The sequence below is a fragment of the Paenibacillus xylanilyticus genome (assembly GCF_013359935.1).
Lineage (GTDB): Bacteria > Bacillota > Bacilli > Paenibacillales > Paenibacillaceae > Paenibacillus > Paenibacillus xylanilyticus.
The window spans coordinates 115,344-173,014 of record NZ_JABMCB010000197.1 but is presented as its reverse complement, the minus strand read 5'-3'; the positions used below and the strand labels follow the sequence as shown (position 1 = coordinate 173,014).

Here is a 57,671-nt window from a genome sequence, read left to right as displayed (position 1 = left end):
TTCGTTTGCTTTGGCAATAATCTCATCCTGTTTCTTTTGGATGGCTTCAGGGGATTCATTATAATGAATCGAAAGCGTCAATGTGCCGTAGTTGTATTCGAAGCCTTCCACACCCAGAACCAATGGATTCTGATACATTACTTTCAGTACAACATCCGAGAGCGTCGTGAAATTTTGGGCTTCAGGAAAAGCTTTCAAAGAGATCTTGTCTTGGGCAGCAATCATGTTTTTGGCCAACACTTCTTCTAATGCGGAATCCGCATTGATAAGTTCATCACCTGCAGCCGGTTCAGGAACCGTTTCCTGATTACCCTCTTCAACCTTTTGCTGTGTATTGGACTTCTGCTCGTCCACAAGGTTTTCTTCACCAGGTTCAGGCGTTGAAACTGGTTCATTTCTATCTTCCGACGGTGCATTTTCAGTCTCGTCTTCTTGTGCTGGTGCAGAGTTGGTGGACTCAGCAGGTGAGGATTCGGCCGCAGAATCCGATACAGGAGCATCACTGTTGTTGATGACCGTAGGCACATCAGGTGCAGGGACGTAAGGCGTATCGTTCTTCGGTTCGATCAATCCGTTACTGGATTCCGCAACCGTTTGGTTTTCCAGTTTTGCCAAATCGTCTGTGGTTACAGACTCTACCCGTACATAACTGGTAAGAGCAGTTCCTTTGATGTGAAACGGAATGTTCGTTTCGTTAAAGTCTGAAATCTCTACATTCGCTGTATCATAGACAATCCTTCCTTGTAATAATGAACCGTCAATATGTTCAATATTCGTTGCTTTGGGCAGTTCATTCACGTTTTTTAATTTCTTCATATATAGTTGTTCTGTCAATGCCATTGGCAACTGGTCAGAGAGTGGAGCAGTGGCAACGCCATTACTGAAATTCGATTCCTTGTCCCCACTAACAGCGGTGACGTAATATTCACCCTTCATGCCATGATTTTGATAGGATGTCATTAGTTCATTGATAACACCAAGGCCGCCTTTTCCATCTCCATTGAAATCATCGAAGGACGTCTCGGTTGTAGTCGCTATAACCAGAGGATTACTTCCATTGTAGGCTTTCTCTGCGCCTTGCAGAGGGATGTTGTTCGTTTCAAAAATTACGGTTCGATCAGCACGATTATAAATTTTGTATTCTGTGGCGCCATCTACTTTGTCCCAAGTGAGTTTAAATCGTTTATTCTTGTCGATCTCATATTTGAGATGAGGGACAGGCACTTCGGACTTCACTGTGAATGGGATGATCATGGGTTTGTCGAGCGGTGTCAATTGGTCTGCATCCAGATCATAGTTAATCCGAATATAATAGATTGGGGCACCGCCCCAAGTGCTTTGATTCTTGTTCTTCATTGAATTTGAGCTTAATACGCCCCACCCAAGAGGCTTGATGGAAACACTGTTGTCGTTGATTTCTGGTATGGCGTAAACTTTACTAGCTTCGAGTGCTTTAATATCGGTATGTACGCTAATCATATCACTTGCTTGCAGACGGCTATTTTTCAGATCAGCTTTGAATGTAAACTTGAATTCTTCGTCTTGAGCTACGTTATACATCGGCATGATCGATGGGTTCGATTCAGAGCCGTATTTCTGTTTCAAACTTAATATGGTAGAGCCTTCTTTTACAGTATCCTCCGTTGAAATCGTTTCCTCGTTACTGCTCTGACATCCAGCCAGCAGCACGGTAAGTGCAAACAATATAAAATACAGACGTTTCATGGTACACCGCTTTCCTGTTTTTCTTGATGAATCAGACATATTCAATTATGGATAAAAACTATCGTCGATCCTCTTATCAGCAAAACCTCCTATTAATTTCCTAATACCTTTTGCTAGTTTATGGTTATATAGTCTCATTGTCAAGGCATACGAAGAGGGTTGATAGTCCTATAGAACAGTAGAACAGGAAGGAAATCCCAGCATGAAATGGATGATAAAATAATGAAAGATGTACTTTTTAATGTCATCGAGGTTAAAGAGGAATTCAATGTGAATGGAGTGGAGTGAATGACACCAGAGCAGATTGTCCGAACTTTTTTTGAAGAAGTGCGATCAGGTCGGAATCTTGATTATGCAGATACATTAATGGCGGAGCAGGTACTGGCCCATCAGGTGATATCGGAAGAGGAAGTGACCGTAAGCAGGACGCCTTCCAATTATGCGGATCATGTGAGAGAAATGCTTCAAGCTTATGGCGAGTTTTCACTTGAGATTCAGGAACTGATTGCACATGGCGATAAAGTGTATGTACGCTGGAGACAAGCGGGTACCCATATTGGGGAAGTGGATGGATATACACCGACCAATCTGCCAGTGATTGAAATTGCCAGTGCCGTTTATCGCGTGCAGAATGAGAGGATTGCAGAATATTGGATTCAGATCGACAGGCTGGGAATTGAAAAACAACTGGAGCGCAATAAGAGCTGAGAATTCAGCTCTTTTTTTGTTAAGTCGATCCCCTTTAGCAGAGGTTTATTTTAAAAAGAATATTTTGCGATGTTTATGAGCCGAGCCATTTAATTCAGACGAAGTTGAACATTAATCCGTGACTGTAAGCGTTCCCGTGTTATAATGAATGAAGTTGTATACAAGTTACTAAAACGTTTTCTGTCATTCCAACTCCATAACCCGAAAGAGAGGTTCAGTGATGATCAGAGCAACGAAAGATAATGAATACTACGAACTGACAAGTCCGACAAGTATGCCCAAGGCATCAGGATTCCTCTGGAACGAAAAGATGATGATCCATATGAATTGCCGGGGATATGCTGTAGCCCAATTCATGCAGCCGGAGCCTGCCAAGTACTCGCATGCGCCAAATCTGGAGGCCAAGACATTCATGCAGCCGGAGCAGCCGTACTACGCCCATCATCCGGGACGATTTGTTTACATCAAAGATGAAATAAACGGTGAAATTTTCTCGGCTCCGTATGAGCCGGTACGAAAACAAGCGGACAGTTATACATTTGCCGTCGGGAAACATGATATTCGCTGGAATGTTGTAAGCGATGACATCTCTATTGAGATGAGCCTGCGTCTGCCTAAGGAGGATGCCATGGAGCTGTGGCAGGTGAAGGTGAAGAACCTCTCTTCCCATAAACGCAAGCTGAGCATCTATCCGTATTTCACGGTTGGATATATGTCATGGATGAACCAGTCGGGTACGTACGTGGAGGATCTGCAGGGTATTGTTTGTTCGTCGGTCACGCCGTATCAGAAGTATCAGGATTATGCCAAGATCAAAAATTACAGTGACAAAACCTACCTGCTTGCCGATCGTAAGCCTGCTTCATGGGAAGTGAATCATGAGCATTTCGAAGGCGAAGGTGGCCTACACGCCCCGTCTGCTTTGCAGCTGGACGCCTTAGAGGGTGGGGATGCGAGATACGAGACACCTGTGGCTGTTCTTCAGTACAGATTGGAATTGGAGGCGGGAGAGGAGCAGGAATATCGGTTTATTTTTGGCCCTGCTCATGATGAGGAAGAGATCGAACTCATCCGGCAGCGGTATTTTATAAAACAGAATACTGAAGGATTAGATGGCTTTGCCTTGGCCGAACAGGAATATGCAGCTTACGTTGCAGAAGGACAGGGGAACATTCAGATCCAGACACCGGATGACGGACTGAATAATTTTGTGAACCACTGGCTGCCACGTCAAATGTATTACCACGGCAAAACGAACCGGCTGACGACTGATCCGCAGACCCGGAACTATCTGCAGGATAACATGGGCATGAGTTATATTCGGCCACAGATTGCGCGTGAAGCATTCCTGACCGCCCTGGCACAGCAGCATGCAAGCGGCGCAATGCCAGATGGAATCATTTTGCACCCGGATGCGGAACTCAAATACATTAACCAGGTTCCTCATACGGATCACTGTATCTGGCTACCTGTCTGTATGAGTACGTATCTGGATGAAACGAATGATTACAGCATTTTGGAGGAGCAGGTTGCATTTGCCGACAGTGAGGAAAAAGCCTCAGTCCTGGAGCATATGAATCTTGCCATGCGCTGGTTAATTCAGGATCGGGACCATCGTGGCCTTAATTACATTAATCAGGGTGATTGGTGTGACCCGATGAACATGGTTGGGTACAAGGGCAAAGGGGTTTCGGGTTGGCTGACGATCGCGACAGCTTATGCGTTCAAGGTATGGGCTGATATTTCCGAGCAGGCGGGGCATCCCGCAGCAGCGCAGCAATTCCGAGAGGAAGCAGATCGGACCAATGCCATAGCGAATGAGTATCTGTGGGATGGCGAGTGGTATGCTCGCGGAATTACGGACGATAATGTCGTTTTCGGAATCAGCAAGGATCAGGAGGGACGTATCTTTATTAACCCTCAGGGTTGGGCACTGATGAGTGGTGCGGCAGACGAAGAGAAGCGGGAGAAGCTGATTCGGGCTGTAGAGGAACAATTGGAGACGCCATATGGTGTGGAAAAGCTGGCACCGTCCTTCACGGCCATGCGGGAGGATGTGGGCCGGGTCACGCAGAAACATCCGGGCAGCGCCGAAAATGGGGCAGTTTACAACCATGCTGCTGCGTTCTACATCTATGCACTGTATTTGGTGGGAGAAAAGGAGAACGCCTATCGTCTCCTGCGTAAAATGATTCCCGGTCCGGATGCAGATGATATCCTCCAGCGGGGCCAGTTACCTGTATTTATCCCGAATTATTATCGCGGGGCGTACAGACAATTTCCACGTACAGCAGGCCGCTCCAGCCATCTGTTCAATACAGGAACAGTACCTTGGGTGTACCGCTGCCTGATTGATGGACTGTTTGGCTTGCAGGGGCACGCCGAAGGATTGCTCGTTCGCCCGCAATTGCCTGCAGATTGGAACGAAGCATCGGTGACGCGATTGTTCCGCGGGGCCGAGCTGCATGTGAAGATGCAGCGGGATGCGTCTGTACGTGAGACCGAAGTGTATGTTAACGGTCAATTGATTGAGGGTGACATCATCAAGGATGTTCGAGCTGAGTTGAAATACGAGGTACTGGTGAAGCTTCCTTTGTAAAAGGTTGAGCAGATTACGATGAATATTGAACAGCTTGAACAGTGTGCTAAAAACGAGCTAATTACAGAAAAATGCCTTTCTTATTATATAAGGAAGGCATTTTTTGTGATGTGATATCACTGTGCGTATATGTATGGCTGATGAATAAAATCTGGAGCAGTTGATGCTCAGACTTGGTTGAATTCTTTGACCCTATACCAATACTTATAGACCTCCGAGTAACCGAGCTTGGCATAAAGTCTTAATGCGGGTCGGTTATTCGCTACCACCTGCAAGTAACTGGATGTGGCACCCTGTCTTTTTCCCCAATGGAGGAGATGCAGAATCATCTGTTCAGCGAGTCCGCGGTTGCGATAGTTCACATCTGTAATAATGTCGTACAAGCCGATATAGCCGCGTTCCACAACGCCGAGCCCACAGGCAACGACTTGCCCGTCGACGGAGAGCGAGATGAGGGCCTTGCATGTGCGGATGTTGGACAGCATCTGTGTCATGGTTCTCCGTTGCAGGTTATTCACCTGGTTCAGCCGGCAAAAGTGGTCCAGCCACTCCTCTGTCAACTGCTCGTCGATTTGTACGAAAGAGTGTTTCGGTTCCTGTAAATGTTCCAGACTGCGGGTCTGAATGCTGGAGTGGTCCACAATGACATAACCTTTGTCCTGCAAGAGCTGGTCCAGATGATCCGGCTGAATAAAAGGCGTGATTTTAAAAATCGTACTGAGCTGATTGGAAGCATAGATTCGTTCACACTCATCAATCTTGGCATGCACGTCCTGGGTTGAATAATGGATGGGCTGTATGGAGTTGGCACGCTTCGTATACCCATTGGCAAAACGCAGAACCCAGCCATCGTAGAGCAGGGTGGATAAGGGCTGCCAGTGATTGAGGGATAGTTCCTCAATGGTTTTGTGGTCAGCTTCAGTCATAGGATTCATGGCGGTATCCTCCATTTCTATCACGTTATTTAGTTGCTTAAAATGTTGTGAAGTAGCCGTTCCGGTTACGAATCATTCTTCCGATCGCTGTTATTCCCAGATTTCTTTTTTATTCCCTTTTTAAAATGGAGAAATCTGGGAATAAATGCGAACGCTACGCTTCTTCAGAATCGATTTGGCCCCTGCTCTACTTCCGTAAATAATACTTAATTAAATATCTATTTGTTGTGCAGATGAGCTCGCGATGGTATACAATCGTATTGAATTGAGAACTTGAAAGAAGCGGAGCACAGCATGTTAACGATCAAATTAAACGAACACGTCATTCAATGTCATATGGTATATGGTAAACGCAAGAAAGTATCGATCACAATGGATCTGCCCTACATGGTTACCATTAAGGCGCCTAATGGTACGAGCGAAGAGATGATTAAGCAGCTTGTAGAGCAGCACGGTGAGGTTATTTTGAAGAAATCGGCCCTCATGCAGCAGGCCTTGGAAGGACCCCAGGCCAAGGCGTACGAGAAGGAAGGCAAGGGGACATTTTTGCTCTTTGGCAAGGAGCATGCCCTGCATGAATTAATTGAGGTAGAAGGACTTGGGGAAGAGGAGCTGCGGGCGAATCTGAAGAAGTTTTATTTTGCCGAGTGTAAAAGGGTTATTGGTGAACGCATCGGTCGCTATCAACAGGAGCTAAAGGTGAAGCCGAAGACAATAGACATTGTGGAATCAGCCACCAAGTGGGGCAGCTGCAGCTGGGACAAAAAGCTCACGTTCAACTACCGTCTGGCGATGGCACCACTGGAGGTCATTGATTATGTCATCATTCATGAGCTGTGCCACATTCATCATATGAACCATGATCGTTCCTTCTGGCGACGTGTCGGCAGCATCATGCCGGATTACAAAGTGAAGGAAGATTACCTGATGCGCAATGGCCGTGCCATGACGTTGTAAAAATTATATCCGTACCACGGCCCTGCTCGATGCACCCGTGGTGGAAGGAGTCCAAGATGGCTGAGGGTAACCATTATTCTGTACTGGTGGATGAGTATATCTCGGGGTTTACTCCAGATGTACAAGTAAGACTGCAGGCATTGAGACAGATTATTCGCGAGTCTGCACCGAATGCGGAGGAGAAAATCAGCTACCAGATGCCAACGTATGCCTTGCATGGGAATCTGGTTCATTTTGCCGCATACAAGAATCACATTGGATTCTATCCTGCTCCCAGCGGAATCGAGGCATTTCGGAAGGAACTCTCCGTTTACAAAGGAGCCAAGGGTTCAGTACAGTTTCCCCTGGGTCAACCATTGCCGGAAGAACTCATCCGCCGAATCGTTGCATTTCGGGTGAAGGAAAATGTGGAGAAGGCAGTGGAAAAGAAACGAAAGAAGTAGTCAGCGTTGCGTTGGAGGAATAGACTCTTGATATTATGAAGTAGGGGAAGTGGCTATGAATAAAGCTTTGATCGTATTGGATGTACAATATGGAATTACATCGCTCAGGGATGTCAAAGTCCAGGTGGACAAGATTGAAGCGGTGATCGCTGATTTTGAACAGTGGAATGAGCCAATCATTTATATGAAGCATGTGGACTACATTCACGAAGGATCGTCACTCTTTTATAAGAATGCTGCGGGTCTGGAGATTGCGGTGGATACCGGTCGGCATCCAGTCTTGGAGAAGAGCAAACCGAGTGCTTTCAGTAATCCGAAGCTAAAAACTTGGCTCCATGAACATCAGGTTGAGCAAGTGTTTATCGTTGGATTTAATACAGAATATTGCTGCCTGTTTACAGCGATCACCGCCGAACATGAGGGATTCAAAGTTACCTTGATCGAGGACGCAACCGGTACGGTGAACACAGCAGATACATATGAAATGCCGGGATTGGACATTCAAGATTTTGTCGGTTCGATCCTAAACTGGTCCAATTGTATTGAGGTTCTATATGTGGAAGAGTATAAGGTAATGTACCGTATTTAGTGCTCTCTTCATGTGACATCTGAGATTAGAGTATTTTAAAATAAGGGGAGATTATACGTAAAATGCAAAGAGAGCCGTGCTGGTAACACGACTCACCGAGCAATAGCCGCTTTTAAGGGCGGTGGGCTTCAGCATTAGGAAAACAAATAGACCGCTACCTTTTGCGAAGAGGGCGGTCTATTTGTGTGAATTGGACAGAATAGCAACAATCAGAAAACCGAAGGTAAGCATCAGCATAATTGCTTAAAACACTGTCACAAGGCATCCCTCCTTTCGTAACGAGGTAGCCGACCGACCCTATTTAAGCCTAATCTATTGCTACATTGATTAAGCATATTTTGTAAGACCGATTTTCTTCGAAGACGGTCTTTTTTGTGTTTTATTAAAATTTCACAGACACACCTTAGGCTGCACGCGAATTCAGCGATTTTTCAGTTAAAGCCATTATACTGTTTTCGAATCCTGTACTCGAAAAGGAGTTTTGGCATGTCTAAGGTGATCCATAAGACGCTTTATCTCATTCTTGTTTTCTTTGTTGGTTTGTTTATCGTTTCATCTTTGTTTGTGCGGGCGCAGTACAATTATGGCCTCTATGGAGACAATCCCATCATGGGAACACAGCAATGGGGCATTTTCCTTCCGGTAATCATCCTGCTTCTTTTAACGGGTATCGGACTCTACAGGCTCTGCCTGAGATTGAACAAGTACGGTCCGAAAGTAGTCGTTCCGTTGGTTCTGCTGTGTTCCATGGCGATTCAGATCGGAATCATCTTTGTGTTTCCAAGAGTGCCGACCGACGACTCACAGACGGTGGTTTCTCTTGCCATGAGCATGCTCTATGATCAGGATTATTCCTCGTTCGAAACGGGTGGATATCTTCACATGTTTCCGTTTAATTTCTCCATCGTGTTGTATTTAAAAACACTGCTGTACCTGTTCCCGGATAACTATCTGGTGATCAAGCTGTTTAATATTTTATTTTCAACGGTTACAACCTTTATGATTTATCTCATTTATAAGCAGCTGAACCCCAAATCTAAGGAACGGGATTACGGCGTTTTAATTTTTGCAGCGACGTACTTGCCTTCCTTGTTCTTGAACAACCTGATTTACAACGATGTGATTGCAACGGCATTTCTGACATCCTGTTTATACTTTTTGCTTCGGTTTGTGCGTGAAAAATCCTGGAAAGCCATTCTTCTTGCTGCCATTTTTCTCGCGATCGGAAACTACTTCCGCAGTATCGGCGCCATTGTGCTGATTGCCGCAATCTTGTACATCCTGCTGAATATGCGGGGTATCGGCTTCAAGAAGGTGCTGGGCTCCATCGCTGTACTGGCTATTTTGTTTAATGTCCCTGGCTGGACCCAAAATGCCGTGCTGCAATCCACAGGTGTGGCAAGCGAACCGGTCGGTGAGAATTCGGCACCCGTCTATATGTGGCTGAACATGGGAATTAACCTTGAACGATTCGGATTCTGGGACAATATGGAGAGCTACCAAATTTATCAGAGGCAGGCCAATTACAATAAAGCTGATAGCACAGAACTCTTTAAGCAGGAAATTGAATCGAAGCTGTCGGAAGCGAGTGTAAGTGATCTGATCCAAATGTATTATATAAAGATCATATGGACCTGGACCGAAGGGACGTACCAGATGGATCGATACGGAATTGGCAATGAAAGTGCCTCTGGTATGGGGAGAGGAAGAGCAGGCGGAATCGCAGGTTCCTACAGTTATACCAACGGGGTAACGGACTTGTTCCAGGGGGATTCTATCTATCGAACGGCTGTGCTTTGGGTAGTATATGTGATGAATTTTATGATGTACTGTTTTATTTTCGTCCGGTTGGTTCGTGGAATTCGCGCCAAACAATATGATGAAGTCTCGTTGATTCTGGTGATTCTCGGATTTATCGGTTTCTATATCTTATGGGAGATCAAATCACGCTACATCTATCCTGTATATCCGCTGCTTATCGTGTTGTCTTATATGGGATTCAAAGATGTGTATGAGATGATGTTCCATAGAAAACTCGGTTGGGGACGGCCATCCCTGAGAAAAGGGTGATCCTATGCGAAAAAATAACTATTTTACCTCTGTTCTGATCTTACTGATGGGCTGTTCTGTTCTGCTCGCTGCTTGTGATGTGATTACAGCCCAAACCATTACCAATACCGGTTCTGCGCAAGGTATGAATGGTGGTGGGATGATGAACGGTGGCCCTGGTATGAACGGAGGGACATCGAGAGGTGGGGGCACAGGCATGAATGGCCGAACAGGGAGCCCGAGTGAAATGGGTGGCATGATGAATGCCGATCTTACAGGCAGAATTATCTCCATCGACGGGAATACGGTCACTGTGGAATTGCTTGAGTTTCAGGACAACTCATCACAGAACTCCAATAATCAGGGTCAGCAAGGGGGCGCTCCCGGCAGAAGTATGGAGATGAATGAAACCGGAGTTGAAATGAAGTTGAATCTAAATGCGGATATTAGCATCACTGAAGGTATGGCGATGGGAGGACGGGGTAGTACCAGTCCAAACACCAACGGGGCACTCCAGATGTCTGATCTGAAAGAGGGAGATGTTATCATGGTCTGGTACAAGGAGAATACGGAAACGGTGGAACGAATGGCTGTTATCCAGTCCTAATAACGATTGCGTACAGTACTGGGTTGGAGTAATATGGAAATAACTTGATTCCCGAAGGGAGTGAGCGTCATGAAACGACGGGCTAAGATGATGAAATGTGTGACTACAATTAAGGTAATGATGAACTGAATAGATGCGGTAGACAGATGGAGACAGAACGAGGTGAAAGCTGCTTCGGATGGCTATTTGAAGTCTCCCGGGATATAGGGATATAACTGCTCATTTTCTGGTGTTGATGAGGTTTGTTTGCTCATGCATTTCGCAAATGACTCATGCATCACGAAATTTTTAAGCCGCAGGCATAGCCTGCGGCTTTTTGCGCGCAAAAACAGTCGTTCGGAATCTAAATGAGTTCTACATTAAATGGCCGAAAAGGAGAACTGCCCATGCTAAAATTAAAATATTTATTTCACAATAGCGATCTCGCCGAGATGATTTTGAAAAACTGGAGTTATGACCCCGAGTCGCTGGATATGTTCCGGTATTATCGTATATCTTCAAACGCCGTGTATCCGTTCAGGGATCAGGGAGAGATCAGCATGCTTCGCTTTGCCCCAGCCCTGGAAAAAGATAAAACCAATCTCAGTGCTGAACTGGAAGTGCTCAGCTATCTGCATCAGTGCCAATATGGAGCGATGGAAGCAGTGCCTTCTCGTGCAGGAACAGAGCTCTTGGAGGTCCAAACACCCTGGGGCTTGTATTTTGCCTCTGTATTCAAGCGGGTACCCGGTATGCAGCTGAGCAGCACAGATCTGAATGACCAGGTACTCTACAACTATGGTCAGGCACTGGGCAAGCTGCATCATCTGGCTCGTGAATATACGCCGGTGCGGGCGAAACGCTGGAGTTATACCGATGTGCTGGACTGGATGCAGGATATTTTGAGGGGTTTTCCAGATGAGACTGCTGCTGTTCATGAAGTGAAAATGCTCCGTACACATCTGTCGACCTGGCCTGTAACGAAACAAAATTTCGGATTCATTCACTACGATTTTGAGTTGGATAATGTGTTCTATGATGCGGAAAGTCAGTCCTGTTACGCCATTGACTTCGATGATGCCATGTATCATTGGTACGCGATGGATGTGGAGCAGAGTCTGGACAGTTTGCGTGAGGAAACGAAGCCGGAGCAATGGGAGCAGAGGAAGCAAATGTTTATGCAGGGGTACTGGGCGGAAGAAGGAGAACGCTATGATATGGAATCGATGTTTCCTGCTTGCAGGCGCTTTGCCAATCTATACGGGTATGTACGTATACTTCGGTCGGCATCAGAGCATTGGGAGCATGAGCCGGATTGGATGAGCGGTCTGAGATCAAGGCTTGCTGAAAGGATGAACGAAGTGGCACAAGGGTTTGGTCAGGCGATTATTTAATATAAATCCAAAAAAGAGCACAGGCTATTTCCGTAAAAGGAAGTCCTGTGCTCTTTACTTTTTATGTATTGTCATGTTTAGTCCAGACTCAGATCAAAATCAGGCTCACACATATAATCAATCGGATAGAGATCATCTCTGGCTGAGATCAATGCACGAAGGTGAAGATAAAGATTGTTCGGCTGTACCACCACACCATCAACACGGTAAGGAGCAAGTTCGGCTGCGACAAATACATCTTCTGCATCATTACATCTGAAAATGACATTGTTCGGGTTAATTACTTCTTCTGGGTAGCTGTAAGTCATCACGTGAAATGCTTGTCCGCGCCAATTGGTCTTGATCACTTTATAGGACTGGGTCTTCACCAGATCGATATAGCGTTCCAACGGAAAGGTATGTTCAAATTGCGTGATATACCCCTTTTTATCCACATCAATCGTAAATTCCACATCATAGCTCGCGTGAAATTCTTCCTTATAGGTTCCCTTCATGATTTTCATCGCATCAAAATGAGACCCGAAAGCCTGGTCTTCCACATAGGGAATAGCAACAAGCCCAGGATCAACATGATCGGTAATTTGGCTACTGCCTGAGATTCCCTTACTAATCTTTGATGGCTGTAGATCAATCGATCCGATCATTTTTCCAGCATAGGCTGGACTACAGGTTATTCGCATAGTCATCTCCTTTGTTGTTAATCAGTAATTAGACGAAAGAGGCAGGCGAAAGTTTCACTAGAGATAAGGAAAATGTGATAAATACGATACGAGATCACTGGACATATAAAAACACCAGGAATATAGAGATTTGGATAATTTTTATTGATGTAAAAGAATGACATAAACAATTTTGATCTTTTATGATCAAGTTATCGTTAGTTAAATTGAGGGGGTGAGGGAGCGTTGGATGATGAAGAGTTGATTCATGAGATTCGTAAAGGCAGCCGGGCTGCGATGGAAGTATTGGTGAAGCGGCATTATCATTCGATATTTGCTTATGTGTACCGGAAAACGGGAGACTATCACACCGCTTATGATTTAACCCAAGAGGTATTCGTGAAAATGATGAAGTCTCTTGGCGGCTATCGGGAGAACGGGAAATTCAATCACTGGCTGCTGAAAATTGCAGTGAATCATTGCATGGATTATTTTCGGGGACGCGAGTTCAAACAGCAAAACAGAGTTAGTGAGTTAACGGAAGAGGCGCTCCCTGCAAGTGAGCACCAGAATGTGTGGAACATCTTCTATAAACGGCTTCAGAACGACCAGGTCAGGCAGGCGGTAATGAGTTTGCCTGAACAGCAGCGGGACGCAGTCATTCTGAACTATTACAATGGACTGAAGATCAGGGAAGTAGCCGAACTGACGGGAACCAACGAATCGACGGTGAAATCACGCATACGGTTGGGCATAACGAAATTAAAGGAGATCATTGTGGGAGGTGAGCGTGATAAAACGTACAGGAAGCCAAGATAAAAGGAAGCATATTGCTGAATTGGAGATGGAGGAGTACACCGAGATTGCCCCTTATTTAGATGACTATGTGGTTGAGTTTCCATCCGAGATAGAGATCGATCAGACGATCAGGGCACTGGGGGCACACATGCCGGGACAGATGAGCGATCATCTACAACAATCCCCTGGGAGGTCACTAAAAGAATTGTTCCAGCTCGTTTGGGGTGAGGTGATGATTTTCCACAAATCGTACTGGCTGGTATGTGCATTGCTTTTGTTGTGCGGATTCTGGTTGGGAACCCGCAGCACCATAAACCCGTACATGAGTGGGCTTGTACTGGTACCCGTCCCCTTTGTTCTCGGACTGCTGGAAGTATTCAAAGGTCGGGATCTGGGACTGATGGAAATCGAGTTGACCTGTAAAATAACGGCACAGCAGCTGATGCTCACCCGTTTGATCGTCGTGCTCGCGGCAAATATGGCATTTGTGGTGCTTCTTATGCTGGCGGTATCCGGGGGAGCAGGAGGTTCCATTTCATGGGGTGCCATCGGTCTATGGTATACGCAGCTAATAATTGCGGCAGGGGCTAGTTTGTGGCTGGCTATGCGTGTCCGGGGTGGGACAGCTGTTAGTATTTTCTTGGTCGTATGGTTTGGACTCTTATGGCTTGTATTAAGCAATCCACAATTCATTACCCTGGTGCAATCGATTCAGACGCCAGTTCTTATTGCACTCGCATTATGCGGAGTGATTCTGTTGATCAGTCAGATCGGTCAGATGACGCGAAAATATACATCTCAAACGGAAAGAGGTTATTCCTTTGATATTGACCATGGATAACGTATCCAAGAAGTACAGAAACAAGTGGGCTGTAGAATCGTTCTCGCTGGAACTGTCCAGCGGTGGCGTTTACGGTCTGCTCGGTCCGAATGGAGCGGGCAAAACAACATTGCTTCGCATGCTTGTAGACATCTCCAGGCCAACGTCGGGACAAATTATGTTGGATGGACAATCCATTGAACAGATGGGAGACGGTTATCGCGGTTTATTGGGCTATATGCCGCAGCGCTTTGGATTTTATAATCGTTTCAGTGCTCATAAATTTCTCATGTACATGTGTTCGTTGAAAGGGTTGGGTGTGACTCAAGCCGCTGTTCGTGTGCAGGAGACATTACGAATGGTTGATCTGGAACAGCAGGCACAGCATAAAATTCGTACGTTCTCTGGAGGCATGAGGCAGAGGCTCGGAATTGCACAAGCCTTGCTGAATGATCCGCAAATTCTAGTTCTTGACGAACCCACCGCTGGCCTTGACCCCAAGGAACGTATTCGCTTTCGCAACATTATCGGCGAGTTGGGAAGAGACCGGATTGTACTGTTATCGACGCATATTATCTCTGACCTGGAATTCTCGTGTAAGGAAATGATTCTGATGAACGAAGGTCAACTGATCACTCGGAACACGCCGGAAGAAATCATGAACAATATGAGAGGCAGCGTTTGGACGGCAACGTTAACGGAGCAGCAGCTTGCTGAACTTGCCTCTCATTTCAAGATAAGTGGCTTGTCCTATCAGTCTGATGGCATTGTAGCCAGAATCTTGGCGAAAGAACGGCCTGTCCCACAAGCTATACCAGAGCCACCTCGACTTGAAGACGTATATATGCACTATTTTGATGAGGAGGCCACATCGTGATTCGGTTGACCCAGTTCGAATTTATTAAAATGATGACACGTAAAAGCGTTTATCTGGCACTCGCCGGGCTGCTTGTGCTTCTTGTTTTATACGCCTGTCTCGGACATTCCGGGCCATTGAACGGTACATCATATTACAAGCCCTATGAAGGAGCCATTACGGAGGAGAAAGTTCAGGCCGCGAAGGATGAGATGCAAAGCGAGGGTTATAGTGAAGAAGAGAATCAGAATCGATATGGCGTATTTTATGAGATCTCCATATTTTCGCCGGAATCCATAAAAAACTACACCAGATATGATGATAGCGGGAAGGCCATGGAACGAACCGTAACCGTCTCGGAAATTCACTACAATAAACCATGGGGCTATCTGTTGGAATACATTGATCAATTTGGAGTGCTCTTTATGATGATCATGATTCTGCTGGGACTGGCACCCGTATTTGCAGAGGAATATACATTGGGAACGGCAGCATTACTGCGCAGCAGCAAACGTGGGAAAAGCCAAATCGTATCAGCTAAATTGATAGCTTCCATGGGATATGTGATACTATGCGTCATCTTATTTACAAGTGTCAACTTGCTGATTTACTGGTTAAGGTTTGGAAATTTGGGTGGGGCAGGTACACCTATTCAGAGTGTCGGGATGTATTTTCGGGGCTTTGACTATGAGTTCACCCCTTATCGGTTATCGGCAGTTCAGTATTATGGAGTACAGTTTGCCACTCACCTGGCAGGCAGCCTGGTCTTTGGATGCATTGTGTTATGCGTCTCTGCGCTTAGTTCAACGTCGTTTGCAGCCATAGTCATTAATGTTGCGATTGTAGGCGTGCCTTATCTGGCATTTGATGTGTTGAACTTTAACCCGGGATGGGCCAAGTGGATTGAGGACTTTTCATTCAGTACCATGATGCGGGTAACGAGGCTTTTTCAAACTCCGGCTAGCTATTCCATATTTGGGCTGGAGCTGTCCTATTTGAATTTGTATCTGATCATCATGGCTGTAGTTACTATAGTAATTTTATTTGGCACATATCGTACATTCCGCAATCGCGAGGTTTTTTCTTAATAGAAAAATATGAGGGAACATTACGTTATTGCAAAATCAGGTCCGCAGATTCTGCGGGCTTCTTTTTATGTTGTGGAACATGATGTGATATTTCCAATCGTCCTGCTCTTTTGATACAGTAACTGTAGTACAACACAGCGGAGGTATGACGATATGGAACATTCGCTTCAGGAGCTGATGCGCAACGCGCGAGCGGAAGAGAATACCTTTTTGTATATGCTGTATGAAGAAGCGCGTTTGATCAGTTGTTATTCTCAGCTGGTTGATTCCAGGTTAGGTTTGTTCTCCATCGAAATTCCGGCAGCCCAATGGACGGTGTTTGAAGCCGATGAGTTGGCTCCGGAAGCGATACAGCAATTGTGGAAATATATTATGAGCGAGTGGTTCCCTAATACCTCTTACAAGCATGCGGGAATTCCGAAGCTCGAAGTGTACAGGGGTCAAGGTGAACCACCTCAAGTGTGGATACCGGTTAAACCTATTTAGTTCATTAGGAGGGTTCATATGTTATCGAGTAAAGTGATTGAACATTGCCAGAACCAAGGCTGGTGGCATAAAGATGTGCCCAAGGAGTATGAAGAAGCATTACAGAAACTGAATATTGACCTTCAGTCTGATTTTGCACAGTTTTATCTGCATGCAGATGATGGTCCCACCTTTTACAGCAGGCATCAGGAGATTTATCAGATCTGCTGGGTTATGGAAAACACCGTGTATTTGGAAGATATGACGGTGGCTCAGCTCACGCTGGGATTGCCTGAAGCTTACATACCGCTGGACAGCTTCGAAGGGGAAGGCGGATTCTTTTATAATCGGCAGACTGGAGAAGTGGTTCTGGTGGAGCTTGGTGAGTCGATCGAACGCTTCCTGCGCGGCGAGAGCAGCCCGCAATGGCCTGATTTTAATACATTTCTGGAATGGTATTTTCAACTGGAGGAGGAGAAGGCATCATGAAAGAATTGAAGCCTGAACATCCCGAATTGGAGCAACAGATTATTGAAACGGTTGAGGCAGGCAACGTTCTGGACGAAACGCAGCAGCATGAACAGGCACTGATCTATTATGATCAGGCATGGGGAATGCTGCCAGAGCCGAAGACGGACTGGGAAATAGCCAGCTGGATTGCTTCCTGTCATGCGAATGCACATATGGACTTGGGGCAGTATGCGCTGGCGAAGCCCTGGGCGGAAATATCACTGCAAACCCGTGGGTCGGATATCGATTCGGGTCCGCTCATTGAGCTAGGTACCATCTGCATGAGACTGGAACAGCATGATGAGGCGTATTCTTACCTTCATCGCGCCTATGAGTACGGCAAGGAACGCTCATTTCAAGGCTGCCCGCCTGACGTGCTGCACTATTACAAGGAACAGAAGATGAAGCGTGAACGAAACTGATTCTACTGGATCACAAAAAGAAAAGGGTACCCTGTCTGCCAAATCATTATTGGCTTTGGGTTACCCTTCTTTTATTTTTCAAGATCATATGATCTTTCACTGGCTTAATTTTTCGCCCCATAAGGGAAAAATTCTTCTACAAGATCCTGTGGTGATATCGACACAAAGACGTGATCCAGCTCGGTTTTACTGGCAAAATCCATGATGTCCCCGGTGTAATACCTCGGATCAATCACGTAAATCTCGGACACAACAGTGGACAGGAAGGAGATCATTGGCACGGCGAGCGAGTCCTTGATGAACATGACTTTCAGTCCGTCCGGATTGTCCTTGTTCACGACATGAACAATCCCCTGATTCCCGTACAGGTACGTGAAATACTTATCTGCGGTCAGATCATAGGTAGCTCCTTGCACATTGAGCGGATACGTGGTGAGCAGCGCATCCTCGAAGCGCCCGTTCAGTGCAGCTTCCGTCTCGCCTGTCTTGAAGTAGAACGAATAGTTCGTCTTGAATTTCGGGTAGATCAGATCGAAATCATCTGCACCCGCGAAGTATTTACCGGCTTTGCGGCCCTGAGATCCGATAAAGATATCTTCATATGGAATCACATTGTAGTTATGGATATCCGTATAATAATGATCCGGGTCCAACGGCTTGGCGTACATGCCATCCAGATGATTCACGAGCTGGCCGAAGGCCCAGAACGCCGTCTTGATTTTCCAGTGATGGTCCGTTGTAAAAAAGAGATCCTTCGCCGGAATGCCGCTCTCCAGCAAGCCTTCACGCAGGTCAAGTGTATCGATCCCATCCTGCTCCAGATTGGCAAGAAAGCCGTCGGCAGTCTCGTTGTTATAGTTGTACGGAATGCCTTCCGGGAAGGTAGTATATCCACGTACGTATTTGTCTGGAGTCATGACGTAGGTCAGCTTGGTTTGAGGAGCCAGATGCGCTCCAAGCGCAGCAACCCGGTCGGACAAGTCTTTCGTATACGTTGGACCGTTGGCAAAATAGGTATAGTGCAGCTTGCCCTCCATGTCTTTCACGACCTCGAAGTTGTTCTCCTCACTTTTCCACATGAGGGACTGCAAGTATCCATAGGCTTCCACGAAGCCGAACTTTTCGAAGACATGTTCATTAATGTCCGCATCCAGCTGGTGGATCAGTCCTTTGGTTTCAGAAATATCGTAATCTCTGGATGTCAGCGTTTGTTTGATTGGTCCGAAGGACTGAATCATATTTAGAACAGAGAGCGTCACCAGCACGAGAATGAAGAGGAAAGCGGTGATTCTCTTTTTGCCAAGAAAGTTATGCATGCTTGTGTGCCTTCTCTCAGAAATTAAAATAGATAAACGGATTGTACGTACCCTTGACCAGATACGATACACAGACCAGGAACAATAGAATGATTGTCAGCGGATAAACCAGCTCCAGCGGTTTGCGGAAACGGGCGCCATCGACCATCAATTTGTTCATCCGGGTGGCGATCGGCATGCAGAACAGAATGCCCAGAATGAAGAAGAATGCATATTCCTTGAGGAACATCCAGGTTGTATCACTCCAGAACCCATTGCCGTACAATCCAAACATATTGCCCAGATAGTGACCCGCCTGCAGGAGATCCGGTGAACGGAAGATGACCCAGCCGATGACGACAATAAACATGGCATAGAGATGCCTTAGCGGGATGAAGCGTGTTCCTTTGTCAAAGTTGAAGATCTTCTCCAGCGCGATGAACGCAAAGTTAATTAATCCCCACACCACAAATGTCCACTCCGCACCATGCCATACGCCGGTAAGTCCCCAGACGACCAACAGGTTGCGAATCATTTTATCTTTGTTGGTGACACGGGAACCGCCCAGCGGGAAGTATACATATTCCTTGAACCAGGTACCGAGCGAGATATGCCAGCGGCGCCAGAATTCGGTGATGGATCTGGAGATGTACGGATATCTAAAGTTCTCTTCAAACTTGAAGCCGAACATCAATGCCAGACCAATGGCCATATCGGAATACCCCGAGAAGTCAAAATAAATCTGCAGTGTATAGGCAATCGCCCCAAGCCACGCCAAACTGGAGGACACTTCGGATGTGCCTCCCATGCTGAAGATATGATCGGCGACGATGGCCATGCTATTGGATAGCAGCACCTTTTTGCCCAAGCCCACAATGAACCTGCAGCAGCCTACCGCGAACTTGTCCCAGCTCTCTTTGCGATTCACCATCTGATCCGCAATCGTGTTGTACCGCAGAATCGGTCCGGCAACGAGCTGAGGAAAGAAGGAGATATACAATGCAACGTAAAAGAGATTTTTCTGAACAGCACCGTGTCCACGATAAACGTCAATCACGTAGGAAATGCCGTGGAAGGTGAAGAATGAGATGCCCAGTGGCAGGGCGATGTTCGGAATGCTGAGTCCGAAGCCCGTATTTTCGTTCACGATGCGCAGCGCAAAGGCCAGGTATTTGAACACAAACAGCATGCCGAGGTTGACGATCAACATCATCGTAATGATGGTGTAGGCTGCATTGCGCCGTTCCCTGAACTTGTCCACAAGCAGAGCAAAGATATAGTTGAAACAGATCGAGGCCAGCATGATCAGGACGAACCAGGGTTCACCCCAAGCATAGAAGAACAGACTGGCGACTAGAAGCAGCATGTTTTTGAGCGTAACCGAGAATTTCAGTACGTAATAGAGCCCCAGAACAAGCGGGAGAAAGTAAAATAAAAAGACTACACTGGAAAAGAGCACTGCCTTTCCTCCTTGAGGATCATTTAAGAATGCAGCATGTGTCCAGGCTAAAGAAAGACAGGCGGTACCTGCATCCAGGGATGTGGTCCAGCCTGCCGGAGTTCAGCCTTACATGCTGAATGGACGTCTCGCCCGGCGCTGAGCACGGCGGGCACGCCTTTTTTGGGCACGAGGTGTGTTCCTGCCCTTCCGCCACAGCCAGTAGGCAGCAAGCGTAATGATTCCGGCTGCCGTCACGACAATGCGGATAAGCCATTCCACCCATGGCTTCATTAGCGGATTGGAGGGGGTTAACACCTTGGTTACCTGATCAGGAGACGGAATGGAGCGCTTCGTTCCATCCTTCTCCTGAACATTCATGGCCGTAGAATTGTCCAAGATAACAGGATAAGCCAGGTTCCATTTTCCGTCCACGATTGCATGTATGGTCAGACTTTCAGGTTGAACGGCAGTCTGAAGCGTAAGCAAACCATCAGGTGTAATGGTTGCTCCCTGCACAGGGCTGTCCAACCGAAATGAAACGTTCTGTACCTCTTTGCTTGATGAAGATCGTACGTCGTATTGCGCAATGGATTCACCGACTTCCGGCCTTACCATCCGCTCGTCTCCCGTAATCTGAAGTGTGGTTAAGTCATTCTCCACAGCGGCTTGCTTTTGGGATACAGGCTTGATGTTTCCGACCCGGAAGTTCAGTTTGGCATTCTCGGTGGTCGTCGTCGAGATGCCCCAACCGGTGATTTTGCCCAGCTTCACCTGGCCAGTCGTCTTGGCCTTGTCCTGAACCATCAGACTGGAAAAGGGGATGCGGATCTGTCCGACAAATCCCGGCTCCAGTTGGATCAGACCTGCAACCGGATGAACCAAGGCAGCTTCCTTGGTCGCCTTGGGAATCACAATGACATTCCGATCGTCCGATACCGTAACAGAACTCTGATCTGCTCGGGTAAATACGACATTTAAGGGTAAAGTCTGATCCGATTCATTGCGGATGGAGAAGGTCATTGCACCGTACCTGGACCAATCTCTGTTCCGCAATTCATAGACGTAGGCGGAATAATAGCCTTTTTTGAGTCCCTGCGTAGAGGTGCTGATCTGCAGGCTTCCGGTTTTGTCGACCCTGGCGTTCACTTGGGTCCCATTATTCCATTCACGGATGGTATTCCCGCTCAGATGAAGCTGTTTGGCTTGAACAGCCTGCACCGGAAGCAGGCTCCATAACACGGCGAGACTGGCGATAAGTATCCGTTTTTTCCACTTCTTGATCATGTGTTGCTTGCCTCCGCTCTATAAATAAGCCATCTCGTTGAGTTCATCATCCGAGAAGTGTTTGTCTTTCGCTGTGACGTTTGGACGGCCAGGTTGCCGCTGCTCACTGTTCCACTGTGTAAGCAAAGCCTCTAGTGCCTCCATTTGATGGTTGCGTGCAATGTCCCCGATGTTGGTTACCCGGTAGAGATTGCCGCGTTTGTTGCGCAAGGACTGCACCCATATACACTCCAGCGTCAGGTCCTCGGCAAGAGAAAGGTTCATCTCATAAGCCAGATCATGGCGGGACGTCTCCAGCAGAACATATTCATAGTTAAAATCGAGCAGGGTAACTGCTCCATGCGTGGATGTGTTCACCGTACGGTTCAGCCCAATACGTGCCAGCTTCCGGTTGGACAAGAACTCACTCTGCCCCCGGCGTACAAAATTCAGGCGAATGTCCTCAAACGTGCTAATATCCTTGTCCAGCTTCTGGGGAAGCGTAGGCTCGCGGTCATAGATCATGTGAAGCAGCTGACGCTGCTGCTCTTCTGTAATGTCCTTGATGATAAAAGCATACTTCCAGCGATTGCCGATGGATGCCACGTGAGCGACCTTGCCTGTAAACTCACTCGTATATCGATCGTTAACTAGCCTGATGCTGACCTCAACATCGCTTGGAATGTATTTCGGCTTATCCAGCATCACGGATATTCCGCCTTCCGACAGATCATGCGTAAGGCAGGAGATCGTCTCCCCTTCGGTCGTAATCATGCAGTCCACAGAAGCGAGTGAACGCTCGTGGTTGCGGAATACTTTGCGCCCGGCGAGGAAGAAGATGGACATCATGATGTTGTAGAAGTTGATCAACAGCCAGTACAGCACCACAAGGAAACCAATCGTGCCCTGACTGAACGTCCAGTGAATGCAGTTTACAATACCAATGATGGACAGCACGGCCAGGATCAGATGGGGAATCATCTGTTTGATCTGGTAGTTCCGGTCATCATTTTGCGCACCATCTTTGCGGGTCACGACGAATTTGTTCATTGTGATGCCAAGCGTCTCCAGAATGACGGCTGGCAGCAGGGACGGGAACAGAATGGTTTCATAGACATTGGTCCATTTGGTGGTTCGAATATTGCCTGACAGCATGCGCAGACAGGTATTGGTCAGTAAATACATCGGCAGCCAAAATATCAAAATTTCAAGTATCGTACATTTCACGACAAGAATGCCGAAGACGGCAAACAGAATGGGTGACATGATATACAGCAATCTCTTCAGTCCAGAATACCAGTAGGTAATCGAAGAGATATAGTTTAATTTCTGAGCAAAACTTAAGCCTCTCTTGAACAGCAGATTCATCTTCTTGCCTGTCTGGATACAACCGCGTGCCCAGCGCTGACGCTGCTTGATCAGGCTCTTCAGATCGCCTGGGGCAAGTCCGGATGCGAGTACCTTGTTGGTTGCGAAGCAGCGATACCCTTTGCTCTGCATTTCAATGCCTGTTGCAAAGTCCTCTGTAATGGAACCTGTATAGAAGCCGCCTACGTCTTCCAGTGCCTGTCTGGAGAGAACGGTATTGGTCCCGCCGTAGATCACGGAATTGGATTTGTTGCGTCCCACCTGTACGTCACGGTAGAAATAATCCTGCTCATTCGGAATCCGGTTCTCGGAGTAGAGATTGTACTGGAATTGATCGGGATTGTAGAAACTTTGCGGTGTCTGCACGAAACCGATCTTTTCTCCTGTCAGAAAATACGGAACACAGGACGTCAGAAAATCATGCTTCGGAATCATGTCGGCATCAAAGGTGACGATCAGGGGGGAAGAAGTATGTTTCATGGCGTTGTTCAGATTACCAGCCTTGGCGTGTTTGTGTTCTGACCGGGTCAGGTAGTTGATGCCCAGATGGGCGGCCAGCTCCCGCATCTCGGGACGATTGGAATCGTCACACAAATGAATATGTACTTTGGAACGGTCCGGATAATCCATATTGAGACAGCCGTTAATCGTTTTGAAGAGAAGGGATGTTGGTTCATTGTAGGTCGCAATAAAGACATCCACATCCGGGTATAATGCCTTGTCTACCACCGGAAGCTCGGGATACTCAAGCCGGGTCATATTATAAAAGTGGACGGCCAGTTCAAACATGCCGATGAGTTCGACAATAAGGAGGGCAAGACCGGCGGTCACGGCGAGAGGGCCATGGCCGAAAGGAATCGTGAAGAACGTACGCCAAATGACGTAAATACAAGACATGATCACCGTAGCCGTGACCAAAATCTTGTTGCGTGTACTTAAATAATTCAATGGAATACCTCTCTCTGATGTTTCTGAAATAAATCTGCACTAAAAAAATTAAGATGTGCTCATTGTACTAAAGCATTCTGAACAAATTCTGAAAAAAACCGTAGGACCCACCCCGTGTAAGGCACGATAAAACACGATTTATACCTCTGATTATGTCGTATATTGATAATTATTGTAGTTATTTGTCGAATAATGCGCAATGAATTTTTACTTCTTATATAAAGTTATAAGGGAAACAAGTAGGCAGAAGAGAAGGTGGTTGGACGATATAAGGAGGTTTTTTTGGCAACAAAAAAAGCGAGCAAGGGCGCTCACTTTTTTTCATCGATCTGACCACAGGTGGTGTATGTCCCATTCCACTAATCAGAGATATTGCGTGTGTAATACTCAATAATATCCTTACGGCGGATAATGCCAAGAAAGACGCGGTCCACGTCCACAACAGGCACGAAATTCTGGTCCGCTGCAAGTGTCAGCATATCCTCCATTTCTGCTTTGATGAAGACGCATTCATTATATACCCGGTTGCTAATCTCATGCACCTGAACCTGATCCATGTTATCAAAAGTCAGTCCGGGGGTGCTCCGCATTTTCCATAACAAATCGCCTTCGGACAGGGTAGCAACATATTTTCCGTCCTGGTCAATCACGGGAATGGCGGTATAATGCTGTGCTTCAAGCTGTTCGAGCGCTTCCTTCATGGAAGCGGAGGACTTGATATAAGCCACTTCGTCTTTGGGGAGTAAAAAATAGCTGATTTCCATCATCGGGCTCCTTTGCCTGTAATTTCACTCTCCTTATTTAAACATATTATGTGAGCATTCGGCTATTTTTAATGATAAATTCGTCAGATTTGTTCCATTGTTTTAGGGGCTCTGGAAATCTATAGTATATATTAGAGGTGATCTGACCATGAAAAAGTCAAAACGCAAAATCATATATGGACTGCTCCCCCTTCTGTTTGCTGGCGGAATTGGGGCATATTTATACATGCAGAGCAGCAAAGCAGAGGAAGCGAAGCCAGAGGCAACCGTAGATCAATACATAGAGCATTTGCAGAAGCAGGAATTTGATCAGCTGTATACGTTGATGACGCCTGCTTCACTGGATGAGTCCGGCATGGACCGGGAACAGTTTATCGAAAAGTATAGTGCCATCTATTCGGGTATGGAGGTATCGGCGATCAAGGCAGAAGTGAAACCGAAGGTGTCTGAGGCGACGGCAGATAGCAGTGCAGCAGAAAACAAGGGCAGCGGAGAGCAGAACACAGCCAAGCCGGAACAGAATCCGGATGCCTATGAAGTGGATTACAATCTTCAGTTAACGACCTTCCTAGGAGAAGTGAACGAGACACAGACACTGAAGCTTGTCCGGCAGGAAACGGAAGACGGCAGCAAAGTGTGGCGAATTAACTGGCAGCCTTCGATGATCCTGAGCGACATGATTAAAGGAAGCAAAGTCAGAGTAAGGACACTCTTGCCGGAACGCGGAGATATTGTGGATCGGGATGGTCTGCCGCTTGCTACCAAGGGCACAGTGAACGAGTGGGGCATTGTGCCCGAGAAGCTTGGTGACAATCCGGAGGCCATGATTGTGCAAGTTGCGAAGCATTACAAGGTATCAGAAGATGTCATCAATAATGCCTTGTCGCAAAAATGGGTGAAGCCGGAGTATTTTGTTCCCATTGGTTCAACAGAGGAGTCTGACATCCCTGAACAATTCAGTGGAGTAAAGTTACAGTCCAAGGAAATCCGCTACTATCCGCTTGGTGAATCGGCTGCACATCTGATTGGCTATGTGCGCAAGGTCACTCAGGAAGATCTGGAGAAGGATACGGAAGGATATTACCGTGCTGAAGATTGGATCGGAAGAGCGGGACTGGAGCAGTCGCTGGAGAAGCAGCTCCGCGGCGAGCGCGGGGGCGTAATTGAGATCACGGACGAAGCTGGAAAAGTCCTCTCGGAACTCATCCGCAAGGATGCGGTAAACGGTCAAAAAATACAGTTAACCATCAGCGCGGAAACGCAGTCGGAACTGTATAAGGCGTTATCGAGTGGCGGAGATGCCGGAGCGGCAGTGCTCATGAATCCGACCGATGGCAACCTGCTGGCTCTGGCAAGTGCACCCGCCTACAATCCGAACAAGATGGTTACCGGACTCACTCAAGCGGAGTGGGATGCGTATTCTGCGGATGAACAGCTTCCATTTATCAATCGATTCACTAATCGGTATGCACCCGGTTCAACATTCAAAGCGATTACAGCAGCAGCGGGATTAATGGAGAAGGTCACAACAGCGGATAAAACCCATGATATATCCGGTTTGCAGTGGCGCAAAGATGAGAGCTGGGGAGGTTACTACGTCAAGCGAGTGAAGAGTCTAACCCCGGTAAATATGGTTGATGCACTTGTCTATTCGGATAACATTTATTTTGCCCAAGAGGCTCTGGAGATGGGCAGCAAACGGTTTATTGAGGGCATACAGAAGTTTGGTTTTGGAGATAACCTTGGCCTGGACGAATTATATTTGAAGCCGAGCCAGTATGCCAACGAAGCGAATTTGGACCTGGCTTCCGAGGTGCTTCTTGCAGACACATCCTATGGGCAGGGAGAAATGCTGATGTCGCCGATTCATCTGGCGTCGTCATTCACTCCTTTTATTAATGAAGGAAAAATGGTGAAGCCTGTTCTGATCGAGGGAAAGGAAACCTCCGAGCCAGAGGTTATCATCACCCCGGATGCTGCGAATACGGTTAAGGATGCACTCGGCCAGGTTGTTTCCCGTTCAGGAGGAACGGCTCATGCGTTGAACTCGCTTCCGGGGGATTTGGCAGCCAAGACGGGAACAGCGGAGCTGAAGGCGAAAAAGGGTGAACAGGGACTGGAGAACGGATTTGTCGTCGTGTTCGATACACAAACGCCCAGCTTCCTGATCTCGGCGGTCATTGAAGGCGTGAACGGCCGGGGGGGCAGCCACTATGTGGTGGATAAGCTCAAGCCTTTCCTGAAGCAGCTGGAATCTACTCCGTAAAACCTTTTCATTGACAGGCCCTGTGCGGAATGTTATTTTGTGGTAGAATCTACTCTATTGGATTGAGGTGGTCGATGGTGGCTGTTCGCGCCAAGCAGATTTTTGTCAATTTGCCCGTTAAGGATTTGAAGAAGTCGGTGGAGTTTTTTACCAAAGTAGGATTTGAGTTCAATGCGAATTTTACAGACGAGTCTGCTACCTGCATGATCATTGGGGAAAATATTTATGCCATGCTGCTGGTGGAGGAACGGTTTCAATCCTTTATTAACAAGGAAATCTCGAATGCGGCGAATACGGCAGAAGTGATTGTAGCCTTATCGGTGGATAGCCGCGAAGAAGTGGATACCATCGTACAAGCTGCCCTGGATGCAGGCGGCAAGCCGTACAATGATCCGCAGGATCATGGATTCATGTATGGATGGAGTTTTCAGGATCCCGATGATCACCTCTGGGAAGTTTCCTATATGGACCTCAGCAGCTTTCCGGCTCAAGAGTAGAGTAGAACATGAATTAATAGCCAGCACCTTCCTACTATATAGTAGGGAGGTTTTTTGTCCTATTTATATAAAATCGAAAGGCACAATTTATATCCAGATAACATATGGTGTATTTTACCTTTTTGCTATATGATAAATGTCGATTCGTGTAAAAACAGCAAACATACATACGTTCTTTTTGATGGAGGGATCAAGGTGTATTGTCACGTATGTGGGACCAAAAGCAGTCCAGGGGACAGCACATGCAGAAAGTGTAGAACGAAACTAAAAGATGCAAGCTCTACAGAGGAACAGATCTGGGCCGAAACGGCAGTTGGTCTGGAAACGGGAACGGGAGACACAGCCCATTCGTTATCGAGGCAGCAGCAACCTGCGCCTATGCCGAACAACAAAAGGCCGGGCCGAGCCTTCAGCTGGATCATCCCACTGCTGCTGGCAGCGGTGATGGGTGCTCTACTGACGTATTACTACAACCAGGAGAGCAGTGTGAATGCAGAGGTGCCCTCACTGCATCAACAGGCCGAAAAGGCTGCACTGGACGGGAAATATACAGAAGCCCTTCAGCTGCTGGACGCAGCCATTGCCAAACGACCGAATTACCATGCGCTGGTGCAGGATCGTCAAATTACGGCAAAAGCCTTCAATCTGATGAATCAGTTAAACGAGGCTGCTGCAAGTCTGAAGACAGGCAAACTGTCCGCAGGGGATAAAACGATTCAAGCGGTTGCGAAAGAACTGAAAGAGCGAGAGGAACCCGTTTTTGCCAAGGTACGCACGGCGTTAAATAATAGGAAGGTTACACTTGCCGTACTGAAGGTGAAGAAAGAAATTGATAGTTTGACAACGGTGGAGGCCCTGGCCGAGAAACTGGATACGGTGTCGAAGCTGAAAGGCAGCGAAGCACAGGCCGTTCAGAAACAAATTACCGACAAGTTGGCGGGCATTAGTTACAAACAAGCCGAGCAGCAAGTGAAGAAAAAAGATTTTGCCGCTGCGCTGTTAACCGTAGACCAGGGGCTGTCCTATGCGCCGGAGGATAACAAACTGACAGCATATCGTGAGCGTGTGCTGAGTGAGAAAAAAGCGTTTGAGAAAGCGGAAGCTGAACGAATCCAACTGGCTGAGCAGCAAGCCGCGGAAGAAGATTTGAAAAACCGGACGGCTGCCGTAAGCGTCGTGAACGTGGATGCAGCACTCGATAACTACGGTGACCTGTACATCAGTGGTTCAATCGTGAACAATGCGACGAGACCGATCTCATCCGTTACGATTATGGTCGATATCTATGGAACAGATGGCACCTATCTGGGGCAGACCTATGTCGATGTATATCCAAGCTGGCTGGAAGTTGGCGAAGAAGGCTTTTTTGAAACCTACTATTATGGTGTGTACGAGGAAGCGCAAGTTTCTGTTGTGAATGCAACGTGGTATCTGGAATAGGAGGACAGGTTGGAATGAGCAAACGAACATGGAGTACGATCATATCCTGTGCCATCATTATTGGTGCCGGGGCAGGAGGCGTGTTCTGGATACATCAGCATTCGGAGGATCAGCTGCAGGGCGGGCCCAGACTGGCTGTAGTGGCTGCAAAGGAAACGGAAACGACGGCAGCGAAGACGGCTTCCGGTACCAAGGTGAAGAAGACGCGCAAACAGATTATTGAGGAAAGTCAGAAGAAAGTGGTTACGATTGAGAGCAGCAGTGGATTGGGTTCCGGTTTTCTCTACAATGACAAGGGCGACGTCATCACCAATGCGCATGTGGTGGAAGGTTCAAAAGAAGTGACGGTCCGCACACTTAATCATGAGGAATACAAAGGGACGGTAATTGGAATCGGGGAAGAGACAGATGTGGCTGTCGTCAGAGTTCCGGATCTAAAAAAGCTTACGCCACTGACCATCGCCAAAGCTAAAGCCGAGACCGGAGACGAGGTATTGGCACTGGGCAGTCCGCTTGGGCTGGAGAACACAGTGACGACAGGCATTATTAGTGGTGTGGGCCGCAGCTTCGAGATTCCGCCGTACATTTACAGTAATCTGTATCAGATCTCGGCTCCCATTACCCACGGCAACAGCGGTGGACCATTGATCCACGCGGAGACGGGCGAAGTTCTTGGCATTAATTCGGCTGTCGTGGAGCAGGAGGGCGGCATTGGTTTCAGCATTCCGATCACCAGTGTGCTGAAGCAGGTGCAGGCATGGTCCGAGAAGCCGAACGCTACAACGGTGGTTCAGACGACAGGTGGTAACACCGGAACAAGTGGTATTTCTGCCGAGGCAGAGGGGTTGGTGACCAATTTCTATCTGAGTCTGAACCAAAGTGATTATGTTACCGCTTATGCACTGCTGGGCAGCGAATGGCAGAGTGGTACGAGTTATGCCAAATTCCGAGAAGGATACCTGAATACAAGCTACGTGACCATTAGCGGAATTTCTTCCACCGATAAAGGGAATGATGAGTTGGAAGTCACGGCGACCATTACAGCGGATGAGCGCAGGGACGGCGAATATGTGACCACGAAATATAAGGTGACGTACCAGGTCGGTTATGAGAATGGCCAGTTGAAAATATTGCATGGTCAAGGCAAAAAGATGAAATAATAAAATCAAAAGGAGAATCGGCATCGCGTCCATTCTCCTTTTTGATTGCCAAATTACCAGCGATCTGTTAAAATACAGAACGAATGTTCAGTATGTAAGGAAGAGAGTGATGGAATGAACAAGAAGCAACTGCAAACCGAGCAGACCAAGAAGAAACTTGCGGATGCCTCCAGAGCCCTTTTTGTACAAAAAGGCTATAAAGCCACATCCATTGAAGATATTGTGGCTGCCACAGGCAGCAGCAAGGGGAATATTTATTACCATTTTAAAAGCAAGGAAGGTCTGTTTCTCTATCTAATTGATGAGTGGGATCGGGAGTGGGAAGAGAACTGGGCTTCCAAGGAACATCTGTACAAGACCTCTACCGAGAAGATCTATGGACTAACGGAACAGCTTGTCCTGGATGACATGAACCATCCGCTGACCAAGGCAGCTGATGAATTCTTCACCGGCGAAAAGAAAGAGAACGATATTGAGGAACGAATCGCATTGATGTTTGAGCGGCATATTCAATTCAATAGACAATTGGTGCAGCAGGGCATTGAGAGTGGAGAGTTCAAGGAAGACAATGTTGATCACCTGGCGCTGATTTTGGAAAGTACCATTATTGGACTCAGCCAGTTATCTCGTGGGATGAAGCCCGAGGAGGCTGTGGCGTTGTACCGCCAGGCGGCGAATGTATTTCTGCACGGGATCGCCAAAAGCAAGGAATGAGATTGAAAATTACTAAGAAACAAAAGGGTTGTTTTAGCTATAACAAGCAACATTTTGACAATATACGGAGGATTCAATCATGGCATTACTGACAAGAAACAGGGGCGCACTCCTGCTATTAATGTTTAATATTTTTCTCGTGTTTACAGGTATTGGGTTGGTGGTACCCATCATGCCTGCGTATATGGATCTACTGCATATCACCGGGTTCACGGTGGGTTTGCTGGTAGCAGCATTCTCCTTCACCCAGTTTCTGTTTTCTCCGGTTGCGGGCAGGTGGTCTGATGCATTTGGCCGTAAAAAAATTATTGTAGGCGGCATGCTGATCTTTGCCGTATCAGAGTTTATGTTTGGTGCAGTCAATGCGCCAGTGCTGCTCTTCGCAGCTCGGATGCTTGGCGGGATCGGTGCAGCGATGATCTTCCCATCGATTATGGCCTATACCGCAGATATCACTACGGAAGAAGAGCGCGGCAAGGGCATGGGACTGATTAATGCGGCCATTACGACCGGATTCATCATTGGACCGGGAATCGGCGGATATATCGCGGACTTCGGCATTCGGATTCCGTTCTATGCGGCAGGGGTTGCCGGATTGCTGGCAGCCATCATTACCCTGATTATCTTGCCGGAATCGACACGCAGCACAGGTGAAGCAAGTAAACCTGCTGCAGGTACAGCAAAGGGCAAAACGCCCGGGATGGTATCCCAGCTGCTGAATTCGTACCGGGAGCCGTACTTCTTCAGTCTGATTATCGTATTTGTCATGGCATTTGGCCTGGCCAACTATGAAACCGTATTTTCTCTTTTTGTGGATCACAAATTCGGTTTTACTACCAAAGATATTGCATTCATTATTACGTTTGGTTCCATCGCGGGTGCAGTGGTGCAAGTATCCCTGATCGGCTGGCTGCTCAACCGGTTTGGCGAAAAGAAAGTTATTTCAATCTGTCTGCTCTTCGTAGCGGTGTTTGTACTGCTCACGCTATTTGTGCACACGTACTGGCTCATCCTGGTTGTAACCTTCATCGTATTTCTGGGGATGGATATATTGCGTCCTGCCATCAGCACTCAGATGTCCAAGCTGGCGGAGGAACAGCAGGGGTTTGTTGCCGGATTGAACTCCGCCTATACGAGCTTGGGTAATATCGCAGGTCCAATTGTCGCTGGAGCCTTGTTTGATGTAAATATTAACTATCCTTACGTTTCGGCTGCTGCCGTTCTGGCCGTCTGTTTCGTGTTATCTCTTCTGGTTCTAAGAGAGGTTAAGCCGGCAGGGCAAACCAAGACTGAAATGTAATTCGGCGGGAAGGACGTAAAGACACCGATTTTTGTTATAATAAGAAATGCTGGAAGTGAATACGATGGGCTGGGTTACGATAAAAGGTACCGAGGACAGTCATTTTTAAGCATATACAGGATTATTGGAGTGATGAAATGAGTAAAGCAAAGGGTAAGGGCGGCACCGGCCGCGGTACCGGCAAAAAAGGCTGGAATCGCTGGCAAGCCAGTGCCAATCGGGCGAAAAGTGCCCCGAAGCCTTATAAAAGCAAAGGCACGAAGAATAAAACCGATGCCGAAACGTCAAGTGACAAGTCCCAGTGAATGGGCACAAGATAAGATAGAAAAAGAGATCTTCCGTGAACATGGGAAGATCTCTTTTTTATAAGTCGGCAACGTAAAATCGGTTAATTCACTTGTTTAACTTTGAAGAATGAGATCAGTTCCTGCAGCTGCTTCGATACCGCAGAGAGTTCGTCCGAAGCACTGACAATGGACGCCATGGAAGCTTCCTGCTCAGCGATCGACTGTTCAATCTGCTTGCTGCTGTTAGCTGCCTTGCTAACACTTGCGGACAGCTCATCTGCTGTTGCAGACATCTCTTGTGTACTGGCTGAGATTTCCTCCGTAGAACTGGAGATATCCTGGATCTGATTCGCGACTTTGTTCGTGGCTGTCAGGATATCGCCGAAGAATTCACCTGTCTCCCGGGTAACCTGAGAACCTTTCTCTACTTCACGTGAACCCAGCTGCATAGCTTCGGCGGACTGTGCGATGTCCCGCTGAATCTCGTCGATTAGCGAGCGGATCTGATCGGCGGATTGCTGCGATTGTTCTGCCAATTTGCGAACTTCTCCTGCCACGACGGCAAATCCTTTTCCTTCTTCACCCACACGTGCTGCTTCGATGGAAGCATTCAGGGCGAGCAAATTGGTTTGTCCTGCAATGTCAGTGATGAGATTGACAATACCGCTAATCTCATTGGAACGGTTTTCCAAAGACTGGATGGACTTGGATGTGTGTTGTACGGCTCCCGAGATCAGATCCATTTGCTCAATGACTTGCTGCATTATCTCATGGCCCGAATAGGAGCGCTGTTCCATGCTCTGCGCTTCATCGGCAACCTCCGAGGAGCTGCTCGCGATGGTTTGGACAACGGTGGACATTTCCGTCATGGCACGTGCATTTTCTACAGAGGCCTGGTCCTGAGAGCGAAGGCCAAGGGAGATATCCCGAATATTCGTACTGATCATTTGAATATTGCCATTGTTATTTTCCGAGATCTCCAATAATTTCTTGGAAGAGTTGGACAGGTGATGTGAAGTCAGTTGGACTTTGGACATCGTATCATTGAATCGTTCAATCATCGTATTGAATTTCTGATTAATAATCCCCAGATCATCTCGTCCTGTCTGGATGGATACATCCAGATTCCCCGAGCTGGCAACATCGATGCCCTTCATCAGGTTGCGGATCGGAGTTAACGTTTTCTTCAACAGGATATATTGCAGAATCATGAACAGAAGCAGGAAACCTATAAGGAACATGCTGCTGTATGTAATCAGCTTATGGAGACCATTCGGGATGGCGTTGGCATCGACATCAAAGTAAATGGCGGCGTACACTTCACCCGCTGCATTCTTGATCGGATATATAATGGTTGTCCAGGTTCCATATTCATCTGTATAAAAGCTGCTTAGTGCAGGTTGCCCGTCCTTCTTCATGCCTTCCAGTGCTTTCGCGTTTTCTTGTGGGAGTTGGTACATGGAGCCTACAGCCAGATTCAATTCTTCAAAAGGCTGTACCAGGTTGGTCGGAACGGCGATGATGGACGTTTGGTTGCCTTCCGCAAGTTCCGTTCCAAAAATATAGGTTTGAGCAATGTTGGGATACAACTCATGAATGGAATCCAGATAGTCCCGCAGTTCTTTTTGTACCGGACCGTCATAGCTTTTTTCATTGATCGCTTCAAGTACTTTGGCCGTGTCCAGATCGTCTGACCACTTCTGGGTGGTCACCTTGGCCTGATCATAGAGCTGCTGACTGAGCACGTTTTTTTGCAGCTGATATCCTGCTGTAATCAGGATGATTCCAATCAACATAATACTACCGAAAGATATAACGAGGTTTTTGGCAAAGAAAGGCATGGTACTCCATCGAATCTTAGCGAACAACTTGTTTCTCTCCTTTTTCTAGCTAATTTTGATCTGTTCGTATATGCGAATCATTCCAGACTCTTCTAGGACCTCCAGACATGTTGTATTCATGGAATATATCGTAATAAAGTCATATGAATGTTAGTAATGAAAATAAAATGATGCTTTAGCACTAAAACTTTCAGTTTATTTTCGTATTTTTCATATTTTAATTGAATTGCTAAAAAAGCATGGCTATGCGGAGACTATAAAAAAGCCTCTCCAAGTATGAACGAGTCATACGGGGAGAGGTACTTTGAAAACTAGTGGTTTTCACTGTAGGTTTCGGTGTATTCCTTGTAATCATCCTTAGCCTGGTCAAATCGGCTCTCAAATGTCCAGAAAATAACCTGGGAGAAATGAGTTGCCGATTCCAAAAAAGTATATACATAACCGATCTTCATTCGTTCTACTTCCGTTCGCACTTCAACCTGCCATCCAGTCATTCCGTTAATGGTCACAGGTACCCGTTCTGAAATGGATGCATTCCCCTCCGGATTCACGTTATTCTCCATGATGAGATCGTAATAATCCTGCAGGGTGATGTCAGCTCCCACATCTTCCTTCGCCTCATGCAGAACAGCCATATAATCCTCATTGTTGACGAAAGAGGCCTGCAGATCCGCGTCAGGCACTAGGCTCAGGCTGGTTGACCAGTTGGAAGGAATTCGAATCTGGATATAACCATCCTTGCTGGTTAGCGTTTTTTTTACGATAGATGAACGTCCGGGATCTTCCGTTGTCATTTCATCATTAAGGATCTTGACCGACTCCGCAATCTGTACAAAAGTATCATGATCCTCGCTGGCCGAGCCGTCGGGGTGAAACAGGAAGATCCGATAGAAATGATTGTCTGTTTCCAAGGCAGCATTCAAGTAATAAACCTCTTTACCATTAAGACTTCCTTTGGATTCAATGACAGAGGCTGTTTTGGAATCCATGTTGAGCTTGTATGTATCCGTATCAGGCCCGGGCTCCAAGCCTGTGGAAAAGGGATCATTGAAAATATTGAATGCATCTTCGAGAGTTGATCCTGCGGCCAAGTCAGATTTGGAAACCCGGGTGATGGACAGCCCGCTATTTTCCTGTTGATCCGATGCTGTAAACAACATTTCTACGTTTTTGTTAGTATACTTCTTCCAATTGGAAGGGACAGAGACCTGAATTTCTTTATTATCCGATAATAAAGTATGCTCTTCCCCAGAACGTGTGGCAGCTTTAACCGTCTCTGTAGAAGAGTCCAAAGGAGTTTTTGACGATTCGGCAGAAGGGGATGTCGCACTACTGGAAGGCGAGCTGCACCCGCTTACTACGAGTGGAATGGACAGAACAATCATCATGGATAGTTTCATAGACTTTTTGAGCAAACTCATCAAGGTGTAATCTCCTTCGGCATGTAATATAAAAACAAGTTGATTAACAAAGGGGTATTTTACCATTTATATCATGTTTCGGGCTATAGGTGAAAATTCATTTATATACATAAAATACTGGCCATCGACTCCGCGAAGCTGTGATACAATAGGTGAGGTCTATACAGAAACGGCAACACGCATGAGGTCAAGGAGGAGCAGGAACACGATGAAATCAGCCCCGTTTATTGCGGTGGAGGGTGCGATTGGAGCGGGGAAAACCACGCTGGCAACGATGCTTTCCAAGGAATTGAACCTTCCGCTGGTGAAGGAAATTGTAGAAGAGAATCCCTTTCTGGCTTCCTTCTATCAAAATATTGACGAGTGGAGCTTCCAGCTTGAAATGTTTTTTCTATGCAACCGGTTCAAACAGTTGGAAGACACAGGTCTACACTATATTAAACAAAATACGCCCGTCATATCGGATTATCATATCTACAAAAATATGATTTTTGCCGAACGTACCCTGAAAGGAACCAAACGGGATAAGTACCGTCAGATCTACCATCTTTTAACCGATGATCTGCCCAAACCCAATTTGGTGTTATATATTGAAGCGGAGCTTGATACGTTAATGTACCGTATTAACAAACGTGGACGTTCCTTTGAGCAGGATATGGATCCGGCATATATGGAACAACTGATTGCGGATTACAAAACAGGCATGGCTTACTTGGCAGAAAGCGCCAATCCGCCTACGATTATTAAAGTGGATGCGGAGCAGTTGGATTTTGTAGAACATCCTGAACATTTCAGGCAGATTGTTAACCAGATAAAGGAGTATATCACATGAATAACTATGGCATTCCGGCGAATGCATTAATTACGGTAGCAGGTACGGTTGGCGTGGGGAAATCTACGTTAACGGCAGCACTTGCACAGCGTTTGAATTTCAAGACCTCTTTGGAACAGGTCGATCATAATCCATATTTGGAGAAGTTCTACCATGATTTCGAGCGTTGGAGCTTCCATTTGCAAATCTACTTCCTGGCGGAGCGCTTTAAGGAACAGAAGAAAATATTTGAGCTGGGCGGGGGATTCGTACAGGATCGTTCCATTTATGAAGATACAGGTATCTTTGCGCAAATGCATGCAGATCAAGGCACGATGTCAGCCACAGATTTCGAAACCTACAGCAGTTTGTTTGAAGCGATGGTGATGACACCGTATTTTCCGCATCCGGACGTATTGATCTACCTGGAAGGCAGTTTGCCGTCCATTTTGAACCGGATTACGGAACGCGGACGCGAGATGGAAATCCAGACGGATCGTTCCTATTGGGAACATATGCACGAGCGCTATTCGGTTTGGATTAATCAATTCACGGCTTGCCCTGTACTTCGTCTGAACATTGATGAATATGATGTGCATGATCCAGCTTCCGTAGATGCCATTCTGGCCCAAATTGCTGCAGTCATTCAACCTTCCAACGCATCGCAAGTGTATGTGTGACCGGTGTTTTCGCTATAATTGATGTGATTTTATAGATCCCTTCCTTCAGCTTTAGGCTGGTGGAGGGGATTTTTGCGTTGCATATAAATGATGTGAAATTACCCCAATGCCTTTCTCTTAATTTTCAGAAAAAAGCAGAAATTTGTTGAAAGAGAGCACATTTTGTGGTTTCATAAGAAAGGTGAATTCTGGAAAATTAGCATAAGCATGACTCAGGAGGGAAAGACACGTGGAAGAGAAACAAGGAATCAAGATTGGCTTGCCGATCATCGGCGGGTTAATTGCAGCAATTGTAGGGGGAGCCGTGTGGGCAGCAATCGCAGCATCGACCGAATATGAGGTTGGGCTTGTCGCGATCCTGATTGGGGCACTTACGGGGTACGCAGTGGTTTTGTTCTCCAACAAACGGATTGCAACGATACATAAAATCATCGCTGTCATTTTTGCACTTCTCGGCATTTTGCTGGGCAAATATCTTACGGTTATCTATTTTACATCCCAGCTGTTCGGTGATATCGGAATGATGGAGCTGGCGTTCGATGGTGAGATCATCAGTGAATTCTTCGCAACCATTACGGACTACTTCAGTGAGCCGGTTGATCTGTTGTTCATCGTACTGGCAATGGTATCCGCTTGGCAGATTCCGGGACGGATGGCGAAGACCAGCCTGGCATCACCAGCATCGTCATCGGACCATGCGCCAAAGGCGTAAAAAGAGACGGAGTCTGGTAAACGGAACAGTGCAAAACGGCTGCTGATTATAAAACTTAAAATGTACTCAGAGTGAAAGACCGGAAGGGGTCGATCACATTGCGGCTGAGATACAGGAGAAGGGACGTACGCCTAATGGCATACGTCCCTTCTTTGCAGTTGGAGTGGAATGGGATTTAATGAGGCAACCATTAGCTTTTGCGGTCGGCAAAGACTGCCATCGCATCCCTCATGAACAAGGCCAAGCCTTTACCAAATTGATCAATATTACGAGTAAAGCGCTCGTCATCCACATACATCTGTCCGAGTCCTCTGAAGGCCTCCGGAGAATAGCTGCCCATGTTGTTCAGACGGGTATACCATTCGGTAATCCCCTCTTGAGCCTCATCAGAGGCAGGGTCTGTATGACGAAGTTTCGCCAAGCGGGTGTAGATCTCGTTCATTTCATCGGATACAGCCTTCTGCTCCCTGGCAGATTTGTTCTGAAGTTTCCGGTTCGCTTCATCTACGACCTGGTCCCCCCAGCGTTCTCTTGCTTCCTGTTCATACGGATTTTCGCTGAAATCGAATCCTTCGAACTGTTCTTTTGTAGTCATATGAATCTCTCCTCTCATGTGCAGGACACTTCTATCAATCGTAGCGATCATGTGGTCGAGGCGCTGGCGCTTCTCCAGTAAAATACGGCGGTGCATATTTAGTGCTTCCTCCCGGTCAAAGGAGGGGTTGGTGATAATGCTTTTGATATCCTTCAAGGAAAAATCGAGCTCTTTGAAAAATAAAATTTGCTGCAGCATTTCCAGATTGGCATCTGAATACAATCGATATCCGGCAGAAGTGACTTCGTCCGGTGTCAATAATCCGATCTCGTCATAATGATGCAGTGTGCGCACACTGATCGAGGCAAGTTCGGCAACTTCTTTTACTTTCATGGCCATGTGGAATACCTCCTTACACCACCGATTGTACAGCGTCACGTTACGTGAGAGTCAACAGGTAATCATGTAAAAAAAAGACGCGAGCCATACGGCTTGCATCCCGGATAGAAAAGAGGAGCTTTGAAAAATTCATGAGGGTTGCCACTCAGGATGAACATCGTCGCCTCAGCGCGAAAAGGGGGAGGCGGTGCAGGGAGGCGCGGCTATGCCTGCAACCCGCGCACCGCCGCAGCGAATTGCGCAGCCGCTGCGCGCACATCGGCCGCGCCCGCGATGGCGGAGATGACGGCTACGCCGTCGGCTCCTGCCGCCATCACGGCGGCCGTGGTATCGGGCGTAATGCCGCCGATACCCACCACCGGAACTGCGATGCCTGCGGCGCGCAGTTCCGCCACCCCGGCGGGGCCCAGCACAGCGTGGGCATCCGCCTTGGATCGCGTCGGGTACATGGGCCCGACGCCAAGATAGTCGGCGCCCGCCTGCACGGCACGGCGGGCTTCCTCCACGGAGTGGGCGGATACGCCAAGCATCCGCCCTGCTCCGATGCGGGCGCGTACCAGCGCCGCGTCCGCATCGTCCTGGCCGACATGCATGCCGTCGGCCTCCACCGCCACAGCCAGCTCCACATCATCGTTCACGATGAACGGAATCCCGTGCTGGCTGCACACCTCGCGAAGTCGCATCGCAAGCGAGATGCGGTCTTCGCCTGCAAGTGCACCAGTTCCCTTCTCGCGGAACTGGAACAGCGTGATGCCGCCGGCGATGGCCTGGCGCAGCACATCCACTGGGTCCAGCGCGGTGTTTACGCTGCCCATCACCAAGTACACCTGCATCGCCCGGCGCACCGCTTCTGCATCCCATCTGCGCATCACTGCTCACCCCGCTGTCTGCGCTGATACGCAAAATGATTCGTCGGCCCGTGACCGCCCCCAATCCCGAGTTCATCCTCAATGGCTGCCTGAATGAATGCTCGCGCGGTCGTAACGGCAGCCAGTACAGACGAACCCTTGGCCAGTTCGGCCGTGATGGCGGCGGAATAGGTACATCCGGTCCCATGGGTGTGGCGTGTTACAATACGCACGTTCTCCAGATAATGAAAAGACGTGCCGTCATAGAGCACATCCACGATCATCTCGTTACCCTCAGCATGACCACCTTTGACCAAAGCATACGCAGAGCCCATGTGCACGATCTGCTTGGCGGCTTCTTCACGTTCCGCCAGATTCCGGATGCTCATCCCGGTGAGCAGCTCCGCTTCGGGTATATTTGGTGTCGTGATCAGTGCATGTGGAAGCAGCTCCGTGATGAGCGCCTGCACCGCCTCCTGTTGAAGCAGCGGGGCACCGCCTTTAGCAACCATAACCGGATCAATGACCAGATTGGACCAGCCGAATTGCCGCCATTTCTCGGAAACCAAACGAATGGTCTCTGCACTGAATAGCATGCCCGTCTTTACCGCCCCAGGCTGAAAGTCTTCACCCGTGGAATCGAGCTGCTGGGCGATGCCTTCCAGGGGAACCGGATATACCCCCTGAACGCCTAGCGTATTCTGGGCGGTAACAGCCGTAATGACAGACAAGCCATAAGCGCCCAGTTCCTGAAAAGTTTTCAGATCTGCCTGAATGCCTGCACCTCCGCCATTATCCGATCCGGCAATTGTGAGTGCCTGTGCCATACTCATCCTGCAACACCGCCAACCTGGCGAACTTGTGCCCGCTGCGCAAGCAATTCCGGATTTACCAGCGCAAGCTGGTTTAACAGCTCGATCTGGAAACTGCCCGGTCCCAGATGGGCTGTGCGCTCTGCCGCGATCTCGGCCGCAACCCCATAGAAGGTGAGTGCTTCGACAACGCTGCCGAGCAGTTCTTCTCCTGCCGGGGCAACCGCAGCAAAGGCACCGATGATGGAGCTGAGCAGGCACCCTGCGCCAGTGACTTGGGTAAGCAGGGCATGTCCGTTTTGTGCCAGGAATGTCGTCTGTCCATTCGTAATGACATCCTCGCGTCCGGTGATAACAACTACACAGCCGAGCTTTTGCGCTGCCCGCTCGGCTATCCCGATGCGGTCTCCTTCTCCTTGGCCTGCGTCCACGCCCTTGATGCTCCAGTTCTCGCCAATGACATTGGCCACTTCCGCCACGTTACCCCGCAGGACTGTGAGGCGAAGCTCACGCACGAGCATCTGAACCGTTTCTGTGCGATAGGCTGTTGCACCTGCGCCGACTGGGTCCAATACGACAGGTACATGATTGGCATTGGCCGATTGTCCGGCGAGGCGTATGGCCTGGACAACCTTGTCATCGAGTGTGCCAATGTTGAGCACGACCGCTCCGGCCATTTTAGCGACATCGGCTACCTCTTCATGCGCGTAGGCCATGAAGGGAGAGGCGCCAAGTGCGAGCAGACCGTTGGCCGTAAAGGGAGCAACCACGAGGTTGGTGATATTGTGAACAAGTGGATTTTGAGTACGAACACGTGCCAGATATGACATATAAAATTTCCTCCTGATAAGCCATTATTTTTATAGCAGCAACTGAACATTTTTACTCCTTCTGCAAGTTGATAAACGCATCCTCGGCCTGTACCGAATCCGGAACCAATTCACGTTGTACCAGCCACTTCCGCACGTTATCCCAGGAGGAAGGTTCCTGCCAGCCGAACGCGATACCTTCTTCAGTCATGAGCGGCAGCAGAATGTCCAGGCTTTTTGTTTCAATTTCCCGATCCAGCGGGGACGTCTCATTTTCGTGTGCGAGCAGGATGTTCAATGCTTCTTCCGGATGCTCGATCACATCGTTCTGACCTTCCTGGATCGCTTTGACGAAACGGGTGAGCTGATCCTTCTTGGCCTCAATGCCCTTGTCACTTGCCGTGAGAACGAGTTCGTAATAATCCGGTACGCCGTAATCGACTGGATTAATCGACTTAACGGGATGACCTTCTTTCTCGAGAATCAACTGTTCATGATTGATAAAACCACCCATGATCGCATCGGCCTGACCGGAGGCAAGCGAAGGGATCAGATCAAAACCGACATCCACCAAATTCATGCGGTCCGGATCGCCGCTATCCTGACTCATCATCGTACGCACCATGGCTTCATATAGGGGAACGGAGGAATACCCTACCGTCAGTCCTTCAAGATCTTTGGGCGAGTTCACGTTGCCGTCTGTTTCTGTCAGCAGATGAACGAGTGGATGCCGAACGACAGCGGCAATGGATCGTACAGGAATGCCTTCTCCACGAGCTAGCAAAATTTGTGGCTGATAGCTCAGCGCCAGATCCACTTTGCCAGCAGCTACAAGCTTGAGCGCATCATTCGTATCAGCAGGCATCTGAATGTCCACATCAAGGCCCTGGTCTGCGAAATACCCTTTTTCCTGTGCAACGTATATAAAGGAATGGACTGCGTTCGGATACCAGTCGAGCATGATGGACAATGAATCATGGTCACCAGACGACGATCCGGTTGTTGTTGAATCTGTGCCCTGAACCTGGGGATCGGAATCGGACGATGATGGGTTGTCACCCGTATTGCCACAACCGCTGACGATCAACAGTAAACAGATGAGGGCAGGAAGCAGGATGTGAATGAGTTTCTTTTTTCTCATGGATAAATGGGCCTCGTTTCGTTCATTTTTGTTTGGTTCCAATCGCTGATATGTTTCAAAGAGATCGACAGGAAGGAGCAGCACTTGTTATCTCATTGCGATTGCCCTTTAATCGACTTTTCTCTGCCTGCATGGTCTGCATTCCGCTTCAATCCAAGGGCTCGCTCCAGCCAGGCAATAAGCACGAACAGACCGATGCCCAGCAAGGATAACAGCAGAATGGAGGCAAACATTGCGTCGGTATTCATGCTACTGGACATTCTGCGGCTGAAATAACCAAGTCCTTTGCTGCCTCCGAGCCATTCGCCAATGGTTGCGCCGACCACGCAGTACACCACCGACATCTTCAATCCTGAAAAGAAAGAGGGGAGCGCAAGAGGTACCTGAAGCTTGCGGAACAGATCCCACTTGCTTGCTCCCATGGTCATCAGCAGTTCGCGCTGTTCCGGGTCGCCTTGACGGAGACCATCATAGGTGCTGACCACAATCGGAAAGAAAGCGATCAGAAACACCACAGCGACTTTGCTCCAGAGTGTGTAGCCAAACCACAGAATGAATACAGGAGACAGGGCGATCAGTGGAATCGTCTGGCTGATTACGATGAAGGGATACAGCGCCTTTTCAATCGAACGGCTGAGGTGCATGCCAGCGGCCAGTGCGCTTCCGGCAACGATGGACAAGCCGAAGCCAACTGCTACCTCCATCAATGTGGCAGGCAGATGGGTTCCCAGGAGCAAATGCCTATGCTCAACTAGAGAACTCGCTATTGATGTAGGTGCAGGGATAATGAAAGAAGGGACCCAGCCCAATCGCACGATGCATTCCCAGCCAGCCAGCATCAGGAGGAGAAGCACAGCGAACAAGGCATAGCGGGCAAACCATCTGCTGACGTTAAAGCTTCGCATGTAGTTGTTCCTCCAACCGTTGTCGCATCTGTATAAGATCGGGATCGTAGACCATGTCCGAGTGTCTCGGACGGGGCAGAGGCACCGTGATGTCCAGCAGCTGTCGACCGCCAGGAGTCAGAAGGACAATCCGGTCACTTAATAACAGGGCTTCTTCGATATCATGCGTGATGAACAGCACCGTTTTGCCGAGGCTTTCCCACAATTCTAGCAGCCAGCGATGCATCTCCCGCTTGGTCATGGCGTCAAGCGCGCCAAAGGGTTCGTCCAGCAGCATCAGCTGTCCTCCTGTCAACAACGTGCGAAGCAGGGCGACCCGCTGCTTCATGCCGCCGGACAGTTCGTCCGGGTAGGCATGCTCATAGCCGGATAAGCCGAATCTGTCGAGTCCGGCCATAATGTCAGCGCGCAGCTTCACCTTGTCCTGCTTCCTCGGGGCAAGCTCCGAGGGAAGCAGGCAGTTCTCCATAACCGTCCGCCAGGATAACAGCAAATCCTTCTGCGGCATGTAGGCGACTCGACCAAGTCGCTGTCCTGGCGGCACCCCAGCAATTTCGATCGTGCCGTCTGTCGGTTCAAGCAAGCCTGCCAGCAGCTTGAAGAGTGTACTCTTGCCCGACCCGCTGGAGCCGATCAGCGAGACGAATTCTCCCTTTTTTACACACATCGACACATTGGAGAGCACGGGGGAATGTCTCTGATCCGGAAAAGTAAAGGTCATGTTGTCAATCTGTACATCGTTGCTCATTTGGTTTCTTGACCCCCTTGGAATAAAAACTGCCTGAAAGGAAATGCACGTTATTTGCGATCTGTATGTAAGTAAACGCGAAAAAGCCCGCCCATTTCCGGAGAAATGAGTGGGCCTGTTAAGTTCAACCGATATTCATGTTCATATGAATATGAAAAAATCCGTTAACTGAAAGTCCGCTCCACTTCCCTCCGCTGGTATGATCCAGATCAGGTTCAAAGGGTCCGAATACATTCATTCGTCTCAGCCGCAAGGCTCCCCTAGTGCAATCGTTCAAGATATGCAGTTGTGTACACAGCATATATCACATTCCCGCGAGATGTAAAGAGGGCGGCTTAAAAGAAGTGTGCGTAAAGAAGTTAGGAAAGTGACCTATTCTAATTGTTTGAATGTAACAGTGAATCAAGCTCACCGATCAGACGGGCAATCTGTTCAGGTGTGCCAATCGTAATCCGAAGCCAGGAAGGCATGCCGAATTCGGCACCGCCGCGGACAGAGATGCCTCTGTTTAACAATTCTTTGGTAATCGGGCCACTATCCTGCAACAGATCCACCATCATGAAATTCGTTTCGGAAGGGATGTAGGGTAACTTCCAATGATCAAAGGACTGCATTAACGTTTCCCGTCCCTGACGATTGTAGTGCAGGCAATGAGAAACAAATTCATGATCATCCAGGCTGGCTGAAGCAGCGGCTTGGGAGGTGGCTGTCAAACTGATGGGCAGCTTGACCCGGTTAATGCCTTCAATGATGCTTTCATTCCCGATGCCATATCCAATTCGCAGGCCGGCAAGTCCATATATTTTGGAGAAGGTTCGCAAAATAATCAGATTATTATACTGCTCCAGCAGCTTAACCGTATCAGGATAATCTTCACTTTCCGCAAATTCATAATACGCTTCGTCCAGGACAACCACGACATGGGAGGGCACATGTTCGAGTAAACCAAGCAGGGCATCTGCCGTGAAAATGGTTCCGGTTGGATTATTCGGATTGCACAGCCAGATGATTCGGGTAGAAGCATTGATCCGCTGCCGGAATTGCTCCAGGTCCAGTGAATGGTTGACCAAAGGCACTTCATGAATAACCCCGCCTGCCAGCAGCGTAGCACCCTTATACCAGTTAAAGGAGGGAACCGGAATGAGTGATTCCTCGCCGGGATTAAGATAGGCTTGGGCGGTAAGGGTTAGGAGCTCGAATGATCCACTGCCAAATACCAGTTGGGAGGTACGCACACCCAGACGTTCCGCAAGTTTGTCACGCAGCAGTTGGCTGGAACCGTCGGGGTATTGAGCCAGAAGATCGGAGCTCAGCGATCTGACTGCTTCCGCTGCCAGGGGAGAAGAGCCAAACGGATTCTCGTTCGCTGCAAGTCGATCTACACTTTCCAGTCCCAATTCCCGCCGGATCTGTTCCATGGATTTGGCAGGTGTATAAGCCGGAATTTGATTTAACAGATCTTTAACAGGAGGAGAGGGAACGGTTGAGAGGGATTGCATAATCATACCTTCTTTCCAGTGGAATTAGATCGAGAATGATATCTGTTTCTGGGCTATCTGCTGTGGTGTCTCTTGTGGAGGAGTCAACAAGCGATTTAGAATAAGATTTTCAAAATGAGCAAACCCGCTGTCCCGAACACGTGGACGCTCCAGCGTAATTCGGGTATCCATCGTTATATGACCATCCTCGATTAACAGCACCCTGTCAGCCAGCGCAACCGCCTCACTGACATCATGAGTGACCAGAATGACAGTCAGATCTTCTTCTACCCACAAGCGTTCGATTAATTGCTGCATCTCAATTCGGGTCAATGCATCCAATGCACCCAGCGGTTCATCCAGCAGCAGTAAACGCGGATGACTTGCGAGTGCCCGTGCCAAGGCAACACGTTGTTTTTGTCCGCCAGATAATACCCCCGGCCAGTCACCTTCACGCTCTCCAAGTCCTACATTGCGAAGCGACTGGCGTGCATCTTCCTTGTTCTTGTCGGGGATTCCCAGCCGTACATTGTCGAGCACGGATTTCCAAGGCAGCAGTCGGGCTTCCTGAAACAGAAACCGTGTCTCTGGTGCTGTACTGCCAAGCTTTCTGTTGCCCAGCATAACGCTTCCGGAAGAGGGGGATTCCAGCCCGGCGATCAGACGCAGCAAAGTGCTTTTGCCACAACCACTTCGTCCAACGATGGCTACAAATTCCCCTTGTCTTACATTGACATTGATGTCGGATAGAATTGTCCGCTGATCATACGATTTCTGAACCCTATCTACTTGAAGAAAAGGACTGATCTGACTTGTGCTCATGGATCAATTCACGCTCCTTTGGCTTTACTTGCGGGATAGAGCCGGGTTCCAGCGCAGCCAGCGCCGTTCCAGCCATTTGGCGATGGTATCGGACAGCTTGCCCAGCAGGGCATATAGCAGAATGCTTAAGACGATTACATCCATCTGCATGAATTCCCGCGCATTCATCGCCATGTAGCCAATCCCCGCATCCGCCGCAACCGTCTCGGCTACGATAAGGGTCAGCCACATAATGCCAAGTGCATAACGAATACCCACGAGAATGGAAGGCAGTGCACCAGGTAGGATAATGTCTTTATAAAGGGACCAACGGCTGAGGCCATATACTTTGCCCATTTCAATCAGACCGGGATCGACCGATCGTATGCCGTGGAACGTATTCAGATATACCGGAAAGAATACACCCAGGGAAACGAGAAATAATTTTGCTTCTTCACCGATCCCGAACCACACAATAACGAGGGGGATCAAGGACAGATGCGGAATGTTACGGATCATCTGTACCGAGGAGTCGGCGATCTTTTCCGCAAGGGAGGAGATGCCGTTCAGCACTCCCAGCAGAAAACCCAGACCCCCACCAATGAGGAATCCTCCCAAAGCTCGTCTGGCGCTAATACTGATATTGTTCAGTAGTTCACCGTTACCAAGCAGACGAATGAAGGCCTCCAGTACTTGAGCGGGACGGGGCAAAATATTGGCTGCAACAACTCCGGATGCAGTCAGCCATTGCCACAGAGCCAGAATGAGTAGTGGTACAACAAAAGGAAAGAACTGGTTAAACCATGCCCGGTTAAAGGTTTTGGACCGCACGTTATGCCTACCTCCTTGCTTCCTTCGTTATTGACTACCTGGAGCTGGAAGTTGATCTTGAAGTGCATCACTCCAGAATGTGCTCACATCGACTGCCTGCCCAAAAATTCCCGCTTGCTGAAACGTATCTGCTACGTCCTGTTCGGACTTGATGGCCTCATCAGAAATGGCAACAATACGTGATGGGCGTTGTGCTTCTCCATCCGTGTAGGTCTTAAGGGCTTGTTCCACCGGCTGGTGGGTATTGTCTGCTGTAATTTGAGCCCACGCATCCTTATTGGCACGAGCCCAATCATTGAATTTGTTGATTCGCTCCAGATAATCGGCTAGGGCCTCTTTCTGTTCCGCATTTGCAATAGCCTGATCGGACGCGGCTACAAGGAAGCTGCCTGACAGGATATCTTTGGCGCTGGCGAGCGTTGTTGCTTCATTCTGATGTGCGGAGATGATGGCATTGCCGTAACTGGCAAGGGCATCCACTTTCCCGCTAATCAGGGCGCTGAGTCCGTCGGCTGTTGAAAGTTCGACCGGACTGATTTCACTCCAGGTTAGTCCGGCTTCCTCCAGCATTTTGAGCAGGAAATAGTGGGCTGTTGTATTTTTTACGAAAGCAACTTTCTTGCCTTTCAGGTCAGCAACTGATTTGATAGAAGAACCTTTGGGAACAACGACCTCCTGATTTAAGGTGCTGCCTTGTTGTACCGCAATAATTTTGAAGTTTCCACCATTGGCAGCCTGAGATGCAAAAATGGGCGGAATTTCACTGGTCACACCAAAGTCCAATTGATTTGCAGCCATCGCTTCGAGGATCAGGTTACCTCCCTGAAATACGTTATAAGTGACTTTATAGGGGGTGTCATCGAGTCCGGCGGCTTTTAGCCCCAATTCGAGATTGCCCCATCCGGTCTGACCAACCCGAATAGTAACGTCTTTATTCGAAGCAGCTGATGCTACTGTCGGTGTTGTGCCTGTACCGGCGGCCTGATTATCAGTTCCGGCAGAGCAACCGGAAATCAGCAACAACAGAAGCGCGCTCAGAAAGGCAGTTAAGGGAAGAGTGTACTGGCGGTTTGGAGGGATCATAGGGAGGAAACCTCCTTGGTGTATGTACTGCTTTCACTAGACTGACTGGATTCTATGAATGTTTGGCCGATGCGGTCTGCCTGAAGGATGGCTTCGGTTACCTGCGCCGTGCTAACTCCGAAGGAGAGATGTGCCGCACTGCCTTCCCGCAGCTGTAGTCCTGCTGCAATGTGCGCAGCAGCTTTCTGAGGCTGTTGTTGTATGCCGAGTTGGGCAAGAGTGATAGGCAGATTCAGCTTATGTAACAGAGTGGTCAGCTCCTGAAGCTCATCCCCTGCTTTGCCTTCAAGGATCCACTGGGTGAAAAGTCCAAAGGCTACCTTTTCTCCATGCAGTGAAGCGTGTGTTTCGGGTAATTTGGTGAGGCTATCATGTAGCCCATGAGCAATTGCGGCATGAAGTGATCCATCGCTAATGCTGCCTACAAGGCCTGCAAGCACAATAATGGCGTCGGCAACATCACGGAATTGAGGTGTACTACCGGTTGTATCAGTGGATTCATAGACATCGATGGCGTGCGCTTCGAGAATATCGAGTGCAAGCTTGGCAGTGCTGACACTGTTTCGGAGAGTGAGGCTGGTGGCGTTGCCACTTAGATTAACGGCGAACTCATGCCATTTTACGAGTGTGTCACCGATCCCAGCGGCCAAATACCGCCTTGGTGCACTCGCCAGAATATGAGGATCAGCCAGAACAAGATTAGGCGAACGGCGCAGCGGACGATATCCTGCAGATTGGCCCTGTTCATCATAGAGCACGGTTAAGGCAGACCAGGCAGCGCAGGTTGCAGCAATCGTTGGGACCGTTACAATGGGCAATTGGGCTTGCTCGGCCACCGCTTTGGACAGATCGAGCACTTTACCACCACCGACGCCGATAATCAGATCAACATCCAGATCGAAAGCTTGCTGCGTAAAAGTATCAATCTGGCCTATCGTAACCTCACCGTAAAACAATTGCACATGGAACTTGATCTTATGCTCCTCCAGTGAAGGAAGAAGGTAAGGCTTTACGGCTTTTAATGCAGACTCACCGGCGATGATCAGAACATGCTGCCCAAGCTGTGCAATCCGTGGACCACTTTGCTCAAGAATGTTAGCTTCGTGTACATATACTGCAGGTGCCTTAACAGTAATCATGAATACACTCTCCTCATATCTTATTATTCTTACGTTTTAACTTGGTTTTAAATTATTTAGATTCTAGCATTGCGTTTCGGCAACCACAATAACCCGGACAATCAATACATCCTATACTTCGATTGAAAGAATCTATAGGTGAACGTAATTAATGGATTCGAGGAGAAAAGGAAATTAACAGGCTGGTCGATTTACCTTGGCTTCCTAACCCGATATAATGGGGATGGCACATATGAGCCGGATTACAAATGAGGGTGGGACTGTTCTCCCTCTAAGCAGAATGGGGACCCCGAATTGAAAACGTTCAAGAAAGTATATATTGAAATTACAAGCATATGTAACCTGGCATGCAGCTTCTGTCCACAGACCAAACGTGCCAAAGGATTCATTGACCCTGAAGTCTTCAACAATATATTGGATCAGATTAAACCACATACCAAACATATTTATTTGCATGTCAAAGGGGAGCCGTTACTTCATCCGAAAATTGATCTGTTACTGGATTCCGCGCACGAGAAGGGATTCAAGGTTAACATTACAACGAACGGTACGCTGCTGCCCAAAACCCAGCACAAGCTTCTTGGCAAACCGGCCTTGCGGCAAATGAACTTTTCGCTGCACAGCTTCGATGGGCACGAAGGGTCGACGGACCGTGAGGGGTACTTGAGCAACATTTTATCCTTTGCCCGGGAAGCTGTGAAACACAATGTGATCATCTCGTTCCGACTCTGGAACCTGACGCAGGATAACTTTACGAATGCCCAGATGAATCGCAATCGGGAAACCCTGGAGGTACTGGAGCGCGAGTTCAACCTGGATTTCCGCATTGAGGAAAAGGTGGTTCCAGGCAGCGGCGTCAAAATCGCGCCGAATGTGTACCTGAATCAGGATCACGAGTTCCAGTGGCCAAGTCTGGATGCACCGGAAGATGACGGCAAAGGCTTCTGTCATGCGCTGCGAAGTCAGGCAGCAGTTCTGGTGGACGGAACGGTTGTCCCATGCTGTCTCGATGGCGAAGGCGTCATTAATCTGGGCAACGTTCACGAGAAGTCATTCTCTGAGATTGTCGAAGGCGAACGAGCGAACAATCTGGTTTATGGTTTCTCCAAGCGTGAAGCCGTAGAGGAACTTTGCCGGAAATGTGGATATCGCCAGCGGTTTGGAGCTTAACAAGAATTGGAGGGTTCTTTGACCTTACCCGAGATCATGTTGACTGGAGACAGATAACATGGTCTTTTTTTATTTTCAGAGCATTTTTTTCGCGTTACAGGCTGTAAATAGAGCACACCCGAAGTTGAGATCAGCACATCTCATGCGGAGGCGATTAGCTGAGAATGCCGAGACAGCAGGCAGCAAGCCGCAATGGATACACCTAATCTAATGATTATTATCGTTACCCTCCTTTTTTGGTAGGATCAGGATAGGTTCCAGAGCAGAGGTGCACCTCTGGGGTTCCGGGAAGACAAGCTGGCTTGAACACCAATATATCTGAATAAGGGAGGATTTATGCATGAAAAAAATGTTAGCGTTGCTGTTGTCCGCAGGTCTGGTCGCTTCCGTATTTGGTGCATTACCCGTGTCTGCTGCTCCCGAAATTGTAAAGACAACGATTATCGTCAAGAAGGGCGAAACTTATGATGGTAAAGGAAAAAGTGTAGCCGCAGATCCAAACACATTGGGAGATGGTAGTCAGGCCGAGAACCAAAAGCCCATTTTCCGCCTCGAGGCGGGAGCTACGCTGAAAAATGTAGTCATCGAAGCACCGGCAGCCGATGGTGTACATTGTTATGGCAACTGCAATATTCAGAATGTGACCTGGAATGATGTTGGGGAAGATGCACTTACGCTTAAATCTGCGGGGACTGTAAATATTACAGGCGGGGCAGCGTACAAAGCCTACGACAAGGTATTTCAAATGAATGCATCGGGAACGATTAACATTAAAAATTTCCGAGCTGATGATATCGGCAAGCTGGTACGCCAAAATGGGGGAACCTCTTACGCGGTAACGATGAACGTGGACAGCTCGAATATCTCCAATGTCAAAGATTCCATTCTGCGCACAGACAGCAGTTCTACAGTGGGCAAAATTACGAATACCCGTTACTCCAAAGTACCTACGCTGTTCAAGGGATTTGCTTCAGGCAAAACAAGTCAATCCGGAAATACACAATATTAAATATCAGGATTATAAAGGTGTCCGCGAGGATGCCTTTTTTTGACGTATGAAGGTTATGCTGTCATGCCAGAATACTGCCTGTAAGGGATTGCCACAAATACCCATGTGGTGTACATTAGTAGCAATGAAATAAAGTGAACCGGGAGCTCAATGAAGTTGGGCTGAGATTGCGGCCTTGTGCCGCTGACCGTATATCTGATCTGGGTAATGCCAGCGTAGAGAACATGGATTCATGATGAGTATCTTGTGTGGAAAATTGGAACGGATCATCTCTGATTGCGAGCGGGAGTATGCTTGCTGGTGAAAGGATCCGTTTCGATTTTGTTCTGCATGGTTCGAATCGTGATGATTGTACACGATACGTATGGCCTGCCCGGAACCGGGGAGGCTTTTTTGTTTTCATTCTATAACCCGAGGGGAACAGAGGAAGGAAGTTGAGAACATGTCAACAGCAGTGCGCAGCAACAAATTAAAGTTAACCGATATTTTGGTGACCATTGTAATCGCGGTTGTATTCGGGGTCATCTACAAAATATGGGGACCGACGTATGATCTGATGAAGCCTTTCGGCGTTCATGCGGAACAGATGATTTATGGCATGTGGTTTATGGCGGGCACTTTCGCCTATATCATCATTCGCAAACCGGGGGTGGCCATTCTGGCTGAAGTCGCGGCTTCAACCGTGAGTGCTTTTCTCGGGAGTGAATGGGGGATGTCTACTTTGGTGTACGGTCTGCTGCAAGGCCTTGGAGCAGAAATCTTCTTCGCCGCGTTTTTATACCGGAAAACGAACCTGTTCGTTACCTGTCTTGCCGCCATCGGGGCAGCAGCAGCCTCTCTTTTGCTGGACTATCAATACGGTTATATTGATTCACTCTCCGCGTGGAACTATACGCTGTTTATCGGTTTCCGCTTCATTGGAAGCATCCTGATTGCCGGTGTGTTTGCTTATTATCTTGCCAAAGCATTGGAACTCACAGGCGTCACCCGATCTTTGAGACCTGTCTCCAAGCAGGATTATGAGGCATTGGACTAAATGAACGGAGAAGGGAATTCGCAGGCGGTAAGTGTCACCAATCTTAGATGCAAGTTCCCGGGAGAGCAGGACCTGGTATTCCAGAGCTTGTCTCTCTCTGTGCGTAAAGGGGAAAAAGTGCTGCTGCTCGGGCCAAGCGGCTCGGGCAAGTCCACGCTGCTGCAAATTTTGAGCGGCCTCATTCCGCGGTCTGTAGAGATACCGATGAAATGTGATGAGATCCAGGTACCCACCCAGTCGGGTATTGTCTTTCAGGACCCGGATACCCAGTTTTGCATGTCCTATACGGATGAAGAGATTGCCTTTGTACTCGAAAACCGGAATATTCCACGGGAACAGATGCCGGACCTAATCCAGCAGGTTCTGGAGCAGGTAGGGCTTTCTTTTGAACATCATCGTGTATTGATTCAATCCATGTCACAGGGTATGAAACAGCGCCTTGCCATCGCCTCGATCCTTGCCATGGAACCGGATGTCCTGTTCCTGGACGAACCAACGGCACTGCTGGATGATGAAGGAACAACTCAGGTATGGAATACGGTGAAGCAGATCGCACGGAACAAGACGCTCATTATCGTGGAACATAAGATTAGTGAGGTTGTGGATGTGGTTGACCGAATCATCGTACTGTCGCCCGATGGGAAGATCGTGGCAGATGGCCCGGCGAATCAGGTGTTTGCAAATGAACGGAATATGCTCAGGGAGTACGGCATCTGGTATCCGGGTGTGTGGGAAGAACGTGGAGCAGGGAGGATGGAAGAAAAGACACCTATTTCTGAAAAGGATCTCACATATCCGCCCTTCGTTTGTGTGGATGCCGAGAAGGATGATTCCAAGGCACCTGGTTCACTCCAGCCTGCACTGGAATTGAAGCAATTCACCGGATGGCGCGGGAAGAGAGCGGCAGTGCAGATTGATCAGGCAGAAGTGTTTCACGGAGATTGGGTAGGGATCGTTGGAGCCAATGGCGCCGGAAAAAGTTCATTATTGCTTTCCCTGATGAATATCCTGAAAACGACGGGTCATTATCGTGTGGAAGGACAGCATCCAGGCAAGACCAGAGAGCTGGCTGACCGCATCGCATTTGTTTTTCAGAATCCGGAGTTCCAATTTGTTACGAACTCGGTCTTTGATGAGGTGGAATTTTCATTGCTCGGCGGAGAGCTTACTGCGGAAGAACGGCGTGCCCGGACCCACGATATGCTGGAGCAATTTGGACTGGGAGAGCTATCCGGGCGGCATCCGTATCAGTTATCGATGGGACAGAAACGCCGTCTGAGCGTAGCCTCTGCCATGGTTCGGAAACAGCGGATATTGCTGCTGGATGAACCCACATTCGGCCAGGATGCACGCAATACATTTGCGATGCTGGCACAGCTGGAGCGTCTGCGACGCGAGGGGACGGCCATTGTAATGGTTACGCATGATCAGGAGATCGTAAACAGATATTGTACTAAAGTGTGGACCGTAGACGAGGGGAGGGTTGCGCATGCAGCTGTCGTTTCCTCACCGTGAAACCTGGCTGCACGCCGTGAATCCGGGACTAAAAGTTATTTTTCTGACGCTGATGTTTGTCTTGGTTATCCTCATTCACAATCTGAACGTTATGGTTAATGTAGCTGTTGTGATGCTTCTGTTACTATGCTGGACGGGTCACCCTTGGTACCGATTGCTCCTGTATGCATCGCCGTTTATATTGATATTTATCTCCACCTCCACAGGCATGATGATGTTTGGGAAAGGCGAGACAACATGGTATAAATTTGGACTGATACATATCACGGAAGAAAGCTTCTATCGTGGACTGCACCTGGGATTTCGATCTCTGAGTATGGCGGCTGCCGGGCTACTGTTTGGTCTAACTACCCGCCCGGTTCGTCTGTTTTATTCACTCATGCAGCAATGGAGGCTTCCACCCAAGTATGCCTATAGCTTTCTGGCCGCAATGCGCATGATTCCGATCTTGCTGGATGAGTTCCAGACGCTGCGTTATGCGATCCGTATTCGTGGCACGCAGCAGCGTGTCTCGCACTGGAACGTATACGGAACATTGAAGCGTTATGCCATTCCCCTGCTCGCACAGAGCATCCGGCGCGCAGAGCGCATGGCAATCGCCATGGAGGCAAAAGGATTCGCAGATGGCGCAAGCCGGACGTATTACATCCGGATCGGGTATTCCTGGGCGGATCTATGGTTTGTATTATATTTTATCGCGTTTCTTACCATAGCTTATACGATAGGCTGGGCCTTCCCTTATTACCCGGCAATGTTGGATGTTAGGTGAGCGTGGACAGGAGATATTTTTCGCAGGGGGAGTAACTTTTTCTTCTTCAAAACGTCTTTAATGGAAATAACTTCAAACGGATGGGGTGAACAGACGTGAAGACAGGCGGGAACTGGCGCAAGAGGGGTTACCAATGGATTAGCATGACCGGCGTAGCCGCTCTGATGGTTACGGGATACTTGGTGCTGGATTTAAACGTATCCGCAGGTGAAGGGGAGGCCTCAGGCTCAGTTACTCAAGCCTTAGCGGCACAAATAACCTATAAAGTTGGGGAAACCGTAACATTGGGGAAAGGCCTGCCTTTGTATGCCCAAACGGTTGATCATAGCGTTCCCGTTGATCTGATGAGAATACAGTCCTATACGTCCAGTGAAGAAAAAATAAAAGTGCACACTGTTCGGGGAGAATGGCTCAGGTTCAAGGATGACAGTCGAGGGGATCACTGGGTACCTGCATGGTATGCATCCAAAGATAGCAAAACCCTGAAAGGGTCCGCTCCGCAAAATTTTACACTCCGAGCAGGCAGTAAGTTGTATCTGTATCCTGGGAGCCAGACAAGCTGGGTTTCTGATGATGCTCTAACGGATCATGCCCTGATCGTTGCAACGACGAAGGACTGGTATGGAATATCGATTGCTCCGCGTATCTGGAACAAAGAGTCGAATGTATATCGTCCGGCAATACTCTGGGTTAAGGCGAAAGATGTACAGCAGCGTGCCTATGTAGCTGACGCCTGGTTTGGGGATCAAGCTTCCATGTCTACAACAGATGTGCGTCATCTGACGGATATTATGCTCAGCAAAACCACAACCTCCAAACAAGTCGCACAATGGCTTGGCGAACCGGATTGGAAAGAGAATTCCCAAAATCTGAATGAAACCAATTATTCCATGAGCATTGGACAGACCTGGCGATATGAACGGGAAGATGCACAGTTTCTGGTGACATTCAACAAGGCTGGCAGACTGATGCAAACACGCTGGAACCTAACGCTGGATGATCGAAACAATGTCGTACCTTCCGATTGGCATTTCAGCCGTTCTGACGACTATCAATTCACAACCAAAATTCTCGGCAAAACGCTGCCTTCATCTTTGCCCTGGAAATCAACATGGACCAATCAGGGAGAGTTAAACTATCCTTTTCTGCAAGCAGCAACGGAAGATGTACTCCTGATGAAAGGCGACGATGGTGGATTTAGCGGCATGCATTACGATAAGTCGGTTTATGCCCTTGATCGACGTACAGGCAAAAAATTATGGGAAATACACGCAGGATTCGGGGCACTCCAAGCATATACGGATACCAAGCGCGAGGGTGTAACCCTCTATACGTCTTATGCTCCGGGAGATAAGGAATACAAGGACCGCATACGTCACATTAAACTATCGGATGGGAAAGTGATATGGGAGTACAAGCCGGGCTCCAAACTGTCACTTCGTGGGATTACAGCTGCGAAGAATGTCGTGGTAGTGGATAGTCCGGTTAAGGAAGGCTCCAGTCAGGGACGAATAAAGGTGCTGAATAGCTCTAGTGGAAAAACACTCTGGACAAGGAAGTTAAGTGCCGGATATCAATTGTTCAATCAGTCGGCAGATGACCCGTATGTCATGTACTGGGAGAAAAATCAGCTGATTGCAGCCGACTCGCTTTCAGGCCGAACTGTATGGAGCATCAAGGTAGGGAAACCCACTGTGGATTATATCGAGAATGATCCGTATTTCGACGGAATAACCCGTCTTGATCCGTTCACGGAGGCACTGTCTGAACGTTGGATGCTGCTCGGGGATCAGTGGGTGTTAGTCGATCTGACTTCAGGCAAGAAGCTCGCTCACTTCCCGGCCAGGAACGGGCAGCGTTTCGAAGTGTTGAATGATGGCATGCTGCTGATCCGGGAGAACAAGAAAGGCGATCACTATGGAGACTATTTCGATTTTACAACTACACTGTATGATGCCAAGAACAACAAAAAAAGGTGGACATTGAACGATAAAGTTGAACGGGGGCTTGTGGAAGGTGATCAATTATTTGTGATCAAAAACGGTTACCCGGCTGCGCTGGATTATCATACAGGGGAGACGCGCTGGAATGCAAAAAACACTATCTCCACCTTGAAGTACCCCACTAACCAGGGGAGTTACCTGTTGATTGACGATCAACTGCTGTTACCCATGGGTGAGGACCTGCTGGTCATGAACAAAGAGGATGGTACGCTCATTGGTCGCGTGCATGACGTAGTCATGGGATCACCGGAACACCGGGACAGGGACGCCAAGAATGGAACCATGAATCGGGTAGGGGATGAAGTATACATCGGTTCGTCGAACGGACGATTTAGCTTATATAATGCAGAGGAGTTAAACACAGATATCTCTCGCTAAGGCTTGTCTCACAACGAATGTTGCATTATTATAAATGAACAGGATTGCTCGCGCTCCGGTTATCGGCTGTGCGGGCTTTCTTTCATGTGTTCTCGAAGAACCATGCACGATTAATCGCAGGAGGATTCTCCATGATTTCATTATATGGCGTAAGCAAGCGTTATAACGAACGCGGGTCCCGGGCCGATCAGGGATTCGAGGCGTTAAGCTCTGTCTCGCTTGAAGTGGGACAGGGGGAGATTCACGGTATCATCGGCTCCAGTGGTGCAGGGAAATCGACGCTTCTTCGCATGCTTAATGGGCTCGAAAAACCGGATACGGGTGAAGTAACCGTTGGTGGACAGCACCTGACACGAATGAACGAACGCAGTCTTCGTCAGGCGCGCCGATCCATTGGCATGATCTTTCAGCATTTCAATCTGGTGAGCAACCGGACGGTTAGCGGCAATGT

55 protein-coding genes, 1 pseudogene and 1 riboswitch (2 of these 57 cut by a window edge) are annotated in these 57,671 nt (G+C 48.2%); of the genes and pseudogenes, 33 read left to right on the top strand and 23 right to left on the bottom strand.

The features are described 5' to 3' along the window. Window positions 1-1,725 carry the 5' portion of a transglutaminase domain-containing protein gene (locus tag HP552_RS23255; protein ID WP_175397770.1) on the bottom strand. 726 nt of this gene lie to the left of the window's left edge, so 1,725 of the gene's 2,451 nt are visible here — the first part of the coding sequence; it begins with the start codon at window positions 1,723-1,725; the stop codon falls past the left edge of the window. Between the two features lie 288 nt (window positions 1,726-2,013). Between HP552_RS23255 and HP552_RS23250 the strand changes: the two genes are divergently transcribed. Continuing rightward, the gene (locus HP552_RS23250; RefSeq protein WP_175397769.1) at window positions 2,014-2,433 is read left to right on the top strand and encodes an ester cyclase; all 420 of its coding nucleotides are present in this window, start codon (window positions 2,014-2,016) and stop codon (window positions 2,431-2,433) included. 220 nt (window positions 2,434-2,653) lie between these two features. Beyond that, window positions 2,654-5,032, top strand: a complete 2,379-nt coding sequence (locus HP552_RS23245; protein WP_175397768.1) for a GH36-type glycosyl hydrolase domain-containing protein — start codon at window positions 2,654-2,656, stop codon at window positions 5,030-5,032. Between the two features lie 167 nt (window positions 5,033-5,199). On the opposite strand, the gene HP552_RS23240 is transcribed toward HP552_RS23245, so the two are convergent. Next, complete coding sequence (locus HP552_RS23240) at window positions 5,200-5,967, bottom strand: GNAT family N-acetyltransferase (protein ID WP_175397767.1); 768 nt, start codon at window positions 5,965-5,967, stop codon at window positions 5,200-5,202. Between the two features lie 294 nt (window positions 5,968-6,261). On the opposite strand from HP552_RS23240, the gene HP552_RS23235 reads away from it, so the two are divergent. The 3 genes from HP552_RS23235 to HP552_RS23225 are packed head-to-tail and all read left to right on the top strand — an operon-like array spanning window position 6,262 to window position 7,956. Beyond that, window positions 6,262-6,924, top strand: a complete 663-nt coding sequence (locus HP552_RS23235) for a M48 family metallopeptidase (RefSeq protein WP_175397766.1) — start codon at window positions 6,262-6,264, stop codon at window positions 6,922-6,924. A 56-nt stretch (window positions 6,925-6,980) separates the two neighbouring features. Beyond that, on the top strand, window positions 6,981-7,367 hold the full coding sequence (locus tag HP552_RS23230; protein ID WP_175397765.1) for an iron chaperone: 387 nt from the start codon (window positions 6,981-6,983) through the stop codon (window positions 7,365-7,367). A gap of 55 nt (window positions 7,368-7,422) precedes the next feature. Next, on the top strand, window positions 7,423-7,956 hold the full coding sequence (locus HP552_RS23225) for an isochorismatase family protein (RefSeq protein ID WP_175397764.1): 534 nt from the start codon (window positions 7,423-7,425) through the stop codon (window positions 7,954-7,956). Between the two features lie 177 nt (window positions 7,957-8,133). On the opposite strand, the pseudogene HP552_RS35820 reads toward HP552_RS23225, so the two are convergent. Beyond that, a pseudogene (locus HP552_RS35820) lies at window positions 8,134-8,199 on the bottom strand (putative holin-like toxin); the annotation flags it as partial. A gap of 243 nt (window positions 8,200-8,442) precedes the next feature. Here HP552_RS35820 and HP552_RS23220 point away from each other — a divergent pair. The 3 genes from HP552_RS23220 (at window position 8,443) to HP552_RS23210 (ending at window position 11,985) form a co-directional block, all read left to right on the top strand. Beyond that, window positions 8,443-10,026, top strand: a complete 1,584-nt coding sequence (locus HP552_RS23220; protein ID WP_175397763.1) for a glycosyltransferase family 39 protein — start codon at window positions 8,443-8,445, stop codon at window positions 10,024-10,026. Window positions 10,027-10,030: 4 nt separating this feature from the next. After that, a complete protein-coding gene (locus HP552_RS23215; RefSeq protein WP_175397762.1) occupies window positions 10,031-10,612 on the top strand; it encodes a hypothetical protein in 582 nt (193 codons plus the stop codon). 386 nt (window positions 10,613-10,998) lie between these two features. After that, a complete protein-coding gene (locus HP552_RS23210) occupies window positions 10,999-11,985 on the top strand; it encodes a phosphotransferase enzyme family protein (protein ID WP_175397761.1) in 987 nt (328 codons plus the stop codon). Between the two features lie 77 nt (window positions 11,986-12,062). Here the strand turns inward: HP552_RS23210 and HP552_RS23205 are convergent, their stop codons facing one another. Next, a complete protein-coding gene (locus tag HP552_RS23205) occupies window positions 12,063-12,665 on the bottom strand; it encodes a hypothetical protein (protein ID WP_175397760.1) in 603 nt (200 codons plus the stop codon). Window positions 12,666-12,890: 225 nt separating this feature from the next. On the opposite strand from HP552_RS23205, the gene HP552_RS23200 reads away from it, so the two are divergent. From HP552_RS23200 to HP552_RS23170, 7 genes are all read left to right on the top strand, one after another. Beyond that, a complete protein-coding gene (locus tag HP552_RS23200) occupies window positions 12,891-13,463 on the top strand; it encodes an RNA polymerase sigma factor (RefSeq protein ID WP_246311018.1) in 573 nt (190 codons plus the stop codon). Continuing rightward, window positions 13,435-14,283 carry a hypothetical protein gene (locus tag HP552_RS23195; RefSeq protein ID WP_175397759.1) on the top strand — a complete coding sequence of 283 codons (849 nt, stop codon included), beginning with the start codon at window positions 13,435-13,437 and terminating at the stop codon, window positions 14,281-14,283. The genes HP552_RS23200 and HP552_RS23195 overlap by 29 nt, the downstream gene beginning before the upstream one ends. Beyond that, window positions 14,264-15,139: an ABC transporter ATP-binding protein gene (locus tag HP552_RS23190; RefSeq protein WP_175397758.1), complete on the top strand. Its 876-nt coding sequence runs from the start codon at window positions 14,264-14,266 to the stop codon at window positions 15,137-15,139. The genes HP552_RS23195 and HP552_RS23190 overlap by 20 nt, the downstream gene beginning before the upstream one ends. Then, entirely contained in the window at window positions 15,136-16,206 is a 1,071-nt protein-coding gene (locus HP552_RS23185; protein ID WP_175397757.1) for an ABC-2 transporter permease, read from the top strand. Before HP552_RS23190 ends, HP552_RS23185 begins: the two co-directional genes overlap by 4 nt. Window positions 16,207-16,359: 153 nt before the next feature. Then, a complete protein-coding gene (locus HP552_RS23180) occupies window positions 16,360-16,692 on the top strand; it encodes a GyrI-like domain-containing protein (RefSeq protein ID WP_175397756.1) in 333 nt (110 codons plus the stop codon). Between the two features lie 18 nt (window positions 16,693-16,710). Continuing rightward, entirely contained in the window at window positions 16,711-17,160 is a 450-nt protein-coding gene (locus HP552_RS23175) for an SMI1/KNR4 family protein (protein ID WP_175397755.1), read from the top strand. After that, on the top strand, window positions 17,157-17,603 hold the full coding sequence (locus HP552_RS23170) for a hypothetical protein (protein ID WP_175397754.1): 447 nt from the start codon (window positions 17,157-17,159) through the stop codon (window positions 17,601-17,603). The genes HP552_RS23175 and HP552_RS23170 overlap by 4 nt, the downstream gene beginning before the upstream one ends. Window positions 17,604-17,707: 104 nt before the next feature. Here HP552_RS23170 and HP552_RS23165 read toward each other — a convergent pair whose 3' ends face one another. From HP552_RS23165 to HP552_RS23145, 5 genes are all read right to left on the bottom strand, one after another. Then, complete coding sequence (locus HP552_RS23165; protein WP_175397753.1) at window positions 17,708-18,919, bottom strand: alginate O-acetyltransferase AlgX-related protein; 1,212 nt, start codon at window positions 18,917-18,919, stop codon at window positions 17,708-17,710. A 16-nt stretch (window positions 18,920-18,935) separates the two neighbouring features. Then, on the bottom strand, window positions 18,936-20,357 hold the full coding sequence (locus HP552_RS23160; RefSeq protein ID WP_175397752.1) for an MBOAT family O-acyltransferase: 1,422 nt from the start codon (window positions 20,355-20,357) through the stop codon (window positions 18,936-18,938). 108 nt (window positions 20,358-20,465) lie between these two features. After that, window positions 20,466-21,623: a hypothetical protein gene (locus tag HP552_RS23155; RefSeq protein WP_175397751.1), complete on the bottom strand. Its 1,158-nt coding sequence runs from the start codon at window positions 21,621-21,623 to the stop codon at window positions 20,466-20,468. Window positions 21,624-21,641: 18 nt separating this feature from the next. Next, on the bottom strand, window positions 21,642-23,918 hold the full coding sequence (locus tag HP552_RS23150) for a glycosyltransferase (protein WP_175397750.1): 2,277 nt from the start codon (window positions 23,916-23,918) through the stop codon (window positions 21,642-21,644). A 359-nt stretch (window positions 23,919-24,277) separates the two neighbouring features. Beyond that, a complete protein-coding gene (locus HP552_RS23145) occupies window positions 24,278-24,682 on the bottom strand; it encodes a CBS domain-containing protein (RefSeq protein WP_095288594.1) in 405 nt (134 codons plus the stop codon). A 148-nt stretch (window positions 24,683-24,830) separates the two neighbouring features. Here HP552_RS23145 and pbp4 point away from each other — a divergent pair, with 148 nt between their 5' ends. From pbp4 to HP552_RS23110, 7 genes are all read left to right on the top strand, one after another. Next, window positions 24,831-26,948, top strand: a complete 2,118-nt coding sequence (pbp4, locus tag HP552_RS23140) for a penicillin-binding protein PBP4(5) (protein ID WP_175397749.1) — start codon at window positions 24,831-24,833, stop codon at window positions 26,946-26,948. A 77-nt stretch (window positions 26,949-27,025) separates the two neighbouring features. Then, window positions 27,026-27,445 carry a VOC family protein gene (locus tag HP552_RS23135; RefSeq protein WP_175397811.1) on the top strand — a complete coding sequence of 140 codons (420 nt, stop codon included), beginning with the start codon at window positions 27,026-27,028 and terminating at the stop codon, window positions 27,443-27,445. Between the two features lie 195 nt (window positions 27,446-27,640). Next, a complete protein-coding gene (locus HP552_RS35645) occupies window positions 27,641-28,885 on the top strand; it encodes an FxLYD domain-containing protein (protein WP_175397748.1) in 1,245 nt (414 codons plus the stop codon). A 14-nt stretch (window positions 28,886-28,899) separates the two neighbouring features. Next, complete coding sequence (locus tag HP552_RS23125) at window positions 28,900-30,045, top strand: S1C family serine protease (protein ID WP_175397747.1); 1,146 nt, start codon at window positions 28,900-28,902, stop codon at window positions 30,043-30,045. A gap of 114 nt (window positions 30,046-30,159) precedes the next feature. After that, on the top strand, window positions 30,160-30,759 hold the full coding sequence (locus HP552_RS23120) for a TetR/AcrR family transcriptional regulator (protein ID WP_175397746.1): 600 nt from the start codon (window positions 30,160-30,162) through the stop codon (window positions 30,757-30,759). A 79-nt stretch (window positions 30,760-30,838) separates the two neighbouring features. Next, window positions 30,839-32,059: an MFS transporter gene (locus HP552_RS23115; protein ID WP_175397745.1), complete on the top strand. Its 1,221-nt coding sequence runs from the start codon at window positions 30,839-30,841 to the stop codon at window positions 32,057-32,059. A gap of 137 nt (window positions 32,060-32,196) precedes the next feature. Continuing rightward, entirely contained in the window at window positions 32,197-32,364 is a 168-nt protein-coding gene (locus tag HP552_RS23110; RefSeq protein WP_175397744.1) for a DUF3934 family protein, read from the top strand. Window positions 32,365-32,447: 83 nt separating this feature from the next. On the opposite strand, the gene HP552_RS23105 is transcribed toward HP552_RS23110, so the two are convergent. Together HP552_RS23105 and HP552_RS23100 are read right to left on the bottom strand one after the other, a co-directional pair. Next, entirely contained in the window at window positions 32,448-34,187 is a 1,740-nt protein-coding gene (locus tag HP552_RS23105) for a methyl-accepting chemotaxis protein (protein WP_175397810.1), read from the bottom strand. Between the two features lie 311 nt (window positions 34,188-34,498). Further along, window positions 34,499-35,608, bottom strand: a complete 1,110-nt coding sequence (locus tag HP552_RS23100) for a hypothetical protein (protein ID WP_175397743.1) — start codon at window positions 35,606-35,608, stop codon at window positions 34,499-34,501. A gap of 208 nt (window positions 35,609-35,816) precedes the next feature. On the opposite strand from HP552_RS23100, the gene HP552_RS23095 reads away from it, so the two are divergent. From HP552_RS23095 to HP552_RS23085, 3 genes are all read left to right on the top strand, one after another. Beyond that, window positions 35,817-36,440 (top strand): deoxynucleoside kinase, encoded by a 624-nt coding sequence (locus HP552_RS23095; RefSeq protein ID WP_175397742.1) that lies wholly within the window; start codon window positions 35,817-35,819, stop codon window positions 36,438-36,440. Continuing rightward, window positions 36,437-37,099 (top strand): deoxynucleoside kinase, encoded by a 663-nt coding sequence (locus HP552_RS23090; protein WP_175397741.1) that lies wholly within the window; start codon window positions 36,437-36,439, stop codon window positions 37,097-37,099. Before HP552_RS23095 ends, HP552_RS23090 begins: the two co-directional genes overlap by 4 nt. A gap of 229 nt (window positions 37,100-37,328) precedes the next feature. Continuing rightward, complete coding sequence (locus HP552_RS23085; RefSeq protein ID WP_312884334.1) at window positions 37,329-37,811, top strand: hypothetical protein; 483 nt, start codon at window positions 37,329-37,331, stop codon at window positions 37,809-37,811. 190 nt (window positions 37,812-38,001) lie between these two features. Here the strand turns inward: HP552_RS23085 and HP552_RS23080 are convergent, their stop codons facing one another. The 12 genes from HP552_RS23080 to HP552_RS23025 form a co-directional block, all read right to left on the bottom strand. Next, window positions 38,002-38,745, bottom strand: coding sequence for a MerR family transcriptional regulator (locus tag HP552_RS23080; RefSeq protein ID WP_175397740.1), 744 nt, complete (start codon window positions 38,743-38,745; stop codon window positions 38,002-38,004). Between the two features lie 203 nt (window positions 38,746-38,948). Then, window positions 38,949-39,614, bottom strand: coding sequence for a thiamine phosphate synthase (gene thiE, locus HP552_RS23075; RefSeq protein WP_175397739.1), 666 nt, complete (start codon window positions 39,612-39,614; stop codon window positions 38,949-38,951). Beyond that, on the bottom strand, window positions 39,614-40,426 hold the full coding sequence (thiD, locus tag HP552_RS23070; protein ID WP_175397738.1) for a bifunctional hydroxymethylpyrimidine kinase/phosphomethylpyrimidine kinase: 813 nt from the start codon (window positions 40,424-40,426) through the stop codon (window positions 39,614-39,616). The genes thiE and thiD overlap by 1 nt, the downstream gene beginning before the upstream one ends. Next, window positions 40,423-41,235, bottom strand: coding sequence for a hydroxyethylthiazole kinase (thiM, locus tag HP552_RS23065; RefSeq protein ID WP_175397737.1), 813 nt, complete (start codon window positions 41,233-41,235; stop codon window positions 40,423-40,425). The genes thiD and thiM overlap by 4 nt, the downstream gene beginning before the upstream one ends. A gap of 52 nt (window positions 41,236-41,287) precedes the next feature. Continuing rightward, window positions 41,288-42,355, bottom strand: coding sequence for an ABC transporter substrate-binding protein (locus tag HP552_RS23060; RefSeq protein ID WP_175397736.1), 1,068 nt, complete (start codon window positions 42,353-42,355; stop codon window positions 41,288-41,290). 92 nt (window positions 42,356-42,447) lie between these two features. After that, entirely contained in the window at window positions 42,448-43,260 is an 813-nt protein-coding gene (locus tag HP552_RS23055; RefSeq protein ID WP_175397735.1) for an ABC transporter permease, read from the bottom strand. Then, a complete protein-coding gene (locus tag HP552_RS23050; protein WP_175397734.1) occupies window positions 43,247-44,008 on the bottom strand; it encodes an ABC transporter ATP-binding protein in 762 nt (253 codons plus the stop codon). Before HP552_RS23050 ends, HP552_RS23055 begins: the two co-directional genes overlap by 14 nt. 169 nt (window positions 44,009-44,177) lie before the next feature. Continuing rightward, a riboswitch (TPP riboswitch) is annotated at window positions 44,178-44,280 on the bottom strand. A gap of 105 nt (window positions 44,281-44,385) precedes the next feature. Continuing rightward, on the bottom strand, window positions 44,386-45,507 hold the full coding sequence (hisC, locus tag HP552_RS23045; RefSeq protein ID WP_175397733.1) for a histidinol-phosphate transaminase: 1,122 nt from the start codon (window positions 45,505-45,507) through the stop codon (window positions 44,386-44,388). Between the two features lie 24 nt (window positions 45,508-45,531). Then, complete coding sequence (locus HP552_RS23040) at window positions 45,532-46,308, bottom strand: ATP-binding cassette domain-containing protein (RefSeq protein ID WP_127538417.1); 777 nt, start codon at window positions 46,306-46,308, stop codon at window positions 45,532-45,534. Window positions 46,309-46,332: 24 nt separating this feature from the next. After that, complete coding sequence (locus HP552_RS23035) at window positions 46,333-47,118, bottom strand: ABC transporter permease subunit (RefSeq protein WP_175397732.1); 786 nt, start codon at window positions 47,116-47,118, stop codon at window positions 46,333-46,335. A gap of 27 nt (window positions 47,119-47,145) precedes the next feature. Continuing rightward, on the bottom strand, window positions 47,146-48,201 hold the full coding sequence (locus tag HP552_RS23030; protein ID WP_175397731.1) for an ABC transporter substrate-binding protein: 1,056 nt from the start codon (window positions 48,199-48,201) through the stop codon (window positions 47,146-47,148). After that, on the bottom strand, window positions 48,198-49,340 hold the full coding sequence (locus HP552_RS23025) for an iron-containing alcohol dehydrogenase family protein (RefSeq protein WP_175397730.1): 1,143 nt from the start codon (window positions 49,338-49,340) through the stop codon (window positions 48,198-48,200). The genes HP552_RS23030 and HP552_RS23025 overlap by 4 nt, the downstream gene beginning before the upstream one ends. Window positions 49,341-49,634: 294 nt before the next feature. On the opposite strand from HP552_RS23025, the gene HP552_RS23020 reads away from it, so the two are divergent. From HP552_RS23020 to HP552_RS22985, 8 genes are all read left to right on the top strand, one after another. Next, on the top strand, window positions 49,635-50,510 hold the full coding sequence (locus HP552_RS23020) for a radical SAM/SPASM domain-containing protein (RefSeq protein WP_095288619.1): 876 nt from the start codon (window positions 49,635-49,637) through the stop codon (window positions 50,508-50,510). A gap of 340 nt (window positions 50,511-50,850) precedes the next feature. Then, on the top strand, window positions 50,851-51,519 hold the full coding sequence (locus HP552_RS23015; protein ID WP_175397729.1) for a pectate lyase: 669 nt from the start codon (window positions 50,851-50,853) through the stop codon (window positions 51,517-51,519). A gap of 300 nt (window positions 51,520-51,819) precedes the next feature. After that, window positions 51,820-51,957 (top strand): hypothetical protein, encoded by a 138-nt coding sequence (locus HP552_RS23010; RefSeq protein WP_175397728.1) that lies wholly within the window; start codon window positions 51,820-51,822, stop codon window positions 51,955-51,957. 4 nt (window positions 51,958-51,961) lie between these two features. Then, a complete protein-coding gene (locus HP552_RS23005; protein WP_175397727.1) occupies window positions 51,962-52,555 on the top strand; it encodes an ECF transporter S component in 594 nt (197 codons plus the stop codon). Then, window positions 52,556-54,070: an ABC transporter ATP-binding protein gene (locus HP552_RS23000; RefSeq protein ID WP_175397726.1), complete on the top strand. Its 1,515-nt coding sequence runs from the start codon at window positions 52,556-52,558 to the stop codon at window positions 54,068-54,070. After that, the gene (locus tag HP552_RS22995; RefSeq protein ID WP_175397725.1) at window positions 54,045-54,839 is read left to right on the top strand and encodes an energy-coupling factor transporter transmembrane component T family protein; all 795 of its coding nucleotides are present in this window, start codon (window positions 54,045-54,047) and stop codon (window positions 54,837-54,839) included. The genes HP552_RS23000 and HP552_RS22995 overlap by 26 nt, the downstream gene beginning before the upstream one ends. Before the next feature lie 95 nt (window positions 54,840-54,934). Beyond that, window positions 54,935-57,220, top strand: a complete 2,286-nt coding sequence (locus HP552_RS35640; RefSeq protein ID WP_175397724.1) for an outer membrane protein assembly factor BamB family protein — start codon at window positions 54,935-54,937, stop codon at window positions 57,218-57,220. Window positions 57,221-57,351: 131 nt separating this feature from the next. Beyond that, on the top strand, window positions 57,352-57,671 hold the 5' end (the start) of the coding sequence (locus HP552_RS22985; protein WP_175397723.1) for a methionine ABC transporter ATP-binding protein. It continues 466 nt past the right edge of the window; only the first 320 of its 786 coding nucleotides appear in the window; it begins with the start codon at window positions 57,352-57,354; its stop codon lies off the right edge, out of view.

Excerpts from the sequence above, each read along its gene's own strand:
- HP552_RS23015 (WP_175397729.1), top strand. The coding sequence starts at position 50,851 with ATGAAAAAAATGTTAGCGTTGCTGTTGTCCGCAGGTCTGGTCGCTTCC.
- HP552_RS23125 (WP_175397747.1), top strand. The coding sequence starts at position 28,900 with ATGAGCAAACGAACATGGAGTACGATCATATCCTGTGCCATCATTATT.
- HP552_RS23050 (WP_175397734.1), bottom strand. The coding sequence starts at position 44,008 with ATGAGCAACGATGTACAGATTGACAACATGACCTTTACTTTTCCGGAT.
- HP552_RS23210 (WP_175397761.1), top strand. The coding sequence starts at position 10,999 with ATGCTAAAATTAAAATATTTATTTCACAATAGCGATCTCGCCGAGATG.
- HP552_RS23235 (WP_175397766.1), top strand. The coding sequence starts at position 6,262 with ATGTTAACGATCAAATTAAACGAACACGTCATTCAATGTCATATGGTA.
- HP552_RS23090 (WP_175397741.1), top strand. The coding sequence starts at position 36,437 with ATGAATAACTATGGCATTCCGGCGAATGCATTAATTACGGTAGCAGGT.
- HP552_RS23230 (WP_175397765.1), top strand. The coding sequence starts at position 6,981 with ATGGCTGAGGGTAACCATTATTCTGTACTGGTGGATGAGTATATCTCG.
- HP552_RS23105 (WP_175397810.1), bottom strand. The coding sequence starts at position 34,187 with ATGCCTTTCTTTGCCAAAAACCTCGTTATATCTTTCGGTAGTATTATG.
- HP552_RS23220 (WP_175397763.1), top strand. The coding sequence starts at position 8,443 with ATGTCTAAGGTGATCCATAAGACGCTTTATCTCATTCTTGTTTTCTTT.
- HP552_RS23095 (WP_175397742.1), top strand. The coding sequence starts at position 35,817 with ATGAAATCAGCCCCGTTTATTGCGGTGGAGGGTGCGATTGGAGCGGGG.
- HP552_RS23175 (WP_175397755.1), top strand. The coding sequence starts at position 16,711 with ATGTTATCGAGTAAAGTGATTGAACATTGCCAGAACCAAGGCTGGTGG.
- hisC (WP_175397733.1), bottom strand. The coding sequence starts at position 45,507 with ATGCAATCCCTCTCAACCGTTCCCTCTCCTCCTGTTAAAGATCTGTTA.
- HP552_RS23170 (WP_175397754.1), top strand. The coding sequence starts at position 17,157 with ATGAAAGAATTGAAGCCTGAACATCCCGAATTGGAGCAACAGATTATT.
- HP552_RS23025 (WP_175397730.1), bottom strand. The coding sequence starts at position 49,340 with ATGATTACTGTTAAGGCACCTGCAGTATATGTACACGAAGCTAACATT.
- HP552_RS23040 (WP_127538417.1), bottom strand. The coding sequence starts at position 46,308 with ATGAGCACAAGTCAGATCAGTCCTTTTCTTCAAGTAGATAGGGTTCAG.
- HP552_RS23145 (WP_095288594.1), bottom strand. The coding sequence starts at position 24,682 with ATGGAAATCAGCTATTTTTTACTCCCCAAAGACGAAGTGGCTTATATC.
- HP552_RS23205 (WP_175397760.1), bottom strand. The coding sequence starts at position 12,665 with ATGCGAATAACCTGTAGTCCAGCCTATGCTGGAAAAATGATCGGATCG.
- HP552_RS23055 (WP_175397735.1), bottom strand. The coding sequence starts at position 43,260 with ATGCGAAGCTTTAACGTCAGCAGATGGTTTGCCCGCTATGCCTTGTTC.
- HP552_RS23245 (WP_175397768.1), top strand. The coding sequence starts at position 2,654 with ATGATCAGAGCAACGAAAGATAATGAATACTACGAACTGACAAGTCCG.
- HP552_RS22995 (WP_175397725.1), top strand. The coding sequence starts at position 54,045 with ATGCAGCTGTCGTTTCCTCACCGTGAAACCTGGCTGCACGCCGTGAAT.
- HP552_RS23180 (WP_175397756.1), top strand. The coding sequence starts at position 16,360 with ATGGAACATTCGCTTCAGGAGCTGATGCGCAACGCGCGAGCGGAAGAG.
- pbp4 (WP_175397749.1), top strand. The coding sequence starts at position 24,831 with ATGAAAAAGTCAAAACGCAAAATCATATATGGACTGCTCCCCCTTCTG.
- HP552_RS23165 (WP_175397753.1), bottom strand. The coding sequence starts at position 18,919 with ATGCATAACTTTCTTGGCAAAAAGAGAATCACCGCTTTCCTCTTCATT.
- HP552_RS23100 (WP_175397743.1), bottom strand. The coding sequence starts at position 35,608 with ATGAGTTTGCTCAAAAAGTCTATGAAACTATCCATGATGATTGTTCTG.
- thiE (WP_175397739.1), bottom strand. The coding sequence starts at position 39,614 with ATGCGCAGATGGGATGCAGAAGCGGTGCGCCGGGCGATGCAGGTGTAC.
- HP552_RS23120 (WP_175397746.1), top strand. The coding sequence starts at position 30,160 with ATGAACAAGAAGCAACTGCAAACCGAGCAGACCAAGAAGAAACTTGCG.
- HP552_RS23000 (WP_175397726.1), top strand. The coding sequence starts at position 52,556 with ATGAACGGAGAAGGGAATTCGCAGGCGGTAAGTGTCACCAATCTTAGA.
- HP552_RS23225 (WP_175397764.1), top strand. The coding sequence starts at position 7,423 with ATGAATAAAGCTTTGATCGTATTGGATGTACAATATGGAATTACATCG.
- HP552_RS23005 (WP_175397727.1), top strand. The coding sequence starts at position 51,962 with ATGTCAACAGCAGTGCGCAGCAACAAATTAAAGTTAACCGATATTTTG.
- thiM (WP_175397737.1), bottom strand. The coding sequence starts at position 41,235 with ATGTCATATCTGGCACGTGTTCGTACTCAAAATCCACTTGTTCACAAT.
- thiD (WP_175397738.1), bottom strand. The coding sequence starts at position 40,426 with ATGAGTATGGCACAGGCACTCACAATTGCCGGATCGGATAATGGCGGA.
- HP552_RS23110 (WP_175397744.1), top strand. The coding sequence starts at position 32,197 with ATGAGTAAAGCAAAGGGTAAGGGCGGCACCGGCCGCGGTACCGGCAAA.
- HP552_RS23155 (WP_175397751.1), bottom strand. The coding sequence starts at position 21,623 with ATGATCAAGAAGTGGAAAAAACGGATACTTATCGCCAGTCTCGCCGTG.
- HP552_RS23115 (WP_175397745.1), top strand. The coding sequence starts at position 30,839 with ATGGCATTACTGACAAGAAACAGGGGCGCACTCCTGCTATTAATGTTT.
- HP552_RS23080 (WP_175397740.1), bottom strand. The coding sequence starts at position 38,745 with ATGGCCATGAAAGTAAAAGAAGTTGCCGAACTTGCCTCGATCAGTGTG.
- HP552_RS23250 (WP_175397769.1), top strand. The coding sequence starts at position 2,014 with ATGACACCAGAGCAGATTGTCCGAACTTTTTTTGAAGAAGTGCGATCA.
- HP552_RS23060 (WP_175397736.1), bottom strand. The coding sequence starts at position 42,355 with ATGAGAAAAAAGAAACTCATTCACATCCTGCTTCCTGCCCTCATCTGT.
- HP552_RS23215 (WP_175397762.1), top strand. The coding sequence starts at position 10,031 with ATGCGAAAAAATAACTATTTTACCTCTGTTCTGATCTTACTGATGGGC.
- HP552_RS23240 (WP_175397767.1), bottom strand. The coding sequence starts at position 5,967 with ATGAATCCTATGACTGAAGCTGACCACAAAACCATTGAGGAACTATCC.
- HP552_RS23030 (WP_175397731.1), bottom strand. The coding sequence starts at position 48,201 with ATGATCCCTCCAAACCGCCAGTACACTCTTCCCTTAACTGCCTTTCTG.